The 48,334-nt window shown below is 67.8% G+C and carries 48 protein-coding genes, 2 pseudogenes and 1 riboswitch (1 of these 51 cut by a window edge); of the genes and pseudogenes, 19 read left to right on the top strand and 31 right to left on the bottom strand.

Annotated features, from left to right (window positions below; translation table 11 throughout):
• The 3 genes from AC1DW0_RS27210 to AC1DW0_RS27220 form a co-directional block, all read right to left on the bottom strand.
• Nucleotides 1–108 carry the start of a xanthine dehydrogenase family protein molybdopterin-binding subunit gene (locus tag AC1DW0_RS27210; protein WP_477949160.1) on the bottom strand. It extends 2,250 nt beyond the left edge of the window, so 108 of the gene's 2,358 nt are visible here — the first part of the coding sequence; the start codon lies at nucleotides 106–108; the stop codon falls past the left edge of the window.
• 2 nt (nucleotides 109–110) lie between these two features.
• On the bottom strand, nucleotides 111–587 hold the full coding sequence (locus tag AC1DW0_RS27215; protein WP_477857329.1) for a (2Fe-2S)-binding protein: 477 nt from the start codon (nucleotides 585–587) through the stop codon (nucleotides 111–113).
• A gap of 116 nt (nucleotides 588–703) precedes the next feature.
• Complete coding sequence (locus AC1DW0_RS27220; protein ID WP_056200161.1) at nucleotides 704–1,195, bottom strand: nuclear transport factor 2 family protein; 492 nt, start codon at nucleotides 1,193–1,195, stop codon at nucleotides 704–706.
• Between the two features lie 119 nt (nucleotides 1,196–1,314).
• Between AC1DW0_RS27220 and AC1DW0_RS27225 the strand changes: the two genes are divergently transcribed.
• Nucleotides 1,315–2,313 carry an XdhC family protein gene (locus AC1DW0_RS27225; protein WP_056200158.1) on the top strand — a complete coding sequence of 333 codons (999 nt, stop codon included), beginning with the start codon at nucleotides 1,315–1,317 and terminating at the stop codon, nucleotides 2,311–2,313.
• An 89-nt stretch (nucleotides 2,314–2,402) separates the two neighbouring features.
• Here AC1DW0_RS27225 and AC1DW0_RS27230 read toward each other — a convergent pair whose 3' ends face one another.
• Nucleotides 2,403–3,035, bottom strand: coding sequence for a DUF6515 family protein (locus AC1DW0_RS27230; RefSeq protein ID WP_157281813.1), 633 nt, complete (start codon nucleotides 3,033–3,035; stop codon nucleotides 2,403–2,405).
• Between the two features lie 120 nt (nucleotides 3,036–3,155).
• Here AC1DW0_RS27230 and AC1DW0_RS27235 point away from each other — a divergent pair, with 120 nt between their 5' ends.
• Nucleotides 3,156–3,782 carry a glutathione S-transferase family protein gene (locus AC1DW0_RS27235; protein WP_457350850.1) on the top strand — a complete coding sequence of 209 codons (627 nt, stop codon included), beginning with the start codon at nucleotides 3,156–3,158 and terminating at the stop codon, nucleotides 3,780–3,782.
• On the opposite strand, the gene AC1DW0_RS27240 is transcribed toward AC1DW0_RS27235, so the two are convergent.
• The 4 genes and pseudogenes from AC1DW0_RS27240 to AC1DW0_RS27255 all read right to left on the bottom strand — a co-directional run bounded on the left by AC1DW0_RS27240 (nucleotide 3,783) and on the right by AC1DW0_RS27255 (nucleotide 7,320).
• Entirely contained in the window at nucleotides 3,783–4,910 is a 1,128-nt protein-coding gene (locus tag AC1DW0_RS27240) for an ABC transporter permease (protein WP_457350848.1), read from the bottom strand.
• Nucleotides 4,911–4,993: 83 nt separating this feature from the next.
• Nucleotides 4,994–5,743, bottom strand: a pseudogene (ccmA, locus tag AC1DW0_RS27245) (heme ABC exporter ATP-binding protein CcmA); the annotation flags it as partial.
• Nucleotides 5,740–6,681, bottom strand: coding sequence for an HlyD family secretion protein (locus AC1DW0_RS27250; RefSeq protein ID WP_477949164.1), 942 nt, complete (start codon nucleotides 6,679–6,681; stop codon nucleotides 5,740–5,742). The pseudogene ccmA and the gene AC1DW0_RS27250, both read right to left, overlap by 4 nt.
• A gap of 9 nt (nucleotides 6,682–6,690) precedes the next feature.
• Nucleotides 6,691–7,320 (bottom strand): TetR/AcrR family transcriptional regulator, encoded by a 630-nt coding sequence (locus AC1DW0_RS27255; protein WP_477949165.1) that lies wholly within the window; start codon nucleotides 7,318–7,320, stop codon nucleotides 6,691–6,693.
• A gap of 130 nt (nucleotides 7,321–7,450) precedes the next feature.
• Here AC1DW0_RS27255 and AC1DW0_RS27260 point away from each other — a divergent pair, with 130 nt between their 5' ends.
• From AC1DW0_RS27260 to AC1DW0_RS27275, 4 genes are all read left to right on the top strand, one after another.
• Nucleotides 7,451–9,022, top strand: a complete 1,572-nt coding sequence (locus tag AC1DW0_RS27260; protein ID WP_457323145.1) for a methyl-accepting chemotaxis protein — start codon at nucleotides 7,451–7,453, stop codon at nucleotides 9,020–9,022.
• Nucleotides 9,023–9,025: 3 nt separating this feature from the next.
• A riboswitch (SAM riboswitch) is annotated at nucleotides 9,026–9,101 on the top strand.
• A gap of 41 nt (nucleotides 9,102–9,142) precedes the next feature.
• Nucleotides 9,143–10,315: a homoserine O-succinyltransferase MetX gene (gene metX / locus AC1DW0_RS27265; RefSeq protein ID WP_477949168.1), complete on the top strand. Its 1,173-nt coding sequence runs from the start codon at nucleotides 9,143–9,145 to the stop codon at nucleotides 10,313–10,315.
• Complete coding sequence (gene metW, locus AC1DW0_RS27270) at nucleotides 10,312–10,887, top strand: methionine biosynthesis protein MetW (protein ID WP_056200139.1); 576 nt, start codon at nucleotides 10,312–10,314, stop codon at nucleotides 10,885–10,887. Before metX ends, metW begins: the two co-directional genes overlap by 4 nt.
• Nucleotides 10,888–10,956: 69 nt before the next feature.
• On the top strand, nucleotides 10,957–11,808 hold the full coding sequence (locus AC1DW0_RS27275) for a hypothetical protein (protein ID WP_477949170.1): 852 nt from the start codon (nucleotides 10,957–10,959) through the stop codon (nucleotides 11,806–11,808).
• A gap of 279 nt (nucleotides 11,809–12,087) precedes the next feature.
• On the opposite strand, the gene AC1DW0_RS27280 is transcribed toward AC1DW0_RS27275, so the two are convergent.
• The 3 genes from AC1DW0_RS27280 to AC1DW0_RS27290 all read right to left on the bottom strand — a co-directional run bounded on the left by AC1DW0_RS27280 (nucleotide 12,088) and on the right by AC1DW0_RS27290 (nucleotide 15,367).
• A complete protein-coding gene (locus AC1DW0_RS27280) occupies nucleotides 12,088–12,276 on the bottom strand; it encodes a hypothetical protein (RefSeq protein WP_056200133.1) in 189 nt (62 codons plus the stop codon).
• Nucleotides 12,277–12,341: 65 nt separating this feature from the next.
• On the bottom strand, nucleotides 12,342–14,048 hold the full coding sequence (locus AC1DW0_RS27285) for an MORN repeat-containing protein (RefSeq protein ID WP_457350838.1): 1,707 nt from the start codon (nucleotides 14,046–14,048) through the stop codon (nucleotides 12,342–12,344).
• Nucleotides 14,045–15,367 carry a hypothetical protein gene (locus AC1DW0_RS27290; protein WP_477949173.1) on the bottom strand — a complete coding sequence of 441 codons (1,323 nt, stop codon included), beginning with the start codon at nucleotides 15,365–15,367 and terminating at the stop codon, nucleotides 14,045–14,047. The genes AC1DW0_RS27285 and AC1DW0_RS27290 overlap by 4 nt, the downstream gene beginning before the upstream one ends.
• Nucleotides 15,368–15,495: 128 nt before the next feature.
• Between AC1DW0_RS27290 and AC1DW0_RS27295 the strand changes: the two genes are divergently transcribed.
• The 3 genes from AC1DW0_RS27295 (at nucleotide 15,496) to AC1DW0_RS27305 (ending at nucleotide 18,632) form a co-directional block, all read left to right on the top strand.
• The gene (locus AC1DW0_RS27295; protein ID WP_056200119.1) at nucleotides 15,496–16,971 is read left to right on the top strand and encodes a M20 family metallopeptidase; all 1,476 of its coding nucleotides are present in this window, start codon (nucleotides 15,496–15,498) and stop codon (nucleotides 16,969–16,971) included.
• Between the two features lie 6 nt (nucleotides 16,972–16,977).
• The gene (locus tag AC1DW0_RS27300; protein ID WP_056200116.1) at nucleotides 16,978–17,925 is read left to right on the top strand and encodes a LysR family transcriptional regulator; all 948 of its coding nucleotides are present in this window, start codon (nucleotides 16,978–16,980) and stop codon (nucleotides 17,923–17,925) included.
• 152 nt (nucleotides 17,926–18,077) lie between these two features.
• Entirely contained in the window at nucleotides 18,078–18,632 is a 555-nt protein-coding gene (locus AC1DW0_RS27305; RefSeq protein ID WP_056200115.1) for a PEP-CTERM sorting domain-containing protein, read from the top strand.
• Between the two features lie 59 nt (nucleotides 18,633–18,691).
• Here the strand turns inward: AC1DW0_RS27305 and AC1DW0_RS27310 are convergent, their stop codons facing one another.
• Nucleotides 18,692–19,255 (bottom strand): hypothetical protein, encoded by a 564-nt coding sequence (locus tag AC1DW0_RS27310; protein WP_477949176.1) that lies wholly within the window; start codon nucleotides 19,253–19,255, stop codon nucleotides 18,692–18,694.
• Between the two features lie 179 nt (nucleotides 19,256–19,434).
• On the opposite strand from AC1DW0_RS27310, the gene AC1DW0_RS27315 reads away from it, so the two are divergent.
• The 3 genes from AC1DW0_RS27315 to rsmA are packed head-to-tail and all read left to right on the top strand — an operon-like array spanning nucleotide 19,435 to nucleotide 23,950.
• Nucleotides 19,435–21,876 carry an LPS-assembly protein LptD gene (locus AC1DW0_RS27315; RefSeq protein WP_477949177.1) on the top strand — a complete coding sequence of 814 codons (2,442 nt, stop codon included), beginning with the start codon at nucleotides 19,435–19,437 and terminating at the stop codon, nucleotides 21,874–21,876.
• The gene (locus tag AC1DW0_RS27320; RefSeq protein ID WP_056200108.1) at nucleotides 21,873–23,183 is read left to right on the top strand and encodes a peptidylprolyl isomerase; all 1,311 of its coding nucleotides are present in this window, start codon (nucleotides 21,873–21,875) and stop codon (nucleotides 23,181–23,183) included. The genes AC1DW0_RS27315 and AC1DW0_RS27320 overlap by 4 nt, the downstream gene beginning before the upstream one ends.
• Entirely contained in the window at nucleotides 23,171–23,950 is a 780-nt protein-coding gene (rsmA, locus tag AC1DW0_RS27325; RefSeq protein WP_235532028.1) for a 16S rRNA (adenine(1518)-N(6)/adenine(1519)-N(6))-dimethyltransferase RsmA, read from the top strand. Before AC1DW0_RS27320 ends, rsmA begins: the two co-directional genes overlap by 13 nt.
• 215 nt (nucleotides 23,951–24,165) lie before the next feature.
• Here rsmA and AC1DW0_RS27330 read toward each other — a convergent pair whose 3' ends face one another.
• The 3 genes from AC1DW0_RS27330 to AC1DW0_RS27340 form a co-directional block, all read right to left on the bottom strand.
• On the bottom strand, nucleotides 24,166–24,561 hold the full coding sequence (locus AC1DW0_RS27330; RefSeq protein ID WP_056200105.1) for a barstar family protein: 396 nt from the start codon (nucleotides 24,559–24,561) through the stop codon (nucleotides 24,166–24,168).
• Nucleotides 24,562–24,607: 46 nt separating this feature from the next.
• Entirely contained in the window at nucleotides 24,608–25,036 is a 429-nt protein-coding gene (locus AC1DW0_RS27335) for a guanyl-specific ribonuclease (RefSeq protein WP_457321200.1), read from the bottom strand.
• Between the two features lie 243 nt (nucleotides 25,037–25,279).
• Nucleotides 25,280–27,577 (bottom strand): NADP-dependent malic enzyme, encoded by a 2,298-nt coding sequence (locus tag AC1DW0_RS27340; protein WP_056200098.1) that lies wholly within the window; start codon nucleotides 27,575–27,577, stop codon nucleotides 25,280–25,282.
• A gap of 90 nt (nucleotides 27,578–27,667) precedes the next feature.
• Between AC1DW0_RS27340 and thiL the strand changes: the two genes are divergently transcribed.
• The 3 genes from thiL to AC1DW0_RS27355 are packed head-to-tail and all read left to right on the top strand — an operon-like array spanning nucleotide 27,668 to nucleotide 29,630.
• Nucleotides 27,668–28,606 carry a thiamine-phosphate kinase gene (gene thiL / locus AC1DW0_RS27345; protein ID WP_457350820.1) on the top strand — a complete coding sequence of 313 codons (939 nt, stop codon included), beginning with the start codon at nucleotides 27,668–27,670 and terminating at the stop codon, nucleotides 28,604–28,606.
• On the top strand, nucleotides 28,603–29,130 hold the full coding sequence (locus AC1DW0_RS27350) for a phosphatidylglycerophosphatase A family protein (protein ID WP_477949180.1): 528 nt from the start codon (nucleotides 28,603–28,605) through the stop codon (nucleotides 29,128–29,130). Before thiL ends, AC1DW0_RS27350 begins: the two co-directional genes overlap by 4 nt.
• Nucleotides 29,131–29,132: 2 nt before the next feature.
• A complete protein-coding gene (locus AC1DW0_RS27355; RefSeq protein WP_056200091.1) occupies nucleotides 29,133–29,630 on the top strand; it encodes a CinA family protein in 498 nt (165 codons plus the stop codon).
• On the opposite strand, the gene AC1DW0_RS27360 is transcribed toward AC1DW0_RS27355, so the two are convergent.
• Genes AC1DW0_RS27360 through AC1DW0_RS27400 form a run of 9 tightly spaced genes read right to left on the bottom strand, consistent with a single transcriptional unit; the run spans nucleotide 29,627 to nucleotide 39,276 of the window.
• The gene (locus AC1DW0_RS27360; protein ID WP_477949182.1) at nucleotides 29,627–32,020 is read right to left on the bottom strand and encodes a bifunctional diguanylate cyclase/phosphodiesterase; all 2,394 of its coding nucleotides are present in this window, start codon (nucleotides 32,018–32,020) and stop codon (nucleotides 29,627–29,629) included. The two genes, AC1DW0_RS27355 and AC1DW0_RS27360, sit on opposite strands and share 4 nt — an antisense overlap.
• 10 nt (nucleotides 32,021–32,030) lie before the next feature.
• Complete coding sequence (locus AC1DW0_RS27365) at nucleotides 32,031–32,621, bottom strand: methylamine utilization protein (RefSeq protein ID WP_477949184.1); 591 nt, start codon at nucleotides 32,619–32,621, stop codon at nucleotides 32,031–32,033.
• Between the two features lie 39 nt (nucleotides 32,622–32,660).
• Nucleotides 32,661–33,731 carry a DNA polymerase III subunit delta gene (gene holA / locus AC1DW0_RS27370; RefSeq protein ID WP_457389260.1) on the bottom strand — a complete coding sequence of 357 codons (1,071 nt, stop codon included), beginning with the start codon at nucleotides 33,729–33,731 and terminating at the stop codon, nucleotides 32,661–32,663.
• Nucleotides 33,731–34,216 (bottom strand): LPS-assembly lipoprotein LptE, encoded by a 486-nt coding sequence (locus AC1DW0_RS27375; protein ID WP_457321213.1) that lies wholly within the window; start codon nucleotides 34,214–34,216, stop codon nucleotides 33,731–33,733. Before AC1DW0_RS27375 ends, holA begins: the two co-directional genes overlap by 1 nt.
• Nucleotides 34,216–36,846, bottom strand: a complete 2,631-nt coding sequence (gene leuS, locus AC1DW0_RS27380) for a leucine--tRNA ligase (RefSeq protein WP_457350812.1) — start codon at nucleotides 36,844–36,846, stop codon at nucleotides 34,216–34,218. The genes AC1DW0_RS27375 and leuS overlap by 1 nt, the downstream gene beginning before the upstream one ends.
• A 40-nt stretch (nucleotides 36,847–36,886) precedes the next feature.
• On the bottom strand, nucleotides 36,887–37,312 hold the full coding sequence (locus AC1DW0_RS27385) for an ExbD/TolR family protein (protein WP_056200078.1): 426 nt from the start codon (nucleotides 37,310–37,312) through the stop codon (nucleotides 36,887–36,889).
• Between the two features lie 2 nt (nucleotides 37,313–37,314).
• Nucleotides 37,315–37,959, bottom strand: coding sequence for a MotA/TolQ/ExbB proton channel family protein (locus AC1DW0_RS27390; RefSeq protein WP_056200074.1), 645 nt, complete (start codon nucleotides 37,957–37,959; stop codon nucleotides 37,315–37,317).
• A gap of 1 nt (nucleotide 37,960) precedes the next feature.
• Complete coding sequence (gene dapB / locus AC1DW0_RS27395; RefSeq protein WP_268795276.1) at nucleotides 37,961–38,701, bottom strand: 4-hydroxy-tetrahydrodipicolinate reductase; 741 nt, start codon at nucleotides 38,699–38,701, stop codon at nucleotides 37,961–37,963.
• Nucleotides 38,698–39,276 carry an outer membrane protein assembly factor BamE gene (locus tag AC1DW0_RS27400; RefSeq protein WP_056200071.1) on the bottom strand — a complete coding sequence of 193 codons (579 nt, stop codon included), beginning with the start codon at nucleotides 39,274–39,276 and terminating at the stop codon, nucleotides 38,698–38,700. The genes dapB and AC1DW0_RS27400 overlap by 4 nt, the downstream gene beginning before the upstream one ends.
• Before the next feature lie 113 nt (nucleotides 39,277–39,389).
• On the opposite strand from AC1DW0_RS27400, the gene fur reads away from it, so the two are divergent.
• Nucleotides 39,390–39,830: a ferric iron uptake transcriptional regulator gene (gene fur, locus AC1DW0_RS27405; protein ID WP_056200069.1), complete on the top strand. Its 441-nt coding sequence runs from the start codon at nucleotides 39,390–39,392 to the stop codon at nucleotides 39,828–39,830.
• A gap of 23 nt (nucleotides 39,831–39,853) precedes the next feature.
• Here fur and hprK read toward each other — a convergent pair whose 3' ends face one another.
• The 3 genes from hprK to hpf form a co-directional block, all read right to left on the bottom strand.
• Nucleotides 39,854–40,810, bottom strand: coding sequence for an HPr(Ser) kinase/phosphatase (gene hprK / locus AC1DW0_RS27410; protein ID WP_056200066.1), 957 nt, complete (start codon nucleotides 40,808–40,810; stop codon nucleotides 39,854–39,856).
• A 34-nt stretch (nucleotides 40,811–40,844) separates the two neighbouring features.
• The gene (locus AC1DW0_RS27415; RefSeq protein WP_056200063.1) at nucleotides 40,845–41,315 is read right to left on the bottom strand and encodes a PTS sugar transporter subunit IIA; all 471 of its coding nucleotides are present in this window, start codon (nucleotides 41,313–41,315) and stop codon (nucleotides 40,845–40,847) included.
• 259 nt (nucleotides 41,316–41,574) lie between these two features.
• Nucleotides 41,575–41,916, bottom strand: a complete 342-nt coding sequence (hpf, locus tag AC1DW0_RS27420; RefSeq protein ID WP_056200061.1) for a ribosome hibernation-promoting factor, HPF/YfiA family — start codon at nucleotides 41,914–41,916, stop codon at nucleotides 41,575–41,577.
• Between the two features lie 420 nt (nucleotides 41,917–42,336).
• Between hpf and corA the strand changes: the two genes are divergently transcribed.
• The 3 genes from corA (at nucleotide 42,337) to AC1DW0_RS27435 (ending at nucleotide 45,608) form a co-directional block, all read left to right on the top strand.
• Nucleotides 42,337–43,326, top strand: coding sequence for a magnesium/cobalt transporter CorA (gene corA, locus AC1DW0_RS27425; RefSeq protein WP_056200057.1), 990 nt, complete (start codon nucleotides 42,337–42,339; stop codon nucleotides 43,324–43,326).
• A 464-nt stretch (nucleotides 43,327–43,790) separates the two neighbouring features.
• Nucleotides 43,791–44,708, top strand: a complete 918-nt coding sequence (locus AC1DW0_RS27430) for a MerR family transcriptional regulator (protein ID WP_056200054.1) — start codon at nucleotides 43,791–43,793, stop codon at nucleotides 44,706–44,708.
• 27 nt (nucleotides 44,709–44,735) lie between these two features.
• The gene (locus AC1DW0_RS27435) at nucleotides 44,736–45,608 is read left to right on the top strand and encodes a ferritin family protein (protein WP_056200052.1); all 873 of its coding nucleotides are present in this window, start codon (nucleotides 44,736–44,738) and stop codon (nucleotides 45,606–45,608) included.
• A gap of 68 nt (nucleotides 45,609–45,676) precedes the next feature.
• Here the strand turns inward: AC1DW0_RS27435 and AC1DW0_RS27440 are convergent, their stop codons facing one another.
• The 4 genes and pseudogenes from AC1DW0_RS27440 to AC1DW0_RS27455 all read right to left on the bottom strand — a co-directional run.
• Nucleotides 45,677–46,543, bottom strand: coding sequence for a hypothetical protein (locus AC1DW0_RS27440; RefSeq protein ID WP_056200050.1), 867 nt, complete (start codon nucleotides 46,541–46,543; stop codon nucleotides 45,677–45,679).
• Nucleotides 46,544–46,558: 15 nt separating this feature from the next.
• Nucleotides 46,559–47,428, bottom strand: a complete 870-nt coding sequence (locus AC1DW0_RS27445) for an ABC transporter ATP-binding protein (RefSeq protein ID WP_056200047.1) — start codon at nucleotides 47,426–47,428, stop codon at nucleotides 46,559–46,561.
• A complete protein-coding gene (locus AC1DW0_RS27450) occupies nucleotides 47,425–47,778 on the bottom strand; it encodes a GntR family transcriptional regulator (protein WP_056200043.1) in 354 nt (117 codons plus the stop codon). Before AC1DW0_RS27450 ends, AC1DW0_RS27445 begins: the two co-directional genes overlap by 4 nt.
• A gap of 261 nt (nucleotides 47,779–48,039) precedes the next feature.
• Nucleotides 48,040–48,288: pseudogene (locus AC1DW0_RS27455) on the bottom strand (IS3 family transposase); the annotation flags it as partial.
• Nucleotides 48,289–48,334: the final 46 nt, after the last annotated feature.

Consider the following 48,334-nt stretch of genomic DNA (forward strand, 5'->3'; position numbering starts at 1 on the left):
GCGCGGCAGCACGATGTCGTCGGTGTACTGGCCGCGGCCGGTCAGGAAGCGCGCGTCCTCGCGGCGCTTGACACTCTGGCCGATGAAACCTTCCTTGGGTGAGTTCATGGTCAGGCCCCCTTCATGGCTTGGGCACCGACCTGCACGGCGCGCACGATGTTCTGATAGCCCGTGCAGCGGCAGAGATTGCCCTCCAGCCCCTCGCGGATCGCAGTCTCGCTGGAACAGTCATGGTGCTGCACGAGGTCGATGGCGCTCATGACCATGCCCGGCGTACAGAAGCCGCATTGCAGACCGTGGCATTCCTTGAAAGCGGCCTGCATGGGATGTAAGACGCCATCCGGGCCGGTCAGGCCTTCGATGGTGGTGAGAGTCGCGCCATCGGCCTGCACGGCCAGCATGCTGCAGGCCTTCACGGCACGGCCGTTGAGGTGCACCGTGCAGGCGCCGCACTGGGCGGTGTCGCAGCCGACATGGGTGCCGGTCAGTGCCAGGTCTTCGCGCAGAAATTGCACCAGCAACTGGTCGGGCGCGACCTCGCGGCTCACCGTCCGCCCGTTTACTGCCAGCTTGATAGGAATGCCCATCTCGATGTCTCCTCGGTGCGGCCTGGGTGGCCGTCGCGAGGCTATCGTCGCCTGCCGTCGGGCAGGCAGGGGCTGCGCAAACCCCTATAGATGGGCAGTCAGCTGCCGGGCGGGTGTCAGTGCTTGGTGTCGGGGTCCCAGTGCTCGGCGATCTTGCCGTTCTCGATGCGGAACATGTCGAACCAGGTGGTCGTGTAGGTCTTGGTGGCGTCCTTGGGGTCGGGCAGCTCGCTGACGAAGCTGAGGATCACCAGATCGCGCTCGGCCACGATGGCAACCAGCGGCGCCTTGACGCGGGCCTCGATGGGCTTGGGCGTGGCGACCTTGGAGAACACGTCGACAAAGCCGGCGCGCCCGGTGGGCACCTCCGGGTTGTGCTGGATATAGGACTCGGCCAGGTAGCGGTCCGCCAGCTCCATGTGCCCGCCCTCGAAGACTTCGCGCCAGAAGTTGTAAACCAGGCGCTTGTTGGCCGCGAGCTTGGGGTCGCTGCTGGCCAGCAGCTTGGCGTGGTCGGGCTGGGCCTGGACCGGCAGCTGGGGGAGGGCCGAGCCGGCCAGGCTGGCCAAACTGGCAAAGAGGAGGGTGGCGAGAAAGGCTTTCTTCATGAGGGACTTTCAACGAGGGTTGGCCAGTGTAGGAAGCGGCCCGTGTGTGGCCGCACGTCATGGTCGCTGCAAGCTGGCGCCGCTCGCGGTATGGTGGCGGCTGACCTCACCGACAAGACATGGACAACCTCGATCTCAGCGTTTTGCGCACGGCCGCCGCGTGGCGGGCCGAGGCACGTGGCGTCGTGCTGGGCACGATCACGCGCACTTGGGGCTCGGCGCCGCGGCCGGTCGGGTCGCTGGTGGCCGTTCGCGACGACGGGCTGATCGCCGGCTCGGTGTCCGGCGGTTGCATCGAGGACGACCTGGTCGCCCAATTGCGTGCGGGCAGCTTGAAGTTGGCCCGGCCGACGCCGTTGCGTTACGGCGTTGGCGCCGAGGAGGCGCGCCGCTTCGGCCTGCCCTGCGGCGGCACGCTGGAGCTGATGCTGGAGCCACTGGGGCCGCAGTCGGGTGTCGACGCGTTGCTGGCACGGCTGGAGCGCGGCGAGCGCGTGCGCCGCACGCTGGACCTGGCAACCGGCATCGCCACGCTGGCCGACGCCGAGCCGGGTGCCGACACCTTGACGCTGACCGACACCCAGCTCGTCAGCCACCATGGCCCGCAATGGCGCTTGCTCGTCATCGGCGCCGGCCAGATGACCGACTACCTCGCCCAGATGGCGCTGGCACTGGGCTATGGCGTCACCGTCTGCGACCCGCGCGCCGAGTACGCCGATGGTTTCGCCATCCCTGGCGTCACGTTGACGCGCGACATGCCCGATGACGTCGTCATCGCCTTCAAGCCCGATGGCGCCACGGCCATCGTGGCGTTGACGCACGACCCCAAGCTGGACGACCTCGCGCTGATGGAGGCGCTCAAGGGCGCGGCCTTCTATGTGGGCGCCATCGGCTCGCGCGTCAACCAGGCCAAGCGCCGTGCGCGGCTGGGCGAGCATTTCGGGCTGACCGATGCGGAGCTGGATCGCCTGCATGGCCCCGTCGGCCTGGACATCGGTGCGCGCACGCCGCCGGAGATTGCGCTCAGCATCCTGGCGGAGATGACCGCCGTGAGGTACGGGCGCCCCTCGCCCAGTCGCGTCTCGCTGAACGCGGACGCGCCTGGTCGGTCCCCCTAGGGGACGGCGATGCTCGCGGCGTTGAGCCGCGAGCACATCGCCTGACGGGCCGGCTTGGGAGCGGCCCGGCGCTCGGCCCCAGAGAGGCGTTACTTCATCGTGTAGCCGCGGCCGTCCATGCAGGCTTCGATGGCGCGGTTGAACACGCTGCTGTCGGCCTGCGCGTTCGGCTGAGTCGTCGCCCAGCGGTTGCAGTCGCGGCGGTCGTTCTCCAGTTGCTCGGGCGACTGGCCGTTGCGCGGATAGACGATGGGTTCGGGCCTCGGCGCCGGGGCCGCAGGTGCCGGCATCACCTGGGCCGTGGCGGCTTCGGGCGGCGGTGTCGTGACGACGTAGCCTTCCGGCACCGGCCGGTAGTAGACGCCGTTGGCGTAGTAGTAGGGCAGGCCGCTCAGCGTCAGCGTGACATAGGCCGGTGGCAGCAGCGGAATGACCACGCCGACCGGTGGCAGCACGACGCGGTAGCGCGGGCCATAGGGCTGGTACCAGACGCCGCCGTGGAACCAGTAGCGCCCCGGGCCGGCGCCGATCATGACCGAGCCGTAGGGCACGTGGGGTGCCACATAGCCGGGCGCGGGGTAGTAGTGGTCGTGGTGGTAGCGGTTGTCGAACACCATGCCGATGTTGGCGCGAACGCGCACGTCGGCGTGGGCGGCCGGTGCGGCCAGAACAGCGGTCAGCGCCAGCAGGGCCGCAGCAGAGGAATGGAGCAGAGTCTTCATCGTCTTCAACCCGAAGTCAGGGGTGGATTGCCAACGCCGTCAGCGTCGCGCGGGTGCACTGCGGTGGCATTGCGGCCACGTAAAGTTCACCGCTTCCTGTTCCCAGCCTGTCGCACCGCCATGATCGAACTGTTTTACTACCCCAGCAACGCGAGCTTCGCGCCCCATCTCCTGCTCGAGGAAATGGGCATTCCCTACACGCTGCGCCAGGTGGACCGTGCCAACAACGAGCACAAGTCGCCGGCCTATCTGAAGCTCAACCCGAACGGCGTGATCCCGGTGCTGGTCGACGGTGACCTGGTGCTCTACGAGACGGCCGCCATCCTGATGCATCTGGCCGACTGCCACGCCGGCTTTGCGCCAGCGCCCGGCACCGCCGAGCGGGCCCAGTACTACAAGTGGATGGTCTGGCTGACCAACACGCTGCAGGCCATGCTGATCCACTATTTCTACCCCGACCGCATGGCCGCCAACGCCGACGAGGTGAAGGCCCGTGCCGAGGCGCAGATCGCGCCGATGCTGGACCAGATGGACGCCGAACTGGCCCGCCACGGCGGCGACTGGTTTCTCGGTGACCAGTTCACCGCCGTGGACCCGTTGGCCTTCATGCTGTGCCGCTGGACCCGCATGCAGGCCAACCCGGCCAAGACGCGGCCGGCTTTGGGCGCCTATCTGAAGCGGGTGTTCGAGCGGGCGGCAACGCAGCGCGTCGTGGCCAAGGAAAAGCTGCCGGATCCCGTCTATTGATCAGTCGAGAGTCTGCCGGTAGCGCAGCAATGCGATGCCACCCGCCGCGGCCAGAAAGGCCAGCATGGGCCACAACTCCGGCAGCAGCTCGGCTGCGCCCGAGCCCTTGAGCATGACGCCGCGCACGATGCGCAGGAAGTGGGTCAGCGGCAGCACCTCGCCCAGGTATTGCGCCCATTGCGGCATGCCGCGAAAAGGGAACATGAAGCCCGACAGCAACATGGACGGCAGGAAAAAGAAGAAGGTCAGCTGCAGGGCCTGCAGCTGGTTCTGCGCCAGCGTCGAGAAGGTGAAGCCCACGCCCAGGTTGGCCAGCATGAAGACGCCGATCATGGCCAGCAGCAGCGTCACGCTGCCCACCATGGGCACGTTGAAGAGCGCAAAGGCCGCGCCGAGGATGACGCCCAGCTGCACATAGCCCAGCACGATATAGGGCAGGATCTTGCCGGCCATGACCTCGAAGGGCCGCACCGGCGTGGCCAGCAGGTTCTCCATCGTGCCGCGCTCGCGTTCTCGCGTCATGGCCAGCGCCGTCAGCATGACCATGGTCATCGTCAGGATGGTGCCGACCAACCCGGGCACGATGTTGTAGCGCGACAGGCCTTCGGGGTTGTAGCGGCGCTGGATGCGCACCTCGAAGGGCAGGGGCTGCGGGGCCTGCGAGGCCAGGGCACCGCGCAGGTCGCGGTTCAGCGCCGTCTGGCCGAGTTGGCTCAGGGCGGCGATGGCATTGCCGCCGGCCGACGGATCGGTGGCATCGGCGGCGATCAGCACGGCGGGCTTTTCGCCGCGCACAACGCGGGCGCCGAAGTCGTCCGGCACGACGACGAGGAACTGGATGTCGCCTCTCTGCAGCAGCGCGTCCCCGCGCGACTCCGCGATGCCGCTCTCGACGATGTGGAAGTAGCCACTCGTCTGCAGCGCCGCGACCAGGCTGTGTGCCATCGGGCTGGTGTCCTGCGAGACGACGGCCGTGGGCAGGCCCTTGGGGTCGGTGTTGATGGCATAGCCGAACAGCACCAGCTGCATGATGGGCACGCCCACCGCCATCGCGAAGGTGAGCTTGTCGCGCAGCATCTGCTGCACTTCCTTCAGCGCGATGGCGACGATGCGGGCCAGGGACTGCATCAGTGCGCTTCCGAATAGTTGTCAGTGGCCTGGCCGACGAGCTTGACGAAGGCGTCTTCGAGATCCTTGGCGCCCGCCTCCTGCACGACGGATGCTGCCGTGCCACGCGCCAGCACGCGGCCGTAGGCGATGTAGACCAGCTCGTCGCAGCGCTCGGCTTCGTCCATGTAGTGGGTGGACACGAGCACGGTGATGCCCTCCTGAGCGAGCTGGTGGATCTGGTCCCAGAACTCGCGCCGCGCCTTGGGGTCGACGCCGGCCGTGGGTTCATCCAGCAGCAACAGGCGAGGCTTGTGCAGCAGGCAGGCGGCCAGGGCCAGGCGCTGCTTCCAGCCGCCGGACAGCGCGCCGGCCAATTGCTTCTCGCGGCTCTTCAGGCCCAGGCGCTCCAGCGCATCGTCGACGGCTTGCTTGCGGTTTTCCATCGAGAACAGCCGCGCGATGAAGTCCAGGTTCTCGCGGATCGACAGGTCTTCGTAGAGGCCGAACTTCTGCGTCATGTAGCCGACCTGGCGCTTGACCTCGGCGGCCTGGCGGCGGAAGTCCAGGCCCAGCACTTTCCCTTCGCCAGCATCGGGCGTCAGCAGCCCGCACAGCATGCGCAAGGACGTCGTCTTGCCGCTGCCATTGGGGCCAAGGAAGCCGACGATGCGGCCGGTGGCGACCTGCATGTCGACGCCGTCGACCACCTTGCGGTTGCCGTAGGACTTGCTCAGCCCCCGGACATCAATGGCCAGCTCGAGGTCGCTGGCCCCTCGGTCGCGGTGTACCGCGCCCGATCCCCCGAGGGGATGCGCGCCGGCTTGGGGCGGCCCTGCGCTCGGCGCCGTCATGGCGTGACATCCAACGGCTGCCCCGGATGCAAGCGCTCCGCGTCCTCGGCCTTCACCGGCCGCGCCTCGACAAGGAAGACGAGTTTGTCGCGCTGCTGGTTGGAGTAGATGACTGGCGGCGTGTATTCCGGGCCGGCGGCGATGAAGCTGATGCGCGCCGCAATGGCTGCGCCACAGCCGTCGCAGCGCAAGTTCACCGGCGCATCCAGCTTCAAGCCGCCGACCGCCGACTGCGGCACGTAGAAGCGCGCCTTGCGGTTGGCCGGCGGCAGCAGGGCCAGCACGGGTTGGCCAGCGGCCACCCACTCGCCGGGACGCAGGAAGACGTCCTGCACGCGCGCCGGCATGGGTGCGCTCTGGCGCTTCTGCTCGACGCGCCAGGCCGTCTGCGCGCGGCTGCTCTGGGCTGCGTCGGCCAGAGCGCGGGCGGCATTGCGCTCGTCATCCCGCGCCGGCAGCCGGCCCACTTGCAACGCGGCGTCCAGCTCCATCACGCGAGCACGGGCCTGGGCCAGCACCGTCGCGGCGTCGTCGACGCGAGCCTGGGCGACGAAGCCCCGGCCTAACAACTCCTGCTGGCGCGTCAGGTCGATGCTGGCCAGGCGTTCGGCGGCGCGGGCCTGGTCGAGTTGAGCCTTCGTGACGGCCAGCTCAGGGCCGCGCCGGCCCTTGTCGGCGTCCAGTGCCTGGGCCTGGGCGCTTCTCGCGCGTGCGCTGGCCTCGGCGTCGGCGGCGAGCTCGGGTGTCGCATCCAGCTCGAACAGCGCCTGGCCGGCGGTGACGGCCTCGCCGGAGCGAACGGCCAGCGTGGCCAGCCGACCGGCCACCGGCGGCGCGATATAGACCAATTCGGCCTCGGCATAACCCGTCCAGCCCTCGGGCGGCTTGTCGCCGCAGCCGACCAGCAGCACGGCGAGCAAGGGAAGGATTCGTTTCATGTCGACTCCTCAGACGCCGCTGGCCAGGCCGAGCAGCGCCCATTCGATGCGCCGTTGCAAGGCTGCATCCGACAGCACTTCGTCGTCCACCGCGGCCAGCAGCGCGGGGGGGACAACATCGATGGATTTCATGCCGCCGACCAGGATCAGCGGCGCAACGACTGCGCCCATCAGGAAGGAAAAGCGTGTCAGCAGCGGTTGCCGCGGCAGGCAGTCGCGCGCCTCGGCCTCCTGCAGCAGGGCAAGCAACACGCCCAGGTGGCGCGGCGCGTTGGCGCGCAAGAAATCCTGGGCCACGCCCTGACCGGCCTGAGCATCGGCCCAGACCCGCGCGATCAGCGGCCGGTGCTCGCGCACAAAGCGCGCCACGCCCAGCAGGGCCGTGGCCAGTCGCTCCATGACATCGGCTTCACCTTGGCTGCTCAGCGACAGCGCGCTGAACATCTCCTCGTAATGCCGCTGCAGCAAGGCGCGCAGGAAGGCGTCCTTGCTGCCGAAGTGGTAGTGGACCATGGCCGGGTTGACGCCGGCCGCCTCGGCCACGCGGCGCACCGACAGACCCGCGCAGCCGAGCCCCGGGTAGAGGGCGGCGCCGGCGACGAGCAGGGCTTGATCCTGATCCTGGCTGGGGCGGGGCATGTCGGCGATTATTGGTCAAGTGTTCAGTAACCACAAGTTGCGGCAAAAGGTCGCTTGCCATCAGTAGCCGCTTCACTAGCATGCAGGCAACGAGGCCGCTGCCCAAGCGGCCTAACTAGGAGACACGAACATGGACCTCGCCACCTGGATGCGCAGCTTCACCATCCGCACCCGCATGCACGGGGCCATCTTGCTGGTGCTGCTGATGTTTGCCGCTTTGGGCGTGACCGGCTTGCTTGGTGGCCGCCAGCTGATGGCGCTCAATGTCGACGTCACCACGCATGCGATGCGCGACCTGCAGCACCTGGCCGCCATCCGCCAGGGGCTGGCCGACGTGCGGCTGGAGGAAAAGGAGATGGTCATCGCCTACGAGACGCCCGAGCAGGTCAAGCAGTTCCGCCAGCGCTGGGACGCGGCAGCCCAGCGCCTGGTCGCGGCGCTGCAGGGCCTGCAGGAGGGCACGCGGGAGGAGAACAAGGCCGTGGCGGCCGAGGCGCTGAAGTTCCTGCAGGACTACCGCACGGCGGCCCAGCCGGTGCTCAACCAGATCGAGGCCGGCGGCTTTGACACCGCCAAGGTGGCCGACCGCATGTTGAACCGGCCCAAGGCAGCGATGCGCGAGACCGAGAAGCGCGTTGAGAGCATCGCCGCCCTCATCGATGCCCAGGCCAAGGCCACCGAGGCCGAGTTCGGCGCCGAGATGGGCCGCATCGCCTGGCGATCGCTGGCCGTGCTGGTCCTCGTCATGGTGCTCGTCGTGCCGCTCACGCTGATCAACTCGTCCACCATCACCAGCCCGATGCGCTATGCCGGCAGCGTGGCCCAGTCCATCGCCAGCGGCGACCTGAACAACGCCATCCGCATCGTCGGTCGCGACGAAGCCTCCGAGCTGTTGCGCGCCCTGGATGCGATGCAATCCAGCCTGCGCGATCTGGTGCGGCAGGTGAAGACTTCCGCGATGAGCATCGAGACGGCCAGCACCGAGGTCGCCTCGGGCAACCAGGACCTGAGCCAGCGCACCGAGCAGGCGGCGTCCAGCCTGCAGCAGACGACCAGTTCGATGGAGGACCTGACCAGCGGCGTGCGCCATGGCGCCGACGCTGCCGGCAAGGCCCGCCAGCTGGCCGAAGGCGCAGCCGAGGTGGCGCGCCGCGGCGGCCAGGAGGTGGCCGACGTCGTCGCGACGATGGAGCAGATCAACACCAGTTCGCGCCGCATCGGCGACATCCTCGGGCTGATCGACAGCATCGCCTTCCAGACCAACATCCTGGCGCTGAACGCGGCCGTCGAGGCGGCACGCGCCGGCGAGCAGGGGCGCGGCTTCGCGGTCGTCGCCAGCGAGGTTCGCCTGCTCGCGCAGCGCTCGGCCGACGCGGCGCGCGAGATCAAGTCGCTGATCTCGGCCAGCCTGGAGCGCACCGAGACGGGCTCCCGGCTCGTGCAGCATGCTGGCACCACCATGCAGGAGATCGTCGACAACGTGCAAAAGGTCAGCGACATGATCGGCGAGGTGGCGGCCGGTGCGGCCGACCAGAGCTCGCGCATCGGCCAGATCAACGGCGCGGTCAGCCAGCTCGATCACATGACGCAGCAGAACGCTGCGCTGGTGGAGGAGTCTGCCGCCGCCGCCGACAGCCTGCGCCAGCAGCTGCAGTTGCTGACGGGCGCGGTGGCGCAGTTCAGGCTCGACGGGAACGCCTAGAATCCGCCGCATAGCGCCGATTTGTTCCGGATTGCGGGCGCTCAATAAATGCCGCTAAACAGGGCTCCGATCAGCCGGCGTCCCGCAACAGTGGCGCCGGTTTTTTATTGGAGTAAGGCCATGACGGGCCGTAGCGTCGGCGACGTGTCGCCGCAGAGTTTTCATTTCGACGAACCGCTGCCGCTGCGCAGCGGGGCCAGCCTGCCGGCCTACGACCTGATGGTCGAGACCTATGGCCAGCTCAATGCCGAGCGCAGCAATGCCGTGCTGGTCTGCCATGCGCTGAATGCCAGCCACCATGTCGCCGGCACCCTGGCCGGCCAAGCCAAGAGCGAGGGCTGGTGGGACAACCTCATCGGCCCGGGCAAGCCGCTGGACACCGACAAGTTCTTCGTCATCGGCGTCAACAACCTCGGTTCCTGCTTCGGCTCGACCGGCCCCATGCATGTCAACCCCGCCACGGGCCGGGCCTGGGGCGCCGACTTCCCCGTCGTCACCGTGCAGGACTGGGTGGATGCCCAGGCCCGCCTGGTCGAGCGCTTCGGCATCCTGAAGCTGGCAGCCGTGCTGGGCGGGTCCCTGGGCGGCATGCAGGCGCTGGATTGGGCGCTGCGCTATCCCGAGCGCGTGAGCCACTGCATTGCCGTGGCGACCGCGCCGAATCTGTCGGCGCAGAACATCGCTTTCAACGAGGTCGCGCGCCGCGCCATCGTCACCGACCCCGATTTTCACGGCGGCCACTTCTACGCCCACGGCGTGGTGCCCAAGCGCGGCCTGCGCGTGGCGCGCATGATCGGCCACATCACCTACCTGAGCGACGACGTCATGGCCGAGAAGTTCGGCCGCGAGCTCAAGGGTGGCGCACTGGGCTATTCGACCCAGGACATCGAGTTCCAGATCGAGAGCTATCTGCGCTACCAGGGTGACAAGTTCAGCGACTACTTCGACGCCAACACCTATCTGCTCATCACTCGCGCCCTCGACTACTTCGACCCCGCCTCCGAGCATGGCGGCGACCTGACGCGCGCCTTCGCGACCGCTCGCGCCAAGTTCCTCATCGTCAGCTTCACGACCGACTGGCGCTTCTCGCCCGACCGTTCACGCGAGATCGTCAAGGCGCTGCTCGACAACCGGCTGGACGTGTCCTATGCGGAGATCGACGCGCCGCATGGTCACGACGCCTTCCTGCTCGACGACCCGCGCTATCACGGCGTGCTGGGCGCCTATTTCGCGCGCATTGCAGCAAGCCTGGAGCGGCCGGTCGGCCTGCAGCTGAAGGGGGTGGCCGTATGAGCTTCGACCCGGCCATCGCGGCGCTGGTGCCGCCCGGCTCACGTGTGCTCGACCTCGGTTGCGGCACAGGCGAGCTGCTTGAGCACCTCATCAAGCACAAGGGCTGCAGCGGCTACGGCGTGGAACTGGACGACGCCAACCTGCTGGCCTGCGTGAAGCGCGGTGTCAACGTCATCCAGCGCAACCTGGAAGAGGGCCTGGCCATCTTCGAGGAGCAGAGCTTCGACGTCGTGCTGCAGCTGGAGACGCTGCAGAACCTGCGCAACGCCGAGGCCATGCTCAAGGAGACGGCGCGCGTGGGCAAGATGGGCATCGTCAGCTTCCCCAACTTCGCCCACTGGCCCAACCGGCTGCAGGTGCTGTTCGGGCGCATGCCGGTCACCCGAGCCCTGCCTTACGAGTGGTACGACACGCCCAATATCCGCGTCGGCACCTTTGCCGACTTCGGCGTGCTGGCGCGCAAGAACCGGCTGAAGATCCTGGACAGTTTCGGCCTGCAGGATGGCGGCGTGGTGCGCACGCGGCCCAACCTGATGGCCAGCGTGGCGGTGTTCAAGTTCGAACGAGAGTGAGCACCCGGCCGGCGCGCAACGGACTCAAACCCTAGCCCACGGCGCGCCTTGATTCGCTAGGCTCGCTACATGTTGCGCGCTCGTTTCCTCGCCTCCATGCTGGCTGCCGGTGTGGCGCCCTGGGTGCGGGCTGAGGCCGCGCCGCTGCGCTTCGTCTACCCGCGCGTCAACGACCAGGGCGAAGAGGCCTTCGGCTTCCAAGGGCTGCGCCTGGCGCTGCAGAAATGGGGGCGGCCCTTCGAGCTGTTGCTGGCGCCCACGTCCACCAACTACCGGCGCTCGCTGTACCAGCTTGAGACGGGCGAAATCGACGTGATAGACATGGGCACCAGTCGAGCCTTCGAAGCCCGTTTTCAGCCGGTGCACCTGCCTGTCGACCGAGGCCTCAGTGGCTGGCGACTGTTGCTGGTTCGTGCCAGCATGGCGCCCGCCTTTCGCGCAGTGCACGACCTGGCCGGCCTCGCCCGGCTGCGTGCCGGTCAGGGCCAGGACTGGCCCGATGCGCAGTTGCTGCTCGCCGCCGGCCTGGGGGTCGTCAGCGGCAGCGATCTGCCGACGCTGTTCCGCCAGCTGCAGGCGGGCCGCTTCGACTACCTGCCCCTGGGCCTGAACGAGATCCACGGCCTGCTGACCCAATGGCAGGCGCTGGCGCCGGATGCCGTCGTGGAGCCCGACCTCGCCCTGGTCTACCCGTTCGCGCGCCTGCTCTTCGTGCGTCGCGGCGACGGCGAGCGCTACGCGGCCATCACCGAGGGGCTGACGCGGGCCTTCGAAGACGGCTCGTTCAACACGCTGTTCGCAGCCCGGCATGCGGGGCTCGCGCAGGCCCGGTTGGCCGAGCGCCGGGTGCTGCAGATCGACAACCCCGGGTTGAGTGCTGCCACGCGCGCCATCCCGGCGCGCTACTTCATCCGGCCCTAGGAGGCTGTCGGGCTTGGGGTCGGGTGCGCGTTGGGCCTGCAAGGGTGCTGAGACAAGGCGCAAAGCGCAGCGGTACCGGGCGTACCGCGAGCATTTGCAACGCAGGATCGGCGCCCTTGCAGGCCCAACCCGCAGGGCCAGGGCGATTTGCGGGGCGATCCGGCGTTGCGAACTCGTTGTGTGGCCCGCCACACGCCTCGCCCGCGCCTTGTCTCACCCCGCAACTCGCCCTGGCGCGCACCCGACCCCAAGCCCGACAGCCTCCTAGGTTTCAGCAGCTCAGGCCGATTTCTTGTGGCCCTTCTTGGCCGCCTTTTTGTGCTTGGCCTTGGTCGTCTTCTTGGCGGCGGTCTTGGCATGGATGCCGCTGCTGGCCTGGCTGGTCTTGTGGTGCTGGGCCACGCGCGCCTCGGCCGCCGGGGCAGCGATGGCGAGGGCGGTGACGAGGGCGGTGAGCAGGGTCTTCATCGTGGATCTCCAAAAGAAAAGCTGATGGGGCAAGCGTAACGGAGGCGGCAGTCTCGGGCCGCCCCTCAGCTGCCTTTGCGCACCATGAAGCCCTCGTCCGTGCGCTCGTCGTCCTTGAACACACCTTCCCAGCGATCGCCGCTGGGCCAGTGGAAGGTGCCCTGGCCATGCTTGAGGCCGCGCGCCCAGGCGCCTTCGTAGCGCTCGCCGCTGCGCCAGGCGTATTTGCCCTGGCCGTGGGCCTTGCCGGCGTCGAACTCGCCCTCGTAGACGTCGCCGCCAGGGAAGATCATGCGGCCGCGTCCCTGGGGCAGGCCGGCGGCCATCTGGCCTTCGTACTGGTTGCCGTTGCTGAAGCGCATCTTGCCCTGGCCCTGTGGCTTGTCGTTGACCCATTCGCCCTCGTAGCGCTGGCCGCTCATCCAGACATAGCTGCCGCGGCCATGCGGCAGGCCCTGGCGGATCTGGCCGCTGTAGACATCGCCCGAGGCATAGGTCAGCTTGCCTTCGCCCTCTGGCTGGCCGTCCATCAACGTGCCTTCGTAGTGATTGCCGTTGGCAAAGCTCATGGTGCCGCGGCCGGTGGCGCGGTCGGCCACCCAGTCGCCCTTGTAGCGCTGGCCGGCGGCCCAGCGGATCTCGCCGACGCCCTGGCGCTGGCTGCGCAGCAGCGGGCCTTCGTAGACGTCGCCGTTCTTCCACTCGACGCGACCGGAGCCCGTGACGGTGTCGTCGTCATTGCGCACGAACTGGCCAACGTAGCGCGTGTCACCGGCCATGCGATCGAAAAGCTTGGGCTCGGGAACCGGCACCGGCGCTGCTGTGGCCTGGGCGAGGGGCGTGATCGGTGCGGCTGCTGCCTGGCGCAGCGCAGGCGTGGCCGGCGGTGGCGCGCTGGCAGCGGCCTTGTTGGTGACGGGTGCCGCCATCGCGGCCGCCGGTTTGGGCGCAGCCGCAACCACCGGTGCCGGCACGCCGGGCAGCGGTGTCGCCACCCAGGGCGTGCCGCGCTCGCGAGCCAGGGCCTGGGCGTTGTTCGTCGCCAGCTCCTGGGCGCTGCCTTTGCAGAGCTTGGCGGTGTCGCGCCACAGCGTCTCGCCGATCTGGCTTTGTGTCTGGCGCTCGGCCAGCGGCAGGGCGGCGCCGGTGTTGCGCAGCTTGGCGGAGAACTCGCGGGCGCGCTCGAAGGGCGCGGCGCAGAACTCGGCGTTGTGGCCGTCGATCTCACTCTGCTCGCGGCGGCGCTGGGCAGTCTGCTGCTGGCTGCCGTTGCACTGCTCGGCGGCCAGCTCCCACATGCCCTCGGCCTTGCGGTAGAGGCTGGCGGCGTCGCCAAAGCGCCGCTCGCCAAAGGCCGCGCGGGCCAGCTCCTGCAGCGAGGCGGCATCGCGGTGGGCGCTCTCGCACTGGCTGCCGGACTGCAGCTTCTCGGCCAGGGCTTCGCGGGTCTTCTGGCTGTCGGCCAGGTTGCGTTGGGCGCGCTCGCGAGCGCGGCCGTCGCAGCTGGCCAGTGCCCCGCCCCATTGCGCAACCGCCTCGTCGTAGAGCTTGACGAGGGCCTCCAGTGGCTGGTTCTGCGATTGGGCCGTGGCGGCACGCAGGTCGGCCGACAGCGCCCGGCTCGACAGTTGGGCGCAGCTGGGCGGCGGTGGGGCCGGCGCGGCGACGGGCTCGGAAGCTGCGGGCTCGGATGCCGACGCCGCGGCTTCGGGAGGCGTCTGTGCCTGAGCCCAGGCGGCCGTCAACAGCAGCAGCGTGATGGCGAACTTCATTTCTTGGTGGCCGACTCGGCGGGCAGTTCCAGCATGGCGTCGACCAGGCCGCGGGAGAAGCGGCTGGCGCCGGGGTCGTCGGGGTTGTCGAAGCTGAAGCTGCCGCGCGACGAGGCCAGCGGCATGGCGCCGATCTCGGCCCGCAGCGTGTCGGCGCGCAGGCCACCGAGGATGGCGACCACCTCGGCCTCGAAACCGCGTGCGGCGGCGATCTTGTTGATGGCCGCCAGGCGGTCGGCGTCGAACATGAAGGCGTTGGCGGCCAGGCTGCGCTCGATGAGTTTCTGGTGCAGCGTGAAGCCCGCCAGCGGCGACGCGCCCAGGGCCGCCATGCGCGTAAAGGCCCAGGCGTCGGCATAGTCGAAGGTGGTGGCCGCGATGCGGGAGACGCCCGACAGCGAGCCGCGGTTGGCGGCCGCGGCCTGCATCACGTTCATGACCTGCTGGCGCGTCAGCTGTTGAGCAGCGTCCACCAGGCCTTCGCGGATCTTCTGCGTCGCCAGCGCCTTGCCCTGCTCGATGAGCTGCTGCTTGAGGAACTCGCTGGCCACGTTGGCCGCGGCGCTCTTGGCCGCGCTCATCGCGGCGTCGGCGGCCAGCGCCGCGGCCTTGACGCCCGAGGCCAGTGTGGCCAGGTTGTAGAGGGTGCCGGCGATCTTGATCGCGTAGTGGTAGGTCTTCATGCGGGCCCCGCCCTCTTCGGACAGGCCCTGCGTCCACAACACCATCCACAGCGCCTCGTCGGGTGTGGGCTCGGCCTGGGTCACCTCCAGCGGGTGCAGGCTGAGCAGCCAGTGGTAGTCCTGCAGCTGCGCCGTGTTGGGCGGTGCGAAGCGTGTGTAGCCGCGGCAGACTTCGAAGGGCTTGATGGCGACGGTGCGGCCTGAGGCCAGGCCGACGTTGAAGGGCTTGCCAGCGTCGCGCGCCTCGGCCAGCGTTTCCAGCAGGCGCTCGCCGTCGATGTCCTCGCGGCCGCCGACGCGCACGATGCGGTCGCTCGGGGCCAGCGGCGAATCCTGGGTGACGGCGATGACGGTCAGTCTCTCGTCCACCTGCAGGGCGCGCACCCAGGCGACGCGGTCATCGGCGCTCCAGCCGGCGCTGGTGGCCACGGCGAAGGGCAGCTCCCACTGCTTGTCGCAGTCCTTGTCCTTCAGCGCCGCGCTGCGGGCGATGGCCGGGCGGATCAGGCGCTCGCCGGCGCCATAGGCACGCATGCCGGCCAGCAGCGTCTCGTCGACCTTGCGGCCGTCGTCCACGGTGAATTTGGGGCCTGAGGCACAGCCGGTCAGCAGCGCGATCAGAACAATCAGTAACAAGCGCATCTTGGCGTCGAGCCTAAGCGCTTGATGCCAGGAGTGCCGCCGGTAGTTATCCCAGGCGGCGTGATGGCTGTCGCGGCCAAGCCTAAACTGGTAAGTCGCGCCACAAGCGCCAGGAGTACGCCATGAACGCACGTGATCCCCACCTGCCCCTGCAAGCCGACGAGGCCACCGCGCTGGGCGACTTTGCCGCCCGCGTCTGGGACGAGGAAATCGTCCCCGCGCTGACCGACTACATCGCCATTCCGGCCAAGAGCCCGATGTTCGACGCCGACTGGGCGAAGAACGGCCATATCGAGAAGGTGCTGACCCAGGCCGCCGCCTGGGTCGAGAGCAAGAAGGTTGCCGGCCTGAAGCTCGAAGTGGTGCGCATCCCCGACCGCACGCCGGTCATCTTCTTCGAGGTGCCGGCCACCAAGGCGGGCTCGGACGACACCGTCGTCGTCTACGGCCACCTGGACAAGCAGCCCGAGTTCAGCGGCTGGCGCAACGACCTCGGCCCCTGGACGCCCAAGTACGAGAACGGCCTGCTCTATGGCCGCGGCGGCGCCGACGATGGTTATGCCGTCTACGCGTCGTTGACGGCCATCATGGCGCTGGACAAGCAGGGCATCCCGCGCCCGCGCTGCGTCGGCCTGATCGAGACCTGCGAGGAGAGCGGCAGCTTCGACCTGCCCGCCTATCTCGATCTGCTGGGCCCGCGGCTGGGCAATGTGTCGCTGGTCGTCTGCCTGGATTCCGGCGCCGGCAACTATGACCAGCTTTGGCTGACGACCTCGCTGCGCGGCATGGTGTCGGGCGTGCTGAAGGTCGAGGTGCTGGCCGAAGGCATCCACAGCGGCGACGCCTCGGGCGTCGTGCCCTCGTCCTTCCGCATCCTGCGCCAGGTGCTGGACCGGCTGGAGGACAGCAAGACGGGCCGTCTTCTGCCCGAAAGCTTCCACTGCGACATCCCCGGCGCCCGCCTGGACCAGGTCAAAGCGACGGCGGCCATCCTGAAGGAAGAGGTCTACAAGCGCATGCCCTGGGCCTGCGGTGCGGACGGCGGCCCGGTGCTGCCGGTGACGACCGACCCGGTCGAGGTGCTGCTGAACCGCACCTGGCGGCCGACGTTGTCGGTTGTCGGCGCCGATGGCTTCCCCGAGCTGAAGAACGCCGGCAATGTGCTGCGGCCTTACACGGCCTTCAAGCTGTCGCTGCGCCTGCCGCCGCTCATTGACGGCAACGAGGCGGCGCTCAAGCTGAAGGCCCTGCTGGAGGACAATGCGCCCTACAACGCCAAGGTCACCTTCACGCCCGACGGCCGCGCCGGGGCCTACGGCGCCACCGGCTGGAACACCCCCGAGCTGTCGCCCTGGCTCAGCCAGGCGCTCAACGACGCCAGCCAGGCCCATTTCGGCGCGCCGGTCGGCTATATCGGCCAGGGCGGCACCATCCCGCTGATGAGCATGCTGCAAAAGGGCTTCCCCAAGGCGCAGATGATGGTCTGCGGCGTGCTCGGACCGAAGAGCAATGCCCACGGGCCCAACGAGTTCCTGCACGTGCCCTATGGCAAGCGACTGACCGCGGCGGTCGCGCAAGTGATGGCCGCTCATCCCTGAACCAGGATGGATCAGCTACGCGCCATCAAGGTTTTCGTCCGCGTCATCGACGAGGGCAGTTTTGCCGCCGCGGCACGCGGGCTGGACCTGGCGCCGGCCGTCGTCACGCGGCTGGTGGCCGAGCTGGAAGAGCATCTCGGCACGCGGCTCTTGAACCGCACGACGCGGCGGCTGTCGCTGACCGAGATCGGCGAGGCCTATCTGGAGCGGGCGCGGCGCATCCTGGCCGATGTCGACGAGGCCGCGGCGCTGGCCGCCTCGGCCACCCAAGAGGTGCGCGGCCTGCTGCGCATCCTGTGCCCGCCGGCCATCGCCGTGCATCAGCTCGCCAAGCACCTGCCCAAGTTCCATCGCGAGTACCCGCTGGTGACGCTGGAGATCACGTCGCCCGGCCCGGTCGACACGGTGGACGATGCCTACGACCTGACCATCTTCCTGTCCCGCGAGACGCTGGACGGCGATTTCATCGCCCGCCGCCTGGCACGCAGTGAATTCATCATGTGCGCCTCGCCCGACTATCTGGACCAGCGCGGCCGCCCCCAGCATCCGCACGACCTCAAGCAACACGACGCGCTGCTGCCGCCCACGCCTTCGCTGATGCGCGGCCTGACGCTGCAGCGCGGCGACGGCACCGAGGAGATCACCCTGCCCATCGTGCCCTCGCGCGCCGCGCTGTCGACGACGCACATGGACACCAATTACGCCGCCGCCCTGCACGGCCTGGGCGTGGCCGGGCTGCCCAGCTTCATGGTCGAGGACGCGCTGCTGGAGCAGGCGCTGGAGCGCGTCATGCCGCAGTGGCGGCTGTTTGGCACGACGCTGTGGGCCGGCATGCCGACCCGCAAATACGTGCCGGCACGCACGCGCGCCTTCCTCGACTTCCTGCTGCAGATCTTCGGCGGCGAGGACAAGGACCCCTGGCTGGTCGCGGCGGGCTGCGCGACCTGCCCCTGAGGCGCTGCCCCCGTGATCACGGGGGAAGACGCGGCCGGGCGGCTGCGAACTTGTTCACAAGGCATGGCCTGACCCCCTGGAGGCGAGGGGGCGGAGCTTGGAGGTGACCCGGGCAATATGCGTCCGTCGTCAACCCCTAGTTCATAAATCAAATGACCTTCTCGACCAAGCTGTTGGCCGTCGCCCTCACTACCGTCATCGGCCTGGGCGCCGGTGCCGCTCACGCCGGCCTCGTGGCGCACGCCGATGTGAACGGCTATGCCACCTTCCAGGACACGACCACCGGCCGTGTCTGGCTCCAGCTGCCCGACCTGTTCAACATGAACTACATGGCTCAGGTCAACACGGCCACCGCTGCCGGCTTCTCGGTCGCTTCGCTGAGCGACGTGGATGCGCTGTGGACCAGCACGCCCGGCGGCGACTGGAACGCGCTGAGCTCGGTCATCGGTGGTTCGTCCTCGCGCGGCCTGATGTGGGGCAACTACGCCGACGTCGGTGCCAGCAACCCGAATGCCTATGCCTACGCCTACGCCGGCACCAATGGCAGCTGGGACCACTACAACCCCAATAACACTTCGGCCTACAGCGACCTGGGCCTGTGGGCCTACCAGACCGGTGCCGCCGCTCTGCCTGAACCGGCCAGCTATGCGCTGGTGGGCATTGCCCTGGCCGGTGTCGGCCTGGCCAAGCGCCGCCGCAAGGCCTGATTCATCCGCACCCCACGGCGACCCCGCGGCCTCGGCCCCGGGGTCGTTTTGCTTTCGGCTCAGCGCAGGCTGAAACCGAGCACGAAGAATTCTGGATGGCGCGCCTCCATCGCCCGCTTGAGCGGCCCGAAGGCGACGTAGCGGCTCGATGTCTTGGCGACATGGGCCATCAGCCGGCGCTCGTCGGCGTGGCCTTCGCCCAGGGTCGCCAGCAGCACAAGGTGTTGGCGCAACGCGCTCCATTCCAGCCGCCGCCAGTACTCGCCGAAGTCGGCCGCCAGGTCCTCGTCTAGCAGACCCTCGGCGCGGCATTCCTGCCAATGGCGTGCGGCCCAGTCGATCTCCTGGGCCTCGTCCCAAGCCAGCTCGGGCGGGCGCAGCAGCGCGGCAAGGGCCTGCGTCACGCAGCCCTGTGGCGCGTCATCGACGAGGCGGTGCAGCACGCCGTCCAGCCCCGCCTCGGCAACGCGGCCCAGGCCGGTGCGCAGGGCGTTGGCATCGGGCGGGGCTGGCGGCAGGGGATGGGCGCGCAACTCGGCGCAGGCGGCGCGCATCAGGCGGTCGGCGTCGGCGGGGCGGGCAAGCAGTTCGGCAATCAAGGCCGAGGTCGGGGCATAGGTCATAGGGAAGGGCCCTCGTGGATAATGAAATTCTAGGGAAGCGCTGAATGAGTTCCCGCGATGCGGCGCGCCGTGATTTGGGATGGGCTGCAAGGCGCAAAGCACAGCCATGGCTGGGGCCATGGCGAGCATTTGCAACGCCGCAGACCGCCCAAAACACGGATGCGCCGCGCGCGAGGAACTTGTTCAGCGCTTCCTTACCTGCCGGCCCCGGCATCCTCACCGACTCCGAGCCTTTGCCGTCCGTGCCGCGCTTCTCCCGATTTCCCACCGCAGCCCTGCTACCCGCCCTCGTTGCCCTGGCCCTGTGCGCCTGGGGGCAGGCGTCGGCCCAGCAGCAGGCTGGCCCCGCAGAGGCCCTGCCACTGCGCGGCAGCCGCGTGCTCGGGCCGGCGTCCAAGACCGGTGCCAAGCCGGCCCTGGTCATCAGCGCCAACAAGGTCTCGGCCCAGCTGGATCAGAAGGCCGAGGGCCTGGGCGACGTCGAGCTGCGCTACGGCGAGCTGGTGCTGAACGCCGACAAGCTGGACTACAGCGTCGTGGACGACCTTGCCCGGGCTGAAGGCCAGGTGCGCATCAACCACAACGGCAATGTCTTCTCCGGCCCGCTGCTGCAGCTCTATGTGAGCCGCTTCGAGGGCGAGTTCCTGACCCCCCGCTTCTTCCTCGCGGCCACGGGCGGCGCCGGCAAGGCCCAGGTGCTGAAATTCCAGGACAGCGAGCACATGAGCGCCACCGAGGGCAGCTACACCAGCTGCCCCGCCGTGGAGAACCAGGAGCCGGCCTGGCAGATCACGGCCAAGCAGCTGCGCATGGACCTGGCCGCCAACGAAGGCCAGGCCGACGGCGCAGTGCTGCGCTTCCTGGGCATGCCGCTGCTCGCCGCACCGTCATTGAGCTTCCCGCTCAGCTCGGCGCGCAAGTCGGGCTGGCTGCCGCCGAATCTGTTCCTGGACAACCGCAGCGGCCTTGAATTCGGCGTGCCCTATTACTGGAACATCGCGCCGCAGCGCGATGCGACCTTCACGCCTTTCATCATGAGCAAGCGCGGCGTGGGTCTGGACAGCGAGTTCCGCTACCTCGAGCCTGACCATGCCGGCCGCATCAACGTCGACCTGCTGCCCGGCGACCGCGTCTTCGGCCGTTCGCGCTGGAGCCTCAAGCTCAACAACGACGGCCATGTGTTTGGCGACTGGCGCTACCGGCTCAAGAGCGAACGCGTGTCTGACGACGACTACTGGAAGGACATGTCGCGCCGCGTCGAGAGCCAGACGCCGCGCCTGCTGGCCAATGACTTCACGCTGAACCGCCAACGCGAGCTGTCCTGGGGCGTCATCGACACCTATGCCCGCGTGCAGCGCTGGCAGGCTTTGCAGGGCACCGACGTCCCCTCGCAGTTCGATTCGCCGTTCCAGCGCAGCCCGCAGGTCGGCGTTCGCGTGACGACGGCGGCCGATGAGGCGGTGCTCGACAGCTTCCGCCCCTGGGGCCGCAAGGCAAGGCTGGAGGGCGGGCTGGAGCTGGAGTACAACCGTTTCGACCTGCCGGGCTCGGCGCTGGCCGGTCAGCCGCGTGGCGGGCAGCGCGTGCATGCCCTGGGCCACGTCAGCGCACCGCTGGGTGGCGAGGCCTGGTGGTTCATCCCGCGAGCCTCGTTCAATGCGGCCGCCTACGATCTCGACCAGGCCCAGTCCGACGGCCGTCGGCGCATGGGCCGGGTCATTCCGACGCTGAGCATCGACCACGGCTGGGTCTTCGAGCGCGACACGACGCTGTTCGGCCGCGACTACCGGCAAAGCCTCGAGCCGCGGCTGCTCTACGTCAACACGCCCTTCCGCGACCAGGCCAACCTGCCCAACTTCGACGCGGCGGCCAAGGACTTCAACTTCGACTCCATCTACACCGACAACCCCTTCTCGGGCGTGGACCGGGTGTCGGACCTGCATGCACTGAGTGCGGGCGTGACCAGCCGCTGGATCGGCACCAACACGGGCGAGGAGATCCTGCGCCTGGGAGCCGTGCAGCGCTTCCTGTTCCGCGATCAGAAGATCACACCCGACGGCCAGCCTGTCACGCAGCGCTTCTCCGATCTGCTGCTGGCTGCCGCCGCCCACCTGGACGAGAAGTGGTGGGCCGACGGCACGCTGGAGTTCAACCCCGAGACCAACCGTTCGGTGCGATCGGTGCTGCGCGGGCGCTATTCGCCCGGGCCCTACAAGACCGTCAGCGTCGCCTATCGGCTGGCGCGGGGGCAGAGCGAGCAGGTCGAACTGGCCTGGCAATGGCCGATCTACGGTACCCCTGTCACCTCACGCGGTGCCGACAGCAAGGCCTGCGGCGGCGCCTGGTACAGCGCCGGCCGCGTGCAGTACTCGCTGCGCGACCGGCGCCTGACTGATTCGGTCATGGGCTTCGAGTACGACGCCGGTTGCTGGGTGCTGCGCTGGGGCGTCGAGCGGCTGTCCACCGGCCGCGCCGAAACGAACACGCGGCTGATGCTGCAACTGGAGCTCGTCGGCCTGTCACAGCTCGGTTCGAACGCCCTCAAAGTCTTGAAGGACAATGTGCCCGGTTACCGAAGGCTGAGCTCCGACCGCTCACCGAGTTCAGATTTCCAACCATGATCTATCGCCTAGCTCCCCTCTTTCTTGCCGTGACGCTGGCCTTGGCCGCTTTCCAGGCCCAGGCCCAGACGCCCACGCTGCAGCCGGGGGACTACATCGCCGCCGTCGTCAACCAGGACGTCGTCGCCGCCAGTGAGGTCATCCAGCGTACCGAACGCCTGCGCCAGGAAGCCCGCCAGAAGGGCGAGGTCATGCCCGAGACGGCCGGCCTGCGCAAGCAGGCGCTGGAGGCCCTCATCGAGGATCGCGTCCTCGTCACCTACGCCCGCGAGACCGGCCAGAAGATCGACGAGGCCGAGCTGGACCGCGTGGTGGCCAACGTCGCCGCGCAGAACAAGCTGACGATGGCGCAGCTGCGCGATCGCCTGAAGGCCGACGGCACCGACTACAAGAGCTTTCGCGAGAACCTGCGCGACCAGATGATGACGGAGCGCGTGCGCGAGCGCGAAGTGCAGGGACGCATCAAGGTGACGGACGCCGAGATCGACGCCTACCTCGACAAGAAGCGCAATGAACTCGCCAGCGGCGGCATGGTCAACCTCGCCCAGGTGCTCGTGCCGGTGCCCGATGGCGCGCCGGAAAGCGTCGTCACCGAACGCCGCACCCGTGCTGAAGGTGCCCTGGCGCGCATCAAGGGCGGTGAGGACTTCGCCCGCGTCGCCCGCGAGGTGTCCGAAGACAGCAACAAGGCGCGCGGCGGCGAGATCGGCCTGCGCCCGGCCGATCGGCTGCCCGACGTGTTCGTCAATGCCGTCAAGGGGCTGAAGAGCGGCGAGGTCGCGCCTCAGCTGCTGCGCACCGGCGCGGGCTTTCACGTCCTCAAGGTCATCGAGCGCCAAGGTGGCGCATCCCTGACGCAGGCCGTGCAGACCCATGCCCGGCACATCCTGCTGCGCCCCTCGGCACAGCTGACGGCCGAAGTCGCGGCCCGCCGCCTGGCCGAATTCAAGCGCCAGATCGAGACCGGTTCGGCCAAGTTCGAGCAACTCGCCCGCGCCAATTCCGAGGACGGCAGCGCCCCCGAAGGCGGTGACCTGGGCTGGATGGCTGCCGGCGGTTTTGTGCCGGAATTCGAGGAAGCGATGAACGTGCTGCCGCTGAACGGCATCTCGGGACCGGTCGTGTCGCGCTTCGGCGTGCACCTGATCCAGGTGCTGGAGCGCCGCACGGTCGATGTCGAGATGAAGCAGCTGCGCGACCAGGCCCGCGGCGCACTGCGCGAGCAGAAATACGACGAGGCCTATCAGGAGTGGGTCAAGGATCTGCGGGCGAAGGCGTTTGTTGAAGTGCGCGAGTGGCTCGACTGAGTTCCCACATCCCCCGCAAGCGCTTCGGGCAGCATTTCCTGACCGACAAGGCGCTGATCGAGGCCATCGTCGACCTGATCGATCCGCAGCCGGGCGAGACCCTGGTCGAGATCGGCCCTGGCTTGGGCGCGATGACGCTGCCGCTGCTGGCGCGACACAAGCCGCTGACCGTCATCGAACTGGACCGCGACCTGGCTGCGCGCCTGCGCAAGCGCGACGACGTCGAGGTCATCGAGTCGGACGTGCTCAAGGTCGACTTCAAGGCGCTGGCTGCCACCAAGGGCGCCAAGCTGCGCGTGGTCGGCAACCTGCCCTACAACATCTCCACGCCCATCCTCTTTCACCTGCTGGATGCGGTGGACGACGTCGTCGACCAGCACTTCATGCTGCAGAAGGAAGTGGTGGACCGCATGGCCGCCGCACCGGGCCGCAAGGACTACGGGCGCCTCAGCGTGATGCTGCAGTGGCGCTACGACATTGAATCGGTGCTGGAAGTGCCGCCCGAGGCCTTCGACCCGCCGCCGCGCGTGAACTCGGCCATCGTGCGCATGCAGCCGTTGGCCAGGCCGCCAGCGGTAGACCCGGCCCTGCTGGGGGCGCTGGTCACCAGCGCCTTCTCGCAGCGCCGCAAGTTGCTGCGCCACAGCCTGGGCCATTGGCTGGCCGAGCGCGGCTTTTCGGGCCACTTCGACCTGCAGCGCCGCGCCGAGGAGGTGCCGGTCGACGAATTCGTCGCGCTGGCGCTTGAAGTGCCGCAGCAGAAATGAAAACGGGACCCGAGGGTCCCGTTCTGCTTTCGATAGTTCAGCGCTTCAAGCTGCGCTGAGCCACATCGAGGTGTCGAAGGCACTGCACATCATCGGCATGTTCATGCCGAAGTTGGGGTTGCCAACCGTCGCCTTGGCGCTTTTCGGCGCAGGCTTTTCAATAACCGGGGCCACTTCAGTAGCCCGCTCCCATGACCCGTTATCTTGGGAGCGGGCTACTGAAAAGAATAGAAGCACCTGAACGCTATCTTCCTGTCGGCCCAATAGTCGGCCGTGTCTCGGAAGACATCGAGCAATTGCTCTCTCGCCTCGCGGTCGAATCGCACGTTGTCGGGCAACTGCTCCAGCACCACGACAAAGCCTGGCTGAGAGCCAGACTTGTGCACGAGGTCGGTCATGCAGTCATGCAGGGCGTCCAGGTTCTTGCCGAAATGCGCTGGAAACAGGAAGGCCTGCGCGATGCCATCGAGCACGTCCTGCTTGGACTGCGCCTCCGACAGGTTGGCGTACAGGAAATGCTGGCCCGCTTCTTGGGCGGCCTGCATCAAGTCCTCGACCCTGTAGGCCCGTATGGCCTGCACGATATTGGGACGGACGGTCTGCAAAAGCATGGTCGCGTTCCTCCTTTCAAGTCACAAAACTGCTGAACCCTCGACTTCACCGGGCCGCTTGGGCGCGAACGCGCTTGAAGCTGGCATAGTGATCGCCGGTGTAATAACAAATCTCGGGCGCCGTCGGCGGCGTGCCACCGCAGATAAGGCGGCGGGCACCGCGGTTGCGGGCGCCAGGGGTCTTGACCGTGTATTCGCGATAGAAGCCGCGAGCCTTGCGGGGCAGCAGACGCTCGCGATTGCCGAACACCACGCCGTCCTTGGCATAAGGAAACGGGCCACCGGCGAGAACGAGCCGGTGCGTTTCCTGGGCCTGGGCGGGCAGCTCGCTCAGCGAAATTTCAGCCAGAGCGGGCGTTGCGGTGGGGGGCTTATCGCCGACGGCTTCCTTGGCTTGCGCGCCTCCGGCCAAGCCGGAAAGCAGCAGGGCGGTGGTGACCGCCGAGGCGCCGGAGCGCGCCAGCCACGAGAGCAAAAACACGGGTTAACCCTGAACGAGAAACCGTAATGGTACCGAAGCGACCCCAAAAGCTCAAGCTCGGCGCGGGCGCCGGAGTCTGGAATAGGGTCATGTGAGCCAGCACTCACGCGCGTCTAAGTGATTGATTTCACTCGCAGCATGACAGCTGCATGACGCAGTTTTGGGTCGTGAAAACTTCTGTCAATTGGGGGAGTCCGGGCGCTTTTGCCCTGTTCCCCCTTGGAGCCGGTGCCAGGTTCAGGCGCGTGCCGCGTTCGCGTCGGCGACGGTCAGGGCCGTCATGTTGACGATGCGGCGCACGGTGGCCGAAGGCGTCAGGATGTGCACCGGTTTGGCCGCGCCGAGCAGCACGGGGCCGATGGCGATGCCGCCGCCGGCGGCCGTCTTCAGCAGGTTGTAGGAGATGTTGGCGGCGTCGATATTGGGCAGCACCAGCAGGTTGGCCTCGCCCGTCAGCGGGCTGGTGGGCATGATCTGCTTGCGGTAGGGGGCGTCTAGCGCGGTATCGCCATGCATCTCGCCGTCGACCTCCAGCCACGGCGCGAGCTGCCGCAGCAGCGCCAGCGTGTCGCGCATCTTTACGGCCGACGGCTTGTCGCTGGTGCCGAAGTTGCTGTGCGACAGCAGGGCGGCCTTCGGCGTCAGGCCGAAGCGGCACATCTCCTGGGCGGCCATGACGGTGATCTCGGCAAGCTGCTCGGCGGTCGGGTCGTAGTTGACGTGGGTGTCCACCAGCATGACCTGGCGGCCCGGCAGGATCAGCCCGTTCATGCAGGCATAGGTCTTCACGCCGGCGCGCTTGCCGATGACCTGGTCGATGTACTGCAGGTGCGTGGCGGTCGTGCCCCAGGTGCCGCAGAGCAGACCATCGACCTCGCCCTTGTGCAGCAGCATGGAGCTGATCAGCGTCAGCCGGCGGCGCATCTCGATCTTGGCAAGCTGCTGGGTGACGCCCTTGCGCTCGGTCATCTGCAGGTAGGTCTGCCAGTAGTCGCGGTAGCGGTCGTCGTGCTCGACGTTGACGACGTCATAGTCGCGGCCCTGCTGCAGGCGCAGGCCGAAGCGCTCGCAGCGCTCGGCGATGACCTGCGGGCGGCCCACCAGCGTCGGGCGCGCCAGGCCTTCGTCGACGACGACCTGTGCGGCGCGCAACACGCGCTCCTCCTCACCCTCGGCGTAGGCAACGCGCTTGTTGGGCGCCCGCTTGGCCGCGGTGAAGATGGGCTTCATCGTGTTGCCCGAGGCGTAGACGAAGCTCTGCAGCTTCTCGCGGTAGGCGTCCCAGTCCTGGATGGGCCGCGCCGCGACGCCGGAGTCGGCAGCCGCCTTGGCGACGGCCGGCGCGATGCGCATCATCAGCCGTGGATCGAAGGGCTTGGGAATCAGGTACTCCGCGCCAAAGCTCAGCGTCGCGCCCACATAGGCTGCGGCCACCACCTCGCTCTGCTCGGCCTGGGCAAGATCAGCAATGGCGTGCACCGCGGCGATCTCCATCTCGACGTTGATCGTCGTCGCGCCCGAGTCCAGTGCGCCGCGGAAGATGTAGGGGAAGCACAGGACGTTGTTGACCTGGTTGGGGTAGTCCGTGCGGCCCGTGGCCATGATGGCGTCGCCGCGCACGGCCTGGACTTCTTCCGGCAGGATTTCCGGCGTCGGATTGGCCAGCGCGAAGATCAGCGGTTGCGCGGCCATGGTCGCGACCATGTCGGCCTTCAGCACGCCGCCGGCCGACAGGCCCAGGAAGACGTCGGCGCCGGCAATCGCCTCGCGCAGGCTGCGCTGCGAGGTCGGCTGCGCGAAGACGGCCTTGTCCGGGTCCATCAGCTCGGTGCGCCCCTCGTAGACGACGCCGGCCAGGTCGGTCACCCAGATGTTCTCGCGCGGCAGCCCGAGCTTGACGAGCAGGCCCAGGCAGGCAAGCGCCGCCGCGCCTGCGCCCGACGTGACGAGCTTGACCTGCTTGATGTCCTTGCCGACGACCTTGAGGCCGTTCAGGAAGGCCGCGCCGACGACGATGGCGGTGCCATGCTGGTCGTCGTGGAAGACGGGGATCTTCATGCGCTCGCGCAGCTTGCGCTCGACATAGAAGCAGTCCGGCGCCTTGATGTCTTCGAGGTTGATGCCGCCGAAGGTGGGCTCCAGCGCGGCGATGCAGTCGACCAGCTTGTCGAGGTCGTTTTCGGCCACCTCGAGGTCAAACACGTCGATGCCGGCGAACTTCTTGAACAGGACGCCCTTGCCCTCCATGACGGGCTTGGACGCCAGCGGCCCGATATTGCCCAGGCCCAGCACGGCCGTGCCGTTGGAGACGACGGCGACCAGGTTGCCGCGCGAGGTGTAGCGGAAGGCATTGGCCGGGTCCGCGACGATCTCTTCGCAGGCCGCAGCCACGCCCGGCGAGTAGGCCAGAGCCAGGTCGTGCTGATTGACGAGCTGCTTGGTCGCCGCGATGGCGATCTTGCCCGGCGTCGGGAACTCGTGGTACTCGAGAGCGGCCTGGCGGAGTTGGGCGCGTTTTTCTTCGGAGCTGGACATGGCGGGATCACAAGGTGCCGACGGGGCTGGAATCATGCCACCCAAGGGCGCGCCGGGCGCTGTGGATGTCCACAAGGTCTAATCGTGGCCATGGGCGAATTCGATCTGATCAGGCGCTACTTCCAGCGCCCCGCGGTGGCTGGCGTCGAGGTGGGCGTGGGCGACGACTGCGCAGTGCTCGTGCCCACGCCCGGTGCGCGCTGGCTGGTTTCCAGTGACATGCTGGTCGAGGGGCGGCACTTCCTGTCGACGGTCGATCCGGTGCGCCTCGGCCACAAGGCGCTGGCCGTCAACCTGAGCGACCTGGCCGCCTGCGGTGCGACGCCGCGAGGCTTCACTTTGGCCCTGGCCCTGCCGCGCGTTGACGAAGCCTGGCTGGCCGGTTTCTCGCGCGGCCTGTTGGCCCTGGCCGACGCCCATGCCTGCCCGCTGATCGGCGGCGACACGACGCAGGGGCCGTTGAATCTCTGCATCACCGTCTTCGGCGAGGCGCCGCCGGGGCGGGCCTTGCTGCGCGGCGGCGCGCAAGTGGGTGACGAGATCTGGGTGTCGGGGCGGCTCGGTGATGCGCGGCTGGCGCTGGAGGTGTTCCGTGGCACTGTGGCCGTGGATGGCGCCGGCTTCGAGGAAGTGCGTGCCGCGATGGAGCTGCCAACGCCGCGCGTCGCACTGGGCCAGGCGCTGCGCGGCATCGCGACGGCGGCCATCGACGTGTCAGACGGGCTGCTCGGCGATCTGGGCCACATCCTGGCGGCTTCCCGCGTTGGCGCGCGTCTGGACGTCGATGCGCTGCCCCGCAGCGAGGTGCTGGCTGCGCAGGCGGCCGCCGTGCAGCAGGAATGCCTGCTGGCGGGCGGCGACGACTACGAACTGGTCTTCACCGCGCCAGCCGGTGCGCGGCTGCCCGATGTGGGCGTGGCATTGACGCGCATCGGCGTCATCGAAGCCGAGCCCGGGTTGCGCGTTGTCGACGCGCGCGGCGCAGTGGTTGAGCACGGCCTGCGCTCCTTCGACCACTTCAAGTCATGAGCGGCGCACCGGTCCGTCCGACGCCGGCCTTCATGCTGCGCCACCCGGCGCGCTGGATCGCCCTGGGCTTCGGCAGCGGCCTGAGCCCCAAAGCGCCCGGTACCGTCGGCACCCTTTGGGCCTGGCTGGTGTTCTGGGTCATCTCGCCGTGGATGAGCGAGCTGGCCTGGGGCCTGCTGATCGGCATCGGCACGCTGGTGGGCTGGTGGGCCTGCACGTGCACGGCGCGCGACATGAACACACCCGACCCGGGCTCCATCGTCTGGGACGAGGTGCTGGCCTTCTGGCTCATCCTGTGGCTGATCGCGCCGGTGGGCTGGCTGGGCCAGCTCATTGCCTTCGGCCTGTTCCGCTTCTTCGACGCCGCCAAGCCCGGGCCGGTGGGCTGGGCGGATCGGCTTTTCAAGGGTGAGCGCGGCGCCGCGGTCACCTGGGCGCAGGGCTTCGGCATCCTGTTCGACGATTTCGTTGCGGCCGGCTGTACGCTCGCTGTCATCGCGCTCTACCGCTTTGTGATGGGGTAAGCATGTTTGCCGACGACCTTGAACTGATCGACCGCATCGCCGTGGCGCTGATCCAGCGGCGCGAGCGCATCGGCACGGCGGAGAGCTGCACCGGCGGCCTCATCGCCGCCGCCTGCACCAGCCTGAGCGGCTCCAGCGCCTGGTTCGAGCGCGGCGTCGTCAGCTACAGCAACGAGGCCAAGGCCGAACTGCTGGGCGTGCCCAAGGGCCTGATCGCGCTGCACGGCGCCGTCAGCGCCGAGGTGGCCGAACACATGGCGCGTGGCCTGCTGGCGCACGCACCCATCGATTGGGCACTGGCCGTCACCGGCGTGGCCGGGCCGACGGGCGGCAGCGAGGCCAAGCCGGTCGGCACCGTTTGGCTGGCCCTGGTGCATGCGGGGCGGCCGGCCCAGGTCTGGCGCGAGAACTTCAGCGGCGACCGCCATGCGGTGCGCTTGCAGACGGTGACTGCAGGCCTCACCGCGCTGTGTGAGGCGCTGGAGGATCGGGACAACTAGCCGAGTTTCGCCATCAGGCTCTCGGCGGTGACGACCGAGATGTCCGGCGGCTGCCAGCTCTTGGCCCAGGCGATGAACTGCTCCTGCGGCATGGGCTTGCTGATGAAGTAGCCCTGGCCTTCGTCGCAGCCCAGGCGGGCCAGCATGGCCCATGCCTTGAGCGTCTCCAACCCCTCGGCGACGACGGTGAGGCCGAGGTTGTGCGCCAGCTCGATCGTCGAGCGCACGATGCGCGCGTCGTCGAGGTCACGCTCCATGGCCATGACGAAGCTCTTGTCGATCTTGAGCTCATCCACCGGCAGGCGCTTCAGATAGGCCAGCGACGAATAGCCGGTGCCGAAGTCGTCGATGGACAGCTTGAAGCCCATCGCATGCAAGTGCTCCAGCGTGGACAGGGCCCGCTCGGGGTCGTCCATGATGGTGCTCTCGGTGATCTCCAGGCACAGCGAGTCGGCCGACACCTGCAGCGGCGCCAGCATGGCCTCGATCTTGGCCGGCAGGTCCTGGTCCATCAGGTCGCGCGTGGACAGGTTGACCGACAGCCGCAGCGTCAGGCCCGCGTCCGCGGCCTGGCGCGCGAACCTGGCCGCGTTGGACAGCACCCAGGCGCTGAGCAGGCGGATGAAGCCCGTCTGCTCGGCAAAAGGAATGAACTGCATCGGCGGTACCAGGCCGCGCGTCGGGTGCTGCCAGCGCACCAGGGCCTCGGCGCCGAGAATCTTGCCTTGCTGCAGGTCGATCTTGGGCTGCAGGTACAGGCGCAGCTCATTCTTCTCGACCGCGTGGCGGAGCTCGGTCAACAGGGACAGCGACTCCTGGCTGCCGGCATCCAGCTGGGCGTGGTAGATCAGGCTGCCGCACTGGCGGGCCTTGGCCGCATACATGGCCAGCTCGGCGCGGCCGAGCAGCAGGTTGACCTCACGGCCATGCGCGGGGAAGAGGGCGATGCCGATGCCGGCGCCGAGGTCGATGGTCTCGTTGTCGATCTGCAGCGGACGCTCGAAGTCCTTCAGGATGGCCAGCGCCGCTTCGCTGGCGGCATGGGCGTCTGTGTGCGCCAGCAGCACGGCGAACTCGTCGCCCGACAGCCGCGCGAGCACCGAATGCGCCGGCGCGCACAACGCCTGCAGGCGCTCGGCGACCGACTGCAGCAGGCGGTCGCCCACCTCGTGGCCGAGCACGTCATTGACGTGCTTGAAGCGGTCCAGGTCCAGCATCAGCACGGCACCTGGCGTGTTGCTGTGGGTCAGGTGGTGCTGCAGGAATTCGGCGAAACGCGCGCGGTTGGGCAGCAGCGTCAGCGGGTCGACGTAGGCCAGGTTGTTGACGAGGGCATCGCGGCGGCGGATGCCCTCACGCATGCTCTCCAGCGCCAGGGCCAGCTTGTGCACCTCCTCCAGCCGCGAGGTCGACGGCACGGGCGTGTCGTAGTCGCCGCGCTCCAGCCGGCGCGCCGAGGCCGACAGGGCCGTGATGGGATTGCTGATGCCGCGTGCCAGCAGCACGCTGACGAGGGCGAAGACGACGACGCCCAGCACGGTCAGGCCGAGCAGGACGAGCTGCAACTGCTGATAGGGCGCCAGGGCCGCGTCCAGCGACCGCAACAGCAGCACGCCAAGGGCTTGATCGCCACCGATCAGGGGCACGAAGAGGGCGCGCATGCGTTCGCCGGCCAGCTCAACGATGCCGTCGGCTGGAGCGGCCTGACCCAGCGCAGCACGCAAGGCGTTGACTGCTCTGCCATCGAGGTTGTCGACGGTGGTCTGCCACTGCTTGGTCGGACCTTGCAGCAGCACGACGCCTTGCAGCTCCGACAGCGCCTTGAGATCGTCCAGCACCTCGCGGTCCAGCGCAAAGGCCATCAACACCCAGCCCACCGGTGCCGGCGTGCGCACCTGCACGGCGACCACCTGGTAGACCTTGCTGCCCTGCACGGCCAGGGCCGCGCCATCCTTGCTGTGCACGAGCTGGCCCAGCGCAGCGCCGAAACCGGCCGCGCCGTCGCGGGTGGCGGCAACGAGGTGCTGCTGGTCATCGAAGTAGGCGACGACCGAGGCGCCGACGCGTTCGCCCTGATTGACGAGCGCGTCCTTGATGGTCTCTACGGTGCCGGCCTCGGCCAGCGACAGGCCGACGGTGCTGCGAAAGCCATAGTCCTTGGCCAGCAGCTCGGCCGCGTCGCGCAGCTTGCCGGCGCGTTGGTCGAGCAGGCGGCGCAGCACGCGTTCGCCGGTCTGCAGCTCGCTGGCGAGGGAATCCTCGGCGTTGTGCGTGATGCTGGCGTGGATGGCGCCGAAGCTGACCAGCTGCACGACCAGCAGCAGCGCCAGGAAGAGGGCGACGATGCGCCCCTCGAGGCGGCGCAGGTTCAGCCAGGCTGGCCAGCGCATTGCGGTGGCGTTACTCGGCGAGCGTGAGGGCCACGGGGCCCCCGCCCGCCGGCACTTCGAGCTTGACGCTTTGCAGGTTGGTTGACTTCTGGCCGCCATGCCAGGCCTTGGCGACGTGCTCGCCCACCGGCAGGTCAAACGCCACCTGGCCCTTGTCATCGGTGCGCCCGAAGGTCGGCGTGTCCACCACGACGATGTGGGCGCTCATGCGGTCGTGGATGTTGCAGCCCAGCGTGGCGACACCCGGCTTGTCGAACACGATGGGCTCGGCCGGCGTGCCCGAGTAGAGCTTGATGTCGATGACCTTGATGGGCGAGAACGAGTAGACATGATGCCGCACGGCGTCGAAGTTCGGGAAACTGACGGCCGTGCCCGTCTGCACGACGAGGAGCTCGGGTGTGAACTGGCGGTCGCGCTGGCCCATCTCGGCCTTCGTGGTGCTGGTCTTGCCGGTGCGGCCCTTGACCTCGATGGCCACCGCGCCGCCGGCCAGCGGCTGGCCGCCTGGCCCGCGCAACTGCACCGTGACGGGCACGGCCTGGGCAGCCAGCGAACTCAGCGCAAGAGCAGTAGGGACGAGTTTGTGAAGAGACGGCGGCATGGCGGCAGGTTTACCGCCCCGACGATAGCCCAATCGGGGTCAACGGGCAGCCAGAACTGCCCCAGTTTTTCCGCTGGCGGCCTCGCCAAGCATCAGGGCCAGGCGGCGCAGCGCGGCCCAGGGGTCGCTGGGCCAGTCGGGGTGGCGCAGGCCTTTGACGAGGCCATCGCAGATCTGCGCCGCCTGCACCAGGGCACCAGCCTGGGCAGCGTCCAGCCGCGGCGCGATGCGTTCAATGAGACGCTCCTTGGCGCCCCAGACGCGCGCCTCGCGCAGCGCCAATGGCAGCGGCTTGCCGGCGTCCAGCGCGGCGCGCACGCGGGCCAAAGCCCGCGCGTCCTCAGCCAGCGTCCAGTGCACCAGCACGGCGGCCTCGCCCTCGGCCTCCAGGCCGTCCAGCATGCGCAGCATGCGCGGCACGGCGCCCGACAGCACGGCCTCGCTGAGCTTGAAGACGTCGAAGCGCGCCACGTCCAGCACGGCCGCCTCGATCTGCTCCAGCGTCAGCTCGCCCTTGGGATGCAGCAGGGCGAGCTTCTGCAATTCCTGGTGGGCGGCCAGCAGATTGCCCTCGACGCGGTCGGCGAAGAAGGCCAGGGCTTTCTGCCCATCCTCGCCCTCGGGCACCGACTGCCCCTGCGCGCGCAGGCGTTGGGCCAGCCAGGCGGGCAGCAGGCGTCGCTCCACGGGTTCGACGCGGATGGACGCGCCGTTGCCGTCCAGCGCCATGAACCAGGCGCTGGACAGCTGGGTCTTGTCCAACCGCGGCAGCGTGACCAGGGTCAGCACGTCGTCGGGCGCGGCCTGGGCATAGCGCTGCAAGGCCTCGGAGCCCTCCTTGCCGGGTTTGCCGCTGGGGATGCGGATCTCGATGAACTGGCGCTCGGAGAACAGGCTCATGGCCTGCGCGGCGGCCAGCACCGGCGCCCAGTCGAAATAGGCACCGCTGACGATGAAGATCTGCCGCTCGCCGAAGCCGTTGGCGCGGGCGGCGGCGCGGATCTGGTCCGCCGCCTCCTGCGCGAGCAGCGGCTCGTCGCCGTGCACGGTGTAGATGCGGGCCAGGCCCTTGGCGAGATGGGCGCTGAGGCCCTCGGCGCGCAGCTGCATCAGCCTTGGAGCTTCACGGCGGCGAGGCGGCGCATGACTTGCGCGATCGCGTCGGAGTGCATCGCGCCGTACAGGTTGGCGGCCTCCTGCTCCTTGGCCAGCGCCCAGGTCTCGGTGTAGGTCATGTCGCGGGCCAGGCGCAGCTCCACCTTGGGCACCAGCAGCTCGCCCGCCGCCGTGCGGATCAGGTAGTCGAACTGCAGGCGGAGCTGGAACTCACGCACCTGGCCGACGCTGGTGGACGCGACGACGGTGCGGTCGCGGAACTCGCGGGTGGCTTCCAGCACGACCTGGGCGCGGGCCGGGTCGTCCAGCAGCTGCACCGGTGTGCGCTTGATCTGGCGCTTGAGGCCGGCAGCCAGTGGCGATTCCGGCGGGAAGCCGGTCAGCGCCAGGGTCTGGAAGGAGAGCACGGGCTCGTGGCGCAGCTCGAAGCCGCAGCCGGCGAGGGCTGCGAGGCTGAACAGAGCGATGCGGCGGTCCATCAGACGACGATGTTGACGAGGCGGCCAGGCACGATGACGACCTTCTTCGGGGCCTTGCCCTCGGCGAACTTGGCGAACTCCTCGGTCGCGAGCGCCGCAGCTTCAATGGCCGCCTTGTCGGCTGAGGCCGGCACCTTGACTGCGCCGCGCAGCTTGCCGTTGACCTGCAACATCAGCTCGATCTCGTCCTGCACCAGCGCGGCCTCGTCGACCGTCGGCCAGGGTGCGTCGAGCAAGTCACCGAGTTCGGCCGCGAAGCCGAGGTCTTGCCAGAGCTGGTGGGCAACGTGGGGCGTGGCGGGGTAGAGCACACGCAGCAGCACCGAGAAGCCGTCGCGCACCGCTGCCGCCTGGCCTTCGGCCTTGAAGCCCTCGAGTGCATTGAGCAGCTTCATTGCGCCGGAGACGACGGTGTTGTACTGCATGCGCTCGTAGTCGTAGCTGACCTGCTTGAGCACGTTGTGCACCTCGCGGCGCAGCGCCTTGCCGTCGCCGTTCAGCGCGGCGAAGTCCTGGCCGCCGGACTTGATCGCGTCGGCATTGCGCGCGCCGAAGTTCCACACGCGCTTCAGGAAGCGGTGCGCGCCTTCGACGGCCGCGTCGTTCCATTCCAGCGTCTGCTCCGGGGGGCTGGCGAACATGACGAACAGGCGGGCCGTGTCGGCGCCGTACTGGTCGATCAGCGCCTGCGGGTCCACGCCGTTGTTCTTGGACTTGGACATCGTCGTCATCTCGTACTCGAGCGGCGTGCCGTCCTTCTTCAGCTTGGCGCCGGCGATGCCGCCCTTGTCGTCGTGGATGACGTCGATCTCGTGGTCCCAGTAGTAGTCCTTGCCGCCACCCTCGGGCTTGTGGAAGAACGCGCCCTTCAAGACCATGCCCTGGGTCAGCAGCTTCTCGAACGGCTCGCTGATCGTCACGAGGCCCAGGTCGCGCATCGCCTTGGTCCAGAAGCGGGCGTACAGCAGGTGCAGGATGGCGTGCTCGATGCCGCCGATGTACTGGTTCATCGGCATCCAGTACTTCGTGCCGTCCGCGACCATGGCCTGATCGTTGGTCGGGTCGCAATAGCGCATGAAGTACCAGGACGAATCGACGAAGGTGTCCATCGTGTCCGTCTCGCGCTGGGCCGGCTTGCCGCAGCTCGGGCAGGCGACGTTCAGGAAGGCCGCGTGCTTGTTCAGTGGGTTGCCGCTGCCGTCGGGGATCAGGTCGTCGGGCAGCACGACGGGCAGGTCCTTCTCCGGCACCGGCACCACGCCACACGTCTCGCAATGGATGATGGGAATCGGCGTGCCCCAGTAGCGCTGGCGGCTAACGCCCCAGTCGCGCAGGCGCCAGGTCGTCTTCTTCTCGCCCAGGCCCTTGTCGGCCAGCAGCTCGGCAACCTTGTTGACGGCCTCGACATGGCCGAGCCCATCGAGCACGCCGGAGTTGATGCAGCGCGCCTTTTGCTTGTCGCCGTACCACTCGGCCCACTTCTTGTCGTCGTAGGCCTGGCCGTCAACGTCGATGACCTGCTTGATGGGCAGGCCGTACTTCAGCGCAAACGCGAAGTCGCGCTCATCGTGCGCCGGCACGCCCATGACGGCGCCGTCGCCGTAGCTCATCAGCACGTAGTTGCCGACCCAGACCTCGACCTGCGCACCGGTGATGGGGTGCGTGACGAACAGGCCCGTGGGCACGCCCTTCTTGTCCTGCGTCGCCAGCTCGGCCTCCGTCGTGCCGCCGGCCTTGCATTCCTCGATGAAGCGGGCGACTTCAGGCTTGTCCTTGGCCGCAACGGTCGCCAGCGGATGCTCCGGCGCCACGGCGCAGAAGGTCACGCCCATGATGGTGTCGGCGCGTGTCGTGAACACCCACAGCCGGCCACCGCCGCCTTCGATCGTGTGCGGGAAGGCAAAGCGCACGCCCTGGCTCTTGCCGATCCAGTTCTCCTGCATCAGCCGCACGCGCTCGGGCCAGCCGCTGAGGTAATTGGGGTCAGCCGGATCAGCGACCGCTGACAGCAGCTCCTCGGCGTACTGCGTGATCTTCAGGTAGTAGCCCGGGATCTCACGCTTTTCCACCAGCGCGCCCGAGCGCCAGCCACGGCCGTCGATGACCTGCTCGTTGGCCAGCACCGTCTGGTCCACCGGGTCCCAGTTGACAACTTGAGTGCGGCGCTCGGCGATGCCCTTTTCCAGCATCTTCAGGAACAGCCATTGGTTCCACTTGTAGTAGCTGGGCTGGCAGGTCGCGACCTCGCGGCTCCAGTCGATGGCCAGGCCCATGGCCTGCATCTGGCCCTTCATGTGGGCGATGTTGGAGTAGGTCCACTGCGCGGGCGGCACCTTGCCCTTCATCGCGGCGTTTTCAGCCGGCAGGCCGAAGGCGTCCCAGCCCATGGGCATCAGGACATTGAAGCCCTTCATCCGCAGCTGGCGCGCCAGCATGTCGTTAATCGTGTAGTTGCGCACATGGCCCATGTGCAGCTTGCCCGACGGGTAGGGCAGCATGGAGCAGGCGTAGAAGTGCGGCTTGCTCGCGTCTTCGGTCACGCGGTAGGCATCGCGCTCCGTCCAGTAGGCACGGGCGGCGGCTTCGATCTCGTTCGGGTTGTAGCTGGGCGCTTCGGTCTTGGCGTTCATACGCCAAATTGTATGGGTCGCCCCTCTGGCGACCCTTCGATCACGGTGCTGAAGCGGCGGCCTGGGCGACGAAGGCGATGCGGTTCAATCCCGCGGCCTGCACCCAGCCGATCAGCTCGGCGACCTGGCCATAGGGCACGGCGCGGTCGGCGCGCAGTTGCACTTCCAGTTGCGCATTGGCGCGGCCGAGTTCGGAAATGCGCTTCTGGAAGGCCTCGGGCGGCAGCTCGTCGTCGCCGAGATGCAGCTTGCCGTCCGGCGTGATGGCCACGGCGATGAAGCCTGGCGCGTCGCTGGGCGTCGCAGCTTCGCTCTTGGGCAGGTCCAGGCGCAGGGATGCGGTCATCAAGGGCGCGGTGATCATGAAGATGACCAGCAGCACCAGCATGACGTCGATCAGCGGCGTCATGTTGATGTCGCTCATCGGGCGAGCGGCGTCAGGCCTTTCAAGTCGCCCGAAGCTCATGATCAATCGTGGTCCAGCAACTCGCGCAGGTCGTGCGCGAAACCTTCGAGGTCGGCCTCGCAGGCCGCAACCAGCTTGCCGAAGACGTTGTAGGCCAGCACGGCCGGAATGGCCACGGCCAGACCGGCGGCCGTCATGATCAGCGCCTCGCCGACCGGACCGGAGATCTTGTCGATGGTGATGTTGCCGGCCGCGGAAATGCTGGCCAGCGCGTGATAGATGCCCCAGACGGTGCCGAACAGGCCCACGAAGGGGGCCGTCGCGCCAACGGAGGCCAGCAGCACCTGGCCGAACTGGAGCTTGGCCAGCACGGCATGCAGCGCGTCGCGCAGGCGGCGGGTCAGGCGGGATTCACGTTTGCCGGCGGCGTCCAGCGTGGCGCTGCGGGTCTCGGCCGTGGCGGCGTCCAGCAGCGGCAGCAACAGGCCTTCGGTGTCGAAGCTCAGCAGCGCACTGCGGCCCTCAGCAACACCGGCCGCGCCCCAGAAGGCCGGCACCGCGCGCACGAGGCCGCGGCGGGCGCGGCGCAGCAGCCAGGCCTTCCACAGGATCAGAGCCCAGGCGCTGACCGACATGGCCAGCAGCAGCAGCGCCACCGCGCGACCGACCAGGTCGCTTTGGGCCCAGAAGTCCGCGAAGCCGCCCATATCAGCCGTTGAATCCGAGGACGTCGTTCATGCCGAACAGGCCGGCCTTCTTGCCGCCGGCCAGAAAGCGCGCGCAGCGCAGGCTGCCCTGGGCATAGATGCCGCGGTTGGTGGCCTTGTGGCTGACCTCGATGCGCTCGCCGATGCCGGCGAACAGGACGGTGTGGTCGCCGATGATGTCACCGCCACGCACGGTGGCGAAGCCGATGGTGGACGGGTCGCGCGCGCCCGTGACGCCTTCGCGGCCATACACGGCGCTAGTCTTCAGGTCGCGGCCCAGGGCGTCGGCGACGACCTGGCCCATCTGCAGGGCCGTGCCGCTGGGGGCGTCCACCTTCATGCGGTGGTGGGCCTCGACGATCTCGATGTCATAGCCCTCGTTCAGCGCGCGGGCGGCCATGTCCAGCAGCTTGAGCACGACGTTGACGCCAACGCTCATGTTGGGCGCGAAGACGACGGCGGTGCGCTCGGCGAATCTGGCGATCTCGGCCTTCTGGGCTTCGTCGAAGCCGGTCGTGCCGACCACGGCCTTGACGCCCAGTTCGGCGCAAACAGCCAGATGGGCCAGCGTCGCCTCGGGGCGGGTGAAGTCGATCATCACGTCGGCGCCGGCCAGGCCCGCGCGGACGTCGTCGCCTCTATCCAGCGTGACGTGCAGACTGCAGTCGTCGGCCGCCTCGACGGCCTCGATGAGCATCTTGCCCATGCGCCCGGAGGCGCCCATCACTGCGACCTTGATCACGAGCCCGAACCCGGCTTGGCGTCCAGCGGCGGATAAGTGCGGCCCGGCGCCGGGCCTTCGGCGGCGGCCGTGGGCGCGGCCTCGGCGCTCTTCTTGGGCGGGGGTAGGGCGTCGCGCTCGGCCTCGCTCAATTCCAGCTTCGGGTTCTTGCTGCTCGGCTTGAAGGTGTTGATGGCGGCCACGAAGTCGTTCTCGGCCGGCAGGTCGTCGGGCACATCCAGGGACTTGAGCTTGTCGCCGTCGAACAGGGCCACAACCAGGCGCTGCTGCGGCGCGGCACCCTGGCGGCGGATCGTGAAGACATAGTCCCAGCGCGCCTCGTGGAAGACGTCTGTCAGCAGCGGCGAGCCGAGCAGGTCGCGCACCTGCGCCTTGGGCATGCCGGGCTTGACGCGGGCGACCATCTCCTTGGTCAGCACATTGCCCTGCACGACCTCGACGCGATAGGGCGTCAGCAGGCCCAGCACCTTTTCGCCGGTGACCGACGGCAGGCTTGGCAGGGAATCCCAGGTGGGTAAGTAGGAGCAGCCGCCGAGCAGTGCAAGCAGCGGGAGAGAGGCAAGCAGGGGACGCATCGGGCGGCTGGCTGAAGGGGCAGGAAGGGGACGGGAAGCGCCGGCCGGCAGGCCGGCTGGCTATGATCGGCGGATTCTAGCGGGGCCCTCCCTGGCCTCCTTTGCTTCCCGCCATGCCCTCTTCCGCCAAGAACCAGACTAGCGACATCAAGAACAGCGGCCTCAAGGCGACGCTGCCGCGCATCAAGATCCTCGAGATCTTCCAGCGCGCGGCGCAGCGTCACATGACCGCTGAAGATGTTTACAAGGCTTTGCTTGGCGAGGGCGCCGACATCGGCCTGGCGACGGTCTATCGCGTGCTGCAGCAGTTCGAGCAGGCGGGCCTCTTGAGCCGCAACCATTTCGAGACCGGCAAGGCCGTCTATGAGCTCAACGAAGGCCACCACCACGACCACCTCGTTTGCCTGAACTGCGGCAAGGTCGAGGAGTTCTTCGACCCCGGCATCGAGGAGCGCCAGCACGCCATCGCGGGCGAACGTGGCTTCCAGCTGCAGGAGCATTCGCTGGCGCTGTACGCGACCTGCCTGAAGACGGACTGCCCGAACCGCAGCTGAGCGCTTCCCTCGGGCGAGGGGCTTCAATCCATCGAACCGTTGTCGATGGCGCGCTGGTGGCGCTCGACGAATTCCTTGTAGGTGTCGATACCGCGCAGCTGCAGGATGGTGTTGCGCACGGCGGCCTCGACCAGCACGGCGAGGTTGCGGCCGGCGTCCACGGCGATGACGACCTTGCGCACCGGCATGCCCAGCACATCCTCATACAGAGGCTCATAGGGCAGGCGCTCGAAGTCGCGCTCCATCGTCTCCTTGCGCACCAGGTGCACGATGAGCTTGAGCCGCATCTTGCGGCGCACGGCTGTCTCGCCAAAGATGGACTTGATATCCAGCAGGCCGATGCCGCGCACTTCCAGCAGATTCAGCAGCAGCTCGGGGCAGCGGCCCTCGATGGCGGTCTGGGCGATGCGGAAGAAGTCGACCGCGTCGTCGGCGACCAGGCCGTGGCCGCGCGAGATCAGCTCCAGGCCGAGTTCGCTCTTGCCCAGGCCCGATTCGCCGGTCAGCAGCACGCCCAGGCCCAGGATGTCCATGAAGACACCGTGGCGGGTCGTGCGGTTGGCGAACAGCTGGGACAGGTAGCCGCGCACCAGGTCGATGACATGACCGGCGGACTCGTTGGTGCGGAACAGCGGGATCTCGGCCCGGTCGCACATGGCGACGAGGCGCGGCGGCGGCAAGCTGTCGTCGGCGACGATGATGACCGGCGGCTCCAGCGTGACGATGCGGGAAATGCGCCGGTCCTGAACGTCGGTGCCTTCCTGGTTCAGATAGGCCACCTCACGACGGCCGACGATCTGGACGCGGTAGGGATGGATGTAGTTCAGGTAGCCGACCAGGTCGGCCGCACTCTGCGCATCGCGCACGGCCGCTTCGTCGAAGCGGCGTTCCGGGTGGGCGTGGCCGGCGATCCACTCCCAGCGCAAGGCCTCGCGGTGCTCTTCGAAAAGCCTTTCCGCGCTGATCGAGGTGGGTTTCAAATTAAGGGTTTACGCGAAGCGTCGAAAAGCGGCATCAAGCGACTGATTTCAGCGGCTCCCAGGCCGCAATCAGCTTGTGCAGGGTGGCGGCGTCCGGCTCGGCCTTGAGCTGCTCGCGCAGTTCGCGGTCGGACAGCATCTCGGCGATCTCGGACAGGATCTCCAGATGACGCTGCGTGGCCGCTTCGGGCACGAGCAGGAAGATCAGCAACCCGACGGGCTCGTCATCCGGCGCATCGAAGCCGATGGGCTGGGCCAGCCGCAGCACCGCAGCCAGCGGGTTCTTCAGGCCCTTGACGCGGCCATGCGGGATGGCGACGCCGTGTCCCAGGCCGGTCGAGCCCAGACGCTCTCGGGCGAAGAGGTTGTCGGTGACCAGCGCCCGGCCCATCTGGTGGTGGTTTTCGAACAGCAAGCCTGCATGTTCAAAGGCGCGTTTCTTGCTGGACGCATCCACGTTCACCAACACGTTGTCGGCAGGCAGGATGGCGGCGAGACGGTTCATGGGTTGAGGCCAAGCATCGGGGGCGCCGGATAGGCGCGGCCGTGCCGGGCTGGTGGGTCAATCAGAGCGACAGATTATGGAACCGTGCGTCGTTTTGGGGTGGGCGGTAGCCCCTAGAGACGTGGAAAACGCCTCTGACCACCCATGAATGCGGGTTTTTGCGGCACTGCAGCAACAACCGATTGCCGCGAGCAGCCATGGATTGTGCATCGCAAAAACAAAAGCGGCCCGCAGGCCGCCGCGAGATGAGCCAGGGGCTTCAGCGTGCGGGTACCTCGAGGCGCTTGGCCGAGGCGTGGTGATGGTCCTGCACCTTGTCCTTGTGGCGGCAGACCTGACGATCCAGCTTGTCCATCAATTGATCAATGGCGGCGTACAGATCCTCGTGGGATTGCTCGACAAAGATGTCGCGGCCCTTCACATGCAGGGTCACTTCGGCGCGCTGGCGGCGTTCCTTCTCCTTTTGCTTCTCTACGGTCAGCAGGACGTTGATATCAACGACCTGGTCGAAGTGGCGGGTCACACGGTCCAGCTTGGTGAGTACGTACTCGCGCAGAGCGGGCGTGACTTCGAGATGATGGCCACTGATCGTCAGATTCATAAAGCCTCCTTTCAGAGGAATGGGTCGGAAAACAAACCAGAAAACTGAGAAAAAACAGACGAAGGGGGAGGGAGGAGGAGGGTCTTTCGGGTAGCGGAGGTGGGTGGGAGTGGGGAAATCGACGAGTCCAGTTTGCTCGCGAAGCCGCGGCATGACAAGGGGATGACGGTGACCGTTTGTCGGCTGGAGGGCCTCGTTTTCGCGGCTTCTTTCACGTCTTGAGCGGGTGCAATAATCCGCGGCTATTCACCCTACGGAGCCCTTCTTGGACAGCGATCACCCTCGGTGACCGTCCACTCCCGCTGCCGGCCTTCCTGAGGCCCCGCCCGGAGTGAGACGGTTGACCTGAATCCCGCCACCCCGGACGGCGCTGCGCCGTCGTCCTCCGCCAGTCTGGCCAGCGCTGCCAGGAGACGATGCATGCTGAATGTGTTTACGCTGGACAACGGGCGCCTCAAGGGCGGCCTGTTCCAGGAAGAAATCGAAACCGCCGAGGACCTGGCCCAGTCGCGCCCGGTCTGGGTCGACCTGGAAAGCCCGAGCGCCGAGGAGAAGGGCTGGATCCGCGACCGCTTCGGCCTGACCATCCCCGAGGACATCGTCGACGAGGACCTGGAGGAATCGGCGCGCTTCTACGAGGAAGACAACGGCGAGCTGCACATCCGCTCCGACTTCCTCATCGAGGGCGACGAGGGCCCCGACGGCAAGTCGGCGCGCAATGTGCGCGTGGCCTTCATCCTCTTCAACAACATCCTGTTCTCCATCCACAACGAGGACCTGCCGGTGTTCCGCCTGCTGCGGCTGCGCGCGAGGCGCATTCCGGCCCTGATCGAGGACGCCAAGGATGTGCTGCTCAAGCTCTACGACGCCGACGCCGAGTACTCGGCGGACGTGCTGGAGGGCATCTACGACAAGCTTGAGGCCGTCAGCGTTCGCGTGCTGAAGAGCGACGTGACCGACGCCGCCGCCGGCGAGGTGCTGTCGGCCATTGCGCGCGAGGAAGACTTGAACGGCCGCATTCGCCGCAACGTCATGGACACGCGCCGTGCCGTCAGCTTCATGATGCGCAGCCGCATGCTCAACGCCGAGCAGTTCGAGGAATCGCGCCAGATCCTGCGTGACATCGACTCACTCGACTCACACACCGCTTTCCTCTTCGACAAGATCAACTTCCTGATGGATGCGACCGTCGGCTTCATCAACATCAACCAGAACAAGATCATCAAGATCTTCTCGGTGGCCAGCGTCGCCCTGCTGCCGCCGACGCTGATCGCATCGATCTACGGCATGAACTTCAAGAACATGCCGGAACTGGAGTCGAGCTGGGGCTACCCATTCGCCCTCGTGCTGATGCTGCTGTCCGTCGCCGCGCCCTTCATCTATTTCCGCCGCAAGGGTTGGTTGAAATAGCTCCCGTGCGCGTCAAAAGGCAAGGGCCTGCGTCGTGGACGCAGGCCCTGGTCATAAAAGCGGCCGCAGAACGCCTCGAAGCCAACGAGGGAGGGAGGGAGGAGGAGGAGAACGGCTTCGAGATTGCTGCTCTGAGATCAGAGAGGTTGCGCGACCTAAATTCGTGGTTGAGCGGAGAGTGCGAGTCGAGCCAGGGCTCGGGTTTTTACTGGTGTGTAGCCTGAGAGTGGGCACTGAGCGCGAAATTCCAAGGCCGTGTACCGGTTTCCTGTGACGATTGTTGTCCTCGCCGCGGCTGTTTTTCTCTGCCCCGTGTGGCTGCGGCGGAATTACAAACAGTAGGACGTGTAAGTCGCTTTGTCGAATATTTCTGTTGGTGTGCGGGCCGCCCCTCGCGCGCGGCCGGAATCAACTACTGTCCCAGCTTTGTGCAGGGCGAACCATGCGCGATCCGAGATCCAGCGATGAATGATTCGTTCGACGGCATCGGCATCACCGCGGTCGAGCGCGATACCGGCATCCACAAGGAAACGCTGCGCGTCTGGGAGCGCCGCTATGGTTTCCCGTCGCCCTGGCGCGACGCGACCGGCGAGCGCCTGTACCCGCCGGAACAGGTTCAGCGGCTGCGGCTCGTGAAGCGGTTGCTGGACGCCGGCCACCGTCCGGGCCGTGTCGTTGCTGCTTCGGTACAGGAGTTGTCGGCCCTGCTGAAGCCGCCTGCGGCCGTGCCTGTCGCGGGCGCGGCTGTCGAGCCTTTCGAGATCGCCGCCTGTGCCGCCTTGCTGCAAGGCCATGACGTCGAGGGGCTGCGGCGTGCGCTGTCAGAGGTCGTGCTGCGCCGCGGTCTGGGGCGCGGCGTCATCGAGGTCTTCGCGCCTTTGACGACGCGCATTGGCGAGTTGTGGATGAGCGGGGCGCTGCAGATCTTCCAGGAGCATCTCTACAGCGAATCCCTGCAGTTGGTGCTGCGCCAGGCCATGCATGCGCTGCCGCCCCCGACCGGTCGCCAGCCGCGGGTGCTGTTGACAACCCTGCCCGGCGAAAGCCATGCGCTGGGCCTGCTGATGGTCGAGGCCCTGCTGGGCCTGGAGGGCGCCGTCTGCCTGTCACTGGGCGTGCAGACGCCGTTGGCGCAGTTGCCTGCCGCCGCGGCGGCCTGCCGGGTCGATGTCGTCGCGGTGAGCTTCGCCGGCCAGCTGGCCCACCGCGCCGTGCTGGACGGGCTGGCCAACCTGCGCACACAGCTGCCGGCCGCCGTCGAGATCTGGGCTGCAGGCAGCAGCAGCCAGGCACTCCGTTTGCCGGGCTCTCAGGACGGTGTGCGCTGCCTTGACGGCCTGGCCGCAATCGCGCCGGAGATGGCACGCTGGCGCGAACTTTAGAATCCCGCCTCTAGACGAGGATTTCTCATGCTTTACCCTGAACTGTTCAAGCAACTCGAAGCCGTGCGTTGGAACATGGACCGCGACATCCCGTGGGACAAGTTCGACGCCAGCCTGCTGAGCGACGAACAGGCCCAGACCATCAAGATGAACGCCATCACCGAGTGGTCGGCCCTGCCCGCCACCGAGATGTTTCTGCGCGACAACCGCGAAGACAGTGACTTCTCGGCCTTCATGTCGGTCTGGTTCTTCGAGGAGCAAAAGCACAGCCTGGTGCTGATGGAGTACCTCAAGCGCTTCCGCCCTGATCTCGTGCCCACGGAGGCCGAGCTGCACGAGGTGCGGTTCGACTTCGACCCCGCGCCAGCGCTCGAGACGCTGATGATGCATTTCTGCGGCGAGATCCGCCTGAACCACTGGTACCGCCGCGCGTCCGAGTGGCACAACGAGCCCGTCATCAAGGCCATCTACGAAACCCTGTCGCGCGACGAGGCCCGCCATGGCGGCGCCTATCTGCGCTACATGAAGCGGGCCATGGCCAAGTTCGGCGACGAGGCCCGCGCGGCCTTCGCCAAGGTGGGCGTGCTCATGGCCAGCGCCCGCCGCACGGCCCAGGCCCTGCATCCGACCAATCTGCACGTCAACGCCAAACTCTTCCCGCGCGACACCATCCAGAGCCGCCTGCCCGATCCCGAGTGGCTGGAGCGCTGGCTGGACAAGCAGATCCAGTTCGACTCGGTCTGGGAGAACAAGGTCGTCGAGCGCATCCTGCACAACATGAGCCTGCTGATGGACCGCAGCTTCGCCACCGTGCAGGAGCTCAACCGCTTCCGCAAGGAAGTGGCAGCGCGCATCGTGCCGCCGGCGGCGCCCGACGCTCTGGCCAGTTCACCGACCTGAGGCGTTCAGAAGCAAAAAACCGGGGCCAGTTGAACTGACCCCGGTTTGCTTTTGGGCAGGCCGGCCGATCAGGCGCCGCGTGCCCGCTTCATCACCACCAGCGCGAAACCAGCGGCGGCCACGGCGACCCAGCCCAGGAACTGCAGCGAGGCGAGATCGGCCAGCGTGTGGCTCAGGTCCTGCAGCGACCAGGTCCACAGGTTGACGTCCGACATCAGGGCCGACTTCAGGCCTTCCGCGTCATTGATCATCGAGTGGCCGAGGCGCTCGTTCCAATCGCTCAGCGCCTGCAGCGGCCAGTCGATGCTGTAGACCTTGTGCAGCACCAGGGTGACAACGAAGCCGCCGACGAAGACCAGCGGCACGCCCAGGCGCTTGAGCCAGGCCGAAGCGGCCATCAGCACGAAGATCATCGGCGCCAGCCACAGCATCAGCGGCACGGTGCCCACGAGGCCACGCAGCAGCAGGGGCGTTGCCGCCGAGACGACCTCGCCCCAGTTCACCGACATGGCCGCGCCCAAGCCCGCCTTGCTGCCCAGGACCGACATCGCTATCGGCAGGCCGAAGAGGGCCCCCACGACCGCGCCACCCAGAGGCGCCAGCCAGGCATGGGCCAGCACCGTCGATGCGACGCTCTCGCTCGGCCGCCCCGGCAGGGACAGCCAGAACTCGATCGAGCGATCCTGCGCATCGCGGCGCGCCAGGCCAGGCAGCTGGAACAGCGCCACCAGCAGGCAGATGGCATACACCGCGCAGGTGCTCAGCAGCAGGATGGCCAGGCCGATCAGTTCCGGATGTTCCATCGGCAGGCCCTGCACATGGCCGAAGGGCAGCATGGCCAGGAAAAGGATCGGCGGAGCGAAGGCAGCGATCAGCCAGCCGCGCTTGTGCTGCATCCACTCGCGCAGCAGCAGGGTGGGGATGTGGTTGTTCATGGCATTTGCTCCAGTTCAGGCTTGCTTGCCGTTCAGCGCCGGGTTGCGGGTCAGCGCCATGAAGAGGTCGACGAGGCTGGGGCGCACGCGCTGGCCCAGGCTGGTGATGTGCTCGGGCGGCGGGCCGTCGAACAGCGAGGTCGTGCGGCCCTGCTCGCGGTAGCGCAGCAGCGGGTGGGCGGCGGCCATCGCGTCGGCGGCGGCCGGGTCGTGGTTCAGCGCCACGAAACGGCGGTCGATGTCCTCCAGGCTGATCGACAGCGCCACGCGGCCTTCGTCCAGCATGATCACGTCGGACAGCAGCGCCTCGACCTCCTCGACCTGGTGGGTCGAGATCAGCACGCTGCGCTCGCCGTCGCACCACTCGTCGATGAGCATCTCGTAAAAGCTCTTGCGCGACACCACGTCCAGGCCCAGCGTCGGCTCGTCCAGGATCATCAGCTTGGCGTCGATGGCGGCAATCAGCGCCAGGTGCGTCTGGGCCACCATGCCCTTGGACAGGCTCTTGATCTTGTCGCCCTCGCTGACGCTGGTGCGCTTGAGCAAGGTGCGGGCGCGCTCGGCCGAGAACTTGGGCTGCAGCCGGCTCATCAGCGTGATCAGCTCGTGCACGCGGGCCCAGCGCGGCAGCACGGCCACGTCGGGGATGTAGCTGAGTTCGGTCAGCAGCTGCTGGCGGTTCCTGGTCGGCTCCAGCCCCAGCACGCTCAGCTCGCCCTGCACCGGCAGCAAGCCGACCATCGCCTTCATCAGCGAGGTCTTGCCGGCGCCGTTGTGGCCCAGCAGGCCGACGACGCGGCCCTTGGGCACTGCGACGGACACGTCGTTCAGCGCTGTCTTCTTGCCGTAGCGCAGCGTGATGTTCTTGGCTTCGATGAGGTTCATGTCGACTCCCAGTTCAGATCCTTGGCGGTCAGGCCCAGCCGCTTGAGCTTGGCGCGCAGGGCTGGCCAGTCCTTTTGCAGGAACTGCTCGCGCTCCTGGCGCAGCAGCCGCTCGCGGGCGCCGCTCATCACATACATGCCCAGGCCGCGGCGCGACTCGATCAGGCCGTGCTCGCTGAGCGCCTGCAGCGCCCGCGTGACGGTGAGCGGGTTGATGACGTACTGGCTGGCGAGCTGTCGCACCGACGGCAGGGCCTCGCCTTCCGGGGGGCTGCCGTCAAGCAACTGCACGGCCAGTCGGTCGGCGAGCTGCTGGTAGATCGGTGCCTGGTCTGTCCAGGTGGGAGTCATGGGAGCTCCGAGGTGTGTTGCTGATGTAGCACACCATATCTCCGACCCCGGGGGAGGCCTAGCGGGGGGCGACAGACTGCAGATTTGGGGGGATGGGCTGCTCGACGCACAGCAATTGGCCTGGTGTCGGTTTGCGCTGAGTTTGGAACTGTTTGCGCTTAACTCGGAACTCCTGTCGAAGTTCATTGATTTCTGAACTTCTCGGGTGGCCGCCACCAGCGGCGTGCGCGCCCCCACCGGGCGCTTGGCCTTGGCGCGCTTGCGCACGGCCAAGTCTGCGGCGCGGTACAGCCGGTACACGCGCTTGTGGTTGACGCCCGGGTGGGCGGTGCGCAGCAGGTCGTGCACGCGTCGGTAGCCGAAGCGGCGGCGCTGCAGCGCGATGGTCTTGATGGCTTCGCTCAAGGTCTGGTTCTCTGTGCTCACCACCGGTGGATGGCGATAGGCATCTCGGCTCAGCCCCACAAGGCGGCAGGCGCGGCGCTCGCTGAAATGGTGTTCGTCCACCATGCGACGCGCGGCGTCCCGGCGCACTTGCGGGGCTAGCGCTTTACAC

Source organism: Roseateles sp. P4_D2 (assembly GCF_056401875.1).

What these genes read in the sequence shown, in the direction of transcription:
- AC1DW0_RS27350 (WP_477949180.1), top strand. Translation starts at nt 28,603, where the DNA reads ATGAGCGGCGCACCGGTCCGTCCGACGCCGGCCTTCATGCTGCGCCAC.
- AC1DW0_RS27220 (WP_056200161.1), bottom strand. Translation starts at nt 1,195, where the DNA reads ATGAAGAAAGCCTTTCTCGCCACCCTCCTCTTTGCCAGTTTGGCCAGC.
- AC1DW0_RS27215 (WP_477857329.1), bottom strand. Translation starts at nt 587, where the DNA reads ATGGGCATTCCTATCAAGCTGGCAGTAAACGGGCGGACGGTGAGCCGC.
- AC1DW0_RS27390 (WP_056200074.1), bottom strand. Translation starts at nt 37,959, where the DNA reads ATGGGCGGCTTCGCGGACTTCTGGGCCCAAAGCGACCTGGTCGGTCGC.
- AC1DW0_RS27440 (WP_056200050.1), bottom strand. Translation starts at nt 46,543, where the DNA reads ATGAACAACCACATCCCCACCCTGCTGCTGCGCGAGTGGATGCAGCAC.
- AC1DW0_RS27310 (WP_477949176.1), bottom strand. Translation starts at nt 19,255, where the DNA reads ATGACCTATGCCCCGACCTCGGCCTTGATTGCCGAACTGCTTGCCCGC.
- AC1DW0_RS27300 (WP_056200116.1), top strand. Translation starts at nt 16,978, where the DNA reads ATGGATCAGCTACGCGCCATCAAGGTTTTCGTCCGCGTCATCGACGAG.
- thiL (WP_457350820.1), top strand. Translation starts at nt 27,668, where the DNA reads ATGGGCGAATTCGATCTGATCAGGCGCTACTTCCAGCGCCCCGCGGTG.
- corA (WP_056200057.1), top strand. Translation starts at nt 42,337, where the DNA reads ATGCTGAATGTGTTTACGCTGGACAACGGGCGCCTCAAGGGCGGCCTG.
- AC1DW0_RS27450 (WP_056200043.1), bottom strand. Translation starts at nt 47,778, where the DNA reads ATGACTCCCACCTGGACAGACCAGGCACCGATCTACCAGCAGCTCGCC.
- AC1DW0_RS27375 (WP_457321213.1), bottom strand. Translation starts at nt 34,216, where the DNA reads ATGGACCGCCGCATCGCTCTGTTCAGCCTCGCAGCCCTCGCCGGCTGC.
- AC1DW0_RS27365 (WP_477949184.1), bottom strand. Translation starts at nt 32,621, where the DNA reads ATGCCGCCGTCTCTTCACAAACTCGTCCCTACTGCTCTTGCGCTGAGT.
- holA (WP_457389260.1), bottom strand. Translation starts at nt 33,731, where the DNA reads ATGCAGCTGCGCGCCGAGGGCCTCAGCGCCCATCTCGCCAAGGGCCTG.
- AC1DW0_RS27285 (WP_457350838.1), bottom strand. Translation starts at nt 14,048, where the DNA reads ATGAAGTTCGCCATCACGCTGCTGCTGTTGACGGCCGCCTGGGCTCAG.
- AC1DW0_RS27360 (WP_477949182.1), bottom strand. Translation starts at nt 32,020, where the DNA reads ATGCGCTGGCCAGCCTGGCTGAACCTGCGCCGCCTCGAGGGGCGCATC.
- AC1DW0_RS27275 (WP_477949170.1), top strand. Translation starts at nt 10,957, where the DNA reads ATGTTGCGCGCTCGTTTCCTCGCCTCCATGCTGGCTGCCGGTGTGGCG.
- AC1DW0_RS27255 (WP_477949165.1), bottom strand. Translation starts at nt 7,320, where the DNA reads ATGCCCCGCCCCAGCCAGGATCAGGATCAAGCCCTGCTCGTCGCCGGC.
- AC1DW0_RS27415 (WP_056200063.1), bottom strand. Translation starts at nt 41,315, where the DNA reads ATGAACCGTCTCGCCGCCATCCTGCCTGCCGACAACGTGTTGGTGAAC.
- AC1DW0_RS27280 (WP_056200133.1), bottom strand. Translation starts at nt 12,276, where the DNA reads ATGAAGACCCTGCTCACCGCCCTCGTCACCGCCCTCGCCATCGCTGCC.
- AC1DW0_RS27435 (WP_056200052.1), top strand. Translation starts at nt 44,736, where the DNA reads ATGCTTTACCCTGAACTGTTCAAGCAACTCGAAGCCGTGCGTTGGAAC.
- AC1DW0_RS27430 (WP_056200054.1), top strand. Translation starts at nt 43,791, where the DNA reads ATGAATGATTCGTTCGACGGCATCGGCATCACCGCGGTCGAGCGCGAT.
- AC1DW0_RS27260 (WP_457323145.1), top strand. Translation starts at nt 7,451, where the DNA reads ATGGACCTCGCCACCTGGATGCGCAGCTTCACCATCCGCACCCGCATG.
- leuS (WP_457350812.1), bottom strand. Translation starts at nt 36,846, where the DNA reads ATGAACGCCAAGACCGAAGCGCCCAGCTACAACCCGAACGAGATCGAA.
- AC1DW0_RS27230 (WP_157281813.1), bottom strand. Translation starts at nt 3,035, where the DNA reads ATGAAGACTCTGCTCCATTCCTCTGCTGCGGCCCTGCTGGCGCTGACC.
- metW (WP_056200139.1), top strand. Translation starts at nt 10,312, where the DNA reads ATGAGCTTCGACCCGGCCATCGCGGCGCTGGTGCCGCCCGGCTCACGT.
- AC1DW0_RS27385 (WP_056200078.1), bottom strand. Translation starts at nt 37,312, where the DNA reads ATGAGCTTCGGGCGACTTGAAAGGCCTGACGCCGCTCGCCCGATGAGC.
- AC1DW0_RS27235 (WP_457350850.1), top strand. Translation starts at nt 3,156, where the DNA reads ATGATCGAACTGTTTTACTACCCCAGCAACGCGAGCTTCGCGCCCCAT.
- AC1DW0_RS27295 (WP_056200119.1), top strand. Translation starts at nt 15,496, where the DNA reads ATGAACGCACGTGATCCCCACCTGCCCCTGCAAGCCGACGAGGCCACC.
- AC1DW0_RS27250 (WP_477949164.1), bottom strand. Translation starts at nt 6,681, where the DNA reads ATGAAACGAATCCTTCCCTTGCTCGCCGTGCTGCTGGTCGGCTGCGGC.
- AC1DW0_RS27320 (WP_056200108.1), top strand. Translation starts at nt 21,873, where the DNA reads ATGATCTATCGCCTAGCTCCCCTCTTTCTTGCCGTGACGCTGGCCTTG.
- AC1DW0_RS27330 (WP_056200105.1), bottom strand. Translation starts at nt 24,561, where the DNA reads ATGCTTTTGCAGACCGTCCGTCCCAATATCGTGCAGGCCATACGGGCC.
- AC1DW0_RS27445 (WP_056200047.1), bottom strand. Translation starts at nt 47,428, where the DNA reads ATGAACCTCATCGAAGCCAAGAACATCACGCTGCGCTACGGCAAGAAG.
- AC1DW0_RS27305 (WP_056200115.1), top strand. Translation starts at nt 18,078, where the DNA reads ATGACCTTCTCGACCAAGCTGTTGGCCGTCGCCCTCACTACCGTCATC.
- AC1DW0_RS27355 (WP_056200091.1), top strand. Translation starts at nt 29,133, where the DNA reads ATGTTTGCCGACGACCTTGAACTGATCGACCGCATCGCCGTGGCGCTG.
- AC1DW0_RS27240 (WP_457350848.1), bottom strand. Translation starts at nt 4,910, where the DNA reads ATGCAGTCCCTGGCCCGCATCGTCGCCATCGCGCTGAAGGAAGTGCAG.
- AC1DW0_RS27225 (WP_056200158.1), top strand. Translation starts at nt 1,315, where the DNA reads ATGGACAACCTCGATCTCAGCGTTTTGCGCACGGCCGCCGCGTGGCGG.
- fur (WP_056200069.1), top strand. Translation starts at nt 39,390, where the DNA reads ATGCCCTCTTCCGCCAAGAACCAGACTAGCGACATCAAGAACAGCGGC.
- metX (WP_477949168.1), top strand. Translation starts at nt 9,143, where the DNA reads ATGACGGGCCGTAGCGTCGGCGACGTGTCGCCGCAGAGTTTTCATTTC.
- hpf (WP_056200061.1), bottom strand. Translation starts at nt 41,916, where the DNA reads ATGAATCTGACGATCAGTGGCCATCATCTCGAAGTCACGCCCGCTCTG.
- AC1DW0_RS27340 (WP_056200098.1), bottom strand. Translation starts at nt 27,577, where the DNA reads ATGTCCAGCTCCGAAGAAAAACGCGCCCAACTCCGCCAGGCCGCTCTC.
- AC1DW0_RS27400 (WP_056200071.1), bottom strand. Translation starts at nt 39,276, where the DNA reads ATGCGTCCCCTGCTTGCCTCTCTCCCGCTGCTTGCACTGCTCGGCGGC.